The following is a 57,671-nucleotide window of genomic DNA, read 5'->3' as shown; positions in this document are numbered from 1 at the left end:
GCGTGCAGGATCGCATCGGACCGTTCGGCCTTGGCGCGGTCTCGGGCGGTGACCGGGCTTGTCATCTCAGTTAATCCTCGCTAACCTGAAGCAACGGGTTAGTGAACACTAACCGAAAGTGCATGCACCGCGCCAGGGCTGTCGCCTGCGCGGACGTGGGTCGAGGAGGACATCACGATGCCCGCAACTCAGGAGTCACTCGCGCGGGAGCTGCGAGAACGCCTCGCGACGGCCGCGCTCGGGGGACCGGAGGCGTCCCGAGAACGCCATGTCTCCCGGGGGAAGCTCCTCCCGCGCGACCGTGTCGCACGGGTCCTCGACGAAGGCAGCCCGTTCCTGGAGGTGGCCCCGCTCGCGGCCGACGGTCTGTACGGGGGAGAGGCCCCGGGAGCAGGTGTGATCGCCGGCATCGGTCTCGTCCACGGCCGTCACGTGATGGTCGTCTGCAATGACGCGACGGTGAAGGGAGGCACCTACTTCCCCCTCACCGTCAAGAAGCACCTGCGGGCCCAGGAGATCGCGCTCGAGAACCGTCTGCCGTGCCTCTACCTGGTCGACTCGGGAGGGGCATTCCTGCCGAAACAGGACGAGGTGTTCCCGGACCGGGAGCATTTCGGCCGGATCTTCTTCAATCAGGCGCGCATGTCCGCGGAAGGTATCCCGCAGCTCGCCGCCGTGCTCGGCTCCTGCACGGCGGGTGGCGCCTACGTGCCCGCGATGAGTGACGAGACCGTGATCGTCAAAGGGCAGGGCACTATCTTCCTCGGCGGCCCACCGCTCGTGAAGGCCGCGATCGGCGAGGTCGTGACCGCGGAGGAGCTCGGCGGCGGTGAGTTGCACGCACGACGCAGCGGCGTGGTCGACCATCTCGCCGAAGACGATGAGCACGCACTCGAGATCCTTCGTGACATCGTCGCCACGCTTCCCCCGCCCGCAGCACCCGCGTGGGAAGTTGCCACCAGCCGGCCGCCGTCGGATCCGTCCAGTCTCTACGACGCCGTTCCGGTCGACGTCAACGCCGCCTACGACGTGCACGAGGTCATCGCGCGGCTGGTCGACGGCGATACCTTCCTCGAGTTCAAGCCCGAGTACGGCACGACTCTGATCACCGGCTTCGCCCGACTCCACGGGCATCCCGTCGGTGTCGTCGCGAACAACGGGGTGCTGTTCAGCGAGTCCGCGCTCAAGGGAGCGCACTTCATCGAGCTGTGCGATCAGCGCGGCATCCCTCTGCTCTTCCTGCAGAACATCACGGGATTCATGGTCGGCTCCGATGCCGAGGCCGGTGGTATCGCCAAGGACGGCGCGAAGATGGTGACGGCTGTCGCGAGCACGAGGGTGCCGAAGCTCACGGTCATCATCGGCGGATCCTTCGGGGCGGGCAACTACTCGATGTGTGGACGGGCCTACTCACCCCGCTTCCTCTGGACCTGGCCGGCCAGCCGCATCTCCGTGATGGGCGGGACGCAAGCGGCTTCGGTTCTCGCGACCGTCAAGGAAGACCAGCTCTCCGCGCGCGGCGAGAGCTGGAGCAGTGCCGAGCGCGCCGCCTTCGAGTCGCCGATCCGCGAACAGTATGAGCATCAGGGAGAGCCGTACTACGCGACTGCTCGACTGTGGGACGACGGCATCGTCGATCCCGCTCAGACCCGCGACCTCCTGGGCCTCGCCTTCGATGTCGTCGCCCGTAGTCCGCTGCCCGAACCGCGCTTCGGCGTCTTCCGGATGTGAGTGCCATGTCGTCGTCACCCGAGATCTCCTTCCACACGGTCCTCGTCGCCAACCGCGGCGAGATCGCCAGGCGCGTGATCCGCACCCTCCGCGCCCTCGGCGTCCGCAGCGTCGCGGTGTACAGCGACGCCGATGCCTCGGCACCGCACGTGCGCGAGGCGGACGTCGCCGTGCGGATCGGACCTGCACCGGCGGCGGAGTCGTACCTCGACATCGATGCCGTGATCGCCGCCGCCCGCAGCACCGGTGCCCAGGCCATCCATCCCGGTTACGGGTTCCTCTCCGAGAGCGTCGGACTCGCGGAGGCCTGCGCGGAGAGCGGCATCGTCTTCATCGGCCCGTCGGTGAAGGCTCTGCAGATCATGGGGGACAAAGCGCGCGCTCGTGACCATGTCCTGCGCTACGGCGTTCCCGTGGTCCCTGGCTTCGATGCCAAGGGCCTGTCCGATCTCGAGATCGCCGAGGAGGCGGAGCGCGTCGGGTATCCGCTGCTGGTCAAGCCCAGCGCCGGCGGAGGCGGCAAAGGCATGGAGGTCGTCACCGACGCGACGGGGCTTCCCGGCGCCCTCGCCTCGGCACGACGTGTGGCGGCCGCGGCGTTCGGGGACGATGCTCTGATCCTCGAACGCCTGATCAGGCGCCCACGGCACATCGAGGTTCAGGTCTTCGGAGATGCGCACGGGGCGGTCGTCGCGCTCGGCGAACGGGAATGCACGCTGCAGCGACGGCACCAGAAGGTCATCGAGGAGGCACCGTCCGCCGGCATCCCCGCACATACCCGGGAACAGCTACTCGCGGCGGCCGTCCTCGCGGCTGAGAGTGTCGAGTACGTCGGCGCGGGCACCGTCGAGTTCCTCATCGACGCCGATGCTCCCGATGAGGTGTTCTTCATCGAGATGAACACCCGCCTGCAGGTGGAGCACCCGGTGACCGAGGAGGTCACCGGGCTCGATCTCGTCGCTCTCCAACTCCGTGCCGCGGATGGGCTTCCGCTCGCGATCGCGCCCCGTCTGCGTGGTCACGCCGTGGAGGCCCGCGTGTACGCGGAGTCGCCGGAGCGCGGATTCCTCCCCTCGACCGGGACTGTTCTGCTGTTCGAGCCCCCTATCGGTGTCCGCGTCGACGCCGCGATCGAGACCGGAAGCGCGGTGACGGGTTACTACGACCCGATGATCGCGAAGGTGATCGCGTTCGCAGATGACCGTGCCACTGCACTTGCTCGTCTCGACGAGGCGCTCGCACGCACGGTCGTGTTGGGCGTCGAGACGAACATCGCGTTCCTCCGGGCCCTCTGTCAGGACGAGCGCGTCCTCGCCGGCGACCTCGACACGGGTCTCATCGACACCCTGCTTCCGTTCGACGCGGAGAGGCCTTCGTCGGCGCAGCTCGCCGCGGCGCACGAGGCGGTTTCCGGGCACGCCGAGCCGGTGCGGACGAGCCCCCTGTGGCGTGAGCTTCCGGGGTGGCGCTTGGGGGCCGCAGAGGTGGCAGGCGCACCGTTCGTCGCACTCACGGACGCCGACGACGAGATCGCGCTCACGGAGACGTCTCCCACCGGGTCGCGCGAAGCGATCCGTGCCGCCGTGGATGGCGATGGAGCCGTGTGGGTCGCCGAGGGCGGCCGCACCGTGCGCCTCCGGCCCCTCGACCGGAAGCAGCGGATGCTGCGACGACTGTCCGCGCGTGACGCGGGGGTTGCGGCGACGGAACCGGAAGGACGCGCCCCGATGCCGGGCAGCGTCGTCGCGGTGCACGTCGCGGACGGGGATCCGGTGTCCGCCGGTGATGCACTCGTCTCGATCGAGGCGATGAAGATGGAACATCCTGTGCTCGCACCCCACGACGGGGTGGCGCATCTGCTGGTCGCGGTCGGCGACCAGGTACGGCGCGACCAACCGGTCGCCCGTGTGACGACGGAGGAGAGCTGAACATGGAAGATCTGTCCGAGGAGGAGCGCGAGCTCGCCGCCATGGTGCGGGAGTTCGCCGACACCGTCGTCGCACCGCAGGCCTACGAGGCCGACCGCACGCACACGCTGTCGATGGATGTCGTGGCGCAGATGGGCGATCTCGGATTGTTCGGACTGCCGTTCCCGGAGGAGTACGGCGGCCAGGGCGGCGACTACATGGCGCTCGGCATCGCGATCGAGGCCCTTGGTCGCGTGGATCAGTCGATCGCGATCACGCTCGAAGCAGGTGTCAGCCTGGGCGCGATGCCGATCTTCCGCTTCGGCACCGAGCAGCAGCGCCGCGAGCTGCTGCCGGATCTTCTCGCAGGACGAGCGTTGGCGGGTTTCGGTCTCACCGAGCCGGAAGCGGGAAGCGATGCCGGTGCCACCAGGACCACGGCCCGACTCGACGGTGACGAATGGGTCATCGACGGCTCGAAGCAGTTCATCACCAATTCGGGCACGCCCATCACGCGCTTCGTGACCATCACCGCCGTCACGGGGAACGAGAACGGTCGCAAGGAGATCTCCACGATCATCGTCCCCAACGGCACGCCGGGGTTCACGGTCGAGGCACCGTACGACAAGGTGGGCTGGAACGCGTCCGACACGCATCCACTGACCTTCGACGGTGCCCGGGTGCCCGCATCGAACCTGCTGGGTGAGCGGGGAACGGGCTTCCGCAGCTTCCTCAGCATCCTCGACGAAGGGCGCATCGCGATCGCTGCGCTGTCGACCGGTGCAGCCGAGGGGTGTCTGGAGGCCGCTGTCGAGTACGCCAAGAGCCGCACCATCTTCGGCGCCGCGCTGAGTACTCGGCAGAACGCGCAGTTCACACTGGCACGGATGCGTGCGCGGGTGCATACCGCCCGACTCGCCTGGCACCACGCCGCCAGGCTGCGGGATGCGGGCAAGCCCTTCGCCGAGGCGGCGGCGATCGCCAAGCTCGTCGGCGGCGAAGCCGCCATGGACAATGCCAGGGATGCGACCCAGATCTTCGGAGGGAACGGGTTCATGAACGAGTTCCCCGTGGCGCGTCACTACCGCGACTCGAAGATCCTCGAGATCGGTGAGGGCACCACCGAAGTACAGCTCCTCGTGATCGCGCGGGGTCTCGGGCTCGCCGGGTAGCGTGGCCGGTATGACCACGCACGACATCCTCCAGCGGGGGCTGTACTACGAGGAGTTCGAGATCGACGCCCGTTACCTGCACCGTCCGGGGCGTACGGCGACCGAGGCCGACAACGTTCTCTTCACGACACTGACCATGAACACGCAGGCGCTCCATCTCGATGCGGCGTTCGCCGATGCGCAGGATCCGTTCCACGCGCGGCTGATGAACTCGATGTGGACCCTCTCGACGATGGTGGGCTCCTCGGTCGCCCAGTTGACGCAGGGGACCCTCGTGGCACAACTCGGCTTCGGTGACGTGGCATTCCCGCATCCGCTGTTCGCCGGCGACACGCTCTATACCGAGAGCGTCATCGTGGAGAAGCGGCTGTCCTCATCCCGACCGGGGCAGGGCATCGTGAAGATCGCGCACACCGGACGCAACCAGGACGGGACGGTCGTCGCCACCGCCGTGCGCTCTGTGCTCGTGCACTGCCTTCCGGAAGGAGCCACGGCGTGAATTTCGACCTCGGGCCCGCATTGCTGTTCTGCCCCGCCGATCGCCCTGAGCGCTTCCAGAAGGCCTCCGAGCGAGCCGATGCCGTCATCCTCGACCTCGAGGATGCCGTGCTCCCGGATGCGAAAGATGCCGCGCGCCGGAACGTGATCGCCGCCGATATCGATCCTGACCGCGTGATCGTGCGGGTCAACGCCCCGGACACCGATGCCTTCACGGCCGACCTCTCGGCGCTGGCGCAGACCGACTTCCGCACCGTGATGGTCGCGAAGACGGAGAGCGCGGAGAGCCTCGCGGCATTCGATGAGCGCTACTCGCTGATCGCCCTCTGCGAGACCGCCCGTGGCGTCCACGCGGCGGACCGCATCGCCGCGCACCCGACGGTGTCCGCGATGATGTGGGGCGCCGAGGACCTCGTCGCTTCGCTCAGAGGGACCTCGTCACGGAACGCCGACGGAGGCTATCGCGACATCGCCCGCTACGCTCGCGCGCGCGTTCTCCTCGAGGCGGGCGCACACGGCAAGGCGGCCATCGACGCCGTGCACATCGATCTCGACGATTCGGACGGCCTTCAGCGGGAGGCGCGGGATGCCGCCGCCTCCGGTTTCCGCGCGACCGCCTGCATCCACCCGAGTCAGGTCGAGCTCATCCGTGCCGCCTACCGGCCCGATGACACGAGCATCGACTGGGCGCGTGCGGTACTCGCAGCCGCCGCGAGCGGACGCGGTGTGTTCCGATTCGAAGGACGCATGATCGACGAACCCGTGCTTCGCCACGCGCGCTCCGTCGTCTCCCGCGCACGCTGACAGCGCGCGCGGATCAACTCAGAGGACCGGTGACTCCTCCAGCAGGCGCAGGTATCCGGGAGCCGCGACGAAGCGGTGCACGGAGCCGTTGCGCAGGACATCGCCCTCACGGGGGAGCGTGCCGCCGGAGACGTGGTCGATCACCGCGCGGATCACGCCGCCGTGCGCGACGACCAGAACGGACTCCGCCTGCGGAGCTGAACGGCGGCGCGCTTCGCGGTCGATCGCGTGGAGCGCGGCGATGGCGCGCACACCCACCTCGTGCAGCGTCTCCGCACCCGGCACCTCGGCGTGCCAGTCTCCGTAGGTGCGGATGTAGTCCTCGACGAGCAGCCCTTCGCCATCGCCGAATTCACGCTCACGGATGTCCGGGACGACGGCGGCGAGCTCCAGTCCGAGCCTGTCCGCGATGATCTCCGCCGTCTCCCTGGCCCGAAGCAGCGGACTCGAGTACACGGCGTGGTGGGTCGTCCCCGCGAGCTTCTCCGCAGCCCAACGCGCGTCTTCCCGACCGGTCTCGTTCAGCGGGATGTCGGTCGATCCCTGGATGCGCCGTGCGAGGTTCCAGTCGGTCTGGCCATGGCGGACGAGCGTGAGGTAGGTCACGTGAGGAGCTCCTGGAGTGCGGGGAGCACGTCGCTGGTACCTGCGGCGATGGTGAGATCGGCCCAGGTGTCCGCACGCGTCGGCTCCCGGTTGACGATGATGAGGGGGATGCTGCGGCGGCGGGCGCGCTCGACGAGGCGCACCCCTGAGTTGACCACCAGCGACGAGCCGGCGACGATCAGGGCGGAGCTGGAGCGGAGCAGCGACTCGGCGGCGCGGAAGCGGTCCTGCGGCACGTACTCGCCGAAGAAGACCACATCCGGCTTCAGCATCCCGTCGCACACCGTGCACACCGGGACGATGAAGCCGTCCGTGCTCTCGGGGAGGACGTCGCCGTCGGGCGCGAGAGCGATGTTCTCGGGGACGGTGATCCAGGGATTGAGTTCCTCGATCTGCACGGCGATGTCGCGGCGATCGAAGACCTGGCCGCAGTGCAGGCAGAGCACCCGGCGCATCGTGCCGTGCACCTCGATCACGTGGGAGCTTCCGGCACGCAGATGCAGTCCGTCGACGTTCTGGGTGATGATCCCGGACACTTTGCCGGCGGCTTCGAGTCGAGCAAGAGCTGTGTGCCCGGGGTTGGGGGCGGCACTGGCGAAGGCACGCCAGCCCAGATGCCCGCCCACCCAGTAGCGTCGCCGCGCCGCTTCGTCGCCGAGATAGGTCTGGATCGTCATCGGGTCGCTGCGCGTTCGGGCTCCCTCGCCGCGGTAGGCGGGGATGCCCGAGTCGGTGGAGATGCCTGCTCCGGTCAAGAGGGCGATGCGCTTGCCGTGCAGCAGCTCTGCGGCGTAGGCGACGGTGGCCGACAGCTCGGCGGTGTTCGACACGCTCACGGGGACCTCCTCGAGCGAGTCTACGGTGTGGCGTCGACGGGGGATCGCGCGAGACGCCCCGTGCGCGCGTCGAGCGCGGCGGTGGCAGAGTGGGAGTCGTGCAACTGTTCCCGGTGACCGACGTCCACGATCCACGCCTCGACGACTACCGCGGGCTCACGGACACGGCTCTCAGAGCAATGAACGAACCGGCGGGCGGGCTGTACATCGCGGAATCGACGAAGGTCATCGCCCGGGCGATCGCCGCCGGACACCTTCCGCGCTCCGTCCTGGTGCAGGAGCGCCGGGTGGAGGACATCCGTGCGATCGTCGGTGACTTCGACGTGCCGGTGTACGTCGTCCCCGACGAGGTCGCCGAGGCCGTCACCGGCTTCGCCGTGCATCGCGGGACGATCGCGTCGATGCACCGCCCGGAGCTGCCGTCCGTTCGCACCGTGCTGGAAGGGGCGACGCTCGTCCTCATCCTGGAGAACATCGGCGATCACACGAACGTGGGGGCGGCCTTCCGGGCGGCGGCCGGACTGGGCGCCGATGCCGTCCTGGTGTCGCCGGGTGGCGCGGATCCGTTGTACCGGCGGAGCGTCCGAGTCAGCATGGGAACGGTGTTCCAGGTGCCGTGGACACGCATCGTCGACTGGGGCTCCGCGGTCGAGGACCTCCACGCCGCCGGGTTCGACATCGCCGCGCTCGCCTTGCGCGATGATGCCGTGTCGCTCGATGCGTACGCAGCAGCACGGCCGGAGCGCGTCGCACTCGTGATGGGCTCCGAGGGGGACGGTCTCTCCCGGACGGCGCTCGACGCGGCCGATCATATCGTCACGATCCCGATGAGTGGGGGAGTGGACTCGCTGAACGTGGCATCGGCGGCCGCGGTCGCGCTCTGGGCGATGCAGCGCTGAAGCTCAGTCCCTTTCGGGCAGCACGACCGGCGAGGGCTCGGGCCGCTTGGCGGCGATGTTGTCGCCGGATGACTGGTGCCGCAGCCGACGGAGCACCCACGGGACCAGATGCTCCCGCGCCCATCCGAGGTCTTCCGACCGCGCCTCCCGCCAGGTCCGCAGTGGGAAGGGCTCGGGCTGCATGGACTCGAGATCGTTCGGGACGTTGAGGGCGCGCAGCACCATCCGGGCGACTTCGTGGTGGCCGAGTGCGTTGTAGTGGAGGCGGTCGTCGTCGAAGAAGCGCATGTCCTGCACGACCTTGAGCGCCCACTGGTCGGCGACGATGCAGTCGTGGCGCTCGGCGATCGCACGGACGTTCTCGTTGTAGATCGCGACCTTCCCTCGGAAGGCGCGGAACACCGGCGTGAAGCCGGTGTCGATACCGGTGAAGAGCAGCACTGCCGCCCCCGTCGAAGCGAGGCGGGCGACGGCGTCGTCGAGTTGGCTGGCGATCGCGTCCGGATCGGTGCCCGGGCGGATCACGTCGTTGCCGCCGGCGCAGATGGACACGAGGTCCGGGCGCAGCGCCACCGCGGGCTCGATCTGGTCGGCGACGATCTGCGCGATCAGCTTGCCGCGCACCGCGAGGTTCGCATAAGCGAAGTCGTCGACCTGCGCGGCGAGGACTTCGGCGACGCGGTCAGCCCAGCCGCGGTGGCTTCCCGGATGTGCCGGATCGGGGTCGCCGATCCCCTCGGTGAACGAGTCGCCGAGTGCCACGAACCGGCGCCACGGATGCGCCGTCTCGTTGGGTACATAGGGGGTCCGAGTCGAATCCTGGTCGGTCATCCAGCTCTCCTTCGCGAACGTTCCGCGGAGCGGCGGTGGCCGCAGCGCAGTGACAGATCCTACCCCGAGGGACCGACCGATGGGCGGGGCGCGCGCGGGGGAGTGCGGCGGGTGACGCAGTGTCGTCGGCAACGATTATCGTGGAGTCGATGCTCTCTCCGTCCTTTCCTCAGCGTGCCCCATGGGGAACCGCGAGCAAGCTGCGTGCCTGGCAGCAGGAAGCGCTGGACCAGTACTTCCGCGACGACCAACGGGACTTCCTCGTCGCGGCCACACCCGGTGCCGGCAAGACCACCTTCGCCTTGACTCTCGCGGTCGAGCTGATGCGCATGGGCGAGGTCAATCGGATCATCGTCGTCGCGCCGACCGAGCACCTCAAGACGCAGTGGGCGGATGCCGCGTCGCGGGTGCACATCCGCCTCGATCCTCGGTTCCGCAACAGCGACTGGGCACCGGCGCGGCACTATCACGGTGCCGTCGTGACCTACGCACAGGTCGCGGCGAAGTCCTCCGTGCATCGGCATCTGACGGAAGACGCGAAGACCCTCGTGATCCTCGACGAAGTGCATCACGGCGGGGATGCGTTGAGCTGGGGAGACGCCATCCGCGATGCGTACGGCCCCGCGAAGCGGCGTCTGCTGTTGTCGGGGACCCCGTTCCGAAGCGATACGGCACCGATCCCGTTCGTCGAGTACCACCCCGACGAGTCCGGTGCGCGCGTGTCACGCACCGACTACAACTACGGCTACGGGCGGGCGTTGGCGGACGGCGTCGTGCGGCCGGTGCTGTTCCACATGTATGCCGGAAAGATGCGCTGGCGCACGACCACGGGCGACGAGCTCGAGACGCATCTCGGTCAGGACAACACGAAGGATGTGACGTCGCAGGCCTGGCGCACGGCACTCGATCCCGAAGGCGACTGGATGCCCGCGGTGCTGTCCGCGGCGGACCGACGCCTCACCGAGATCCGCCACCACGTTCCCGATGCCGGCGGGCTCGTCCTCGCCACGGATCAGACGGTCGCGCGCGCCTACGCGAAGATCCTCCACAGCATCACACGTCAGCAGCCGACGATCGTGCTCTCCGACGACGCCACGGCCTCCGAACGCATCGAGAAGTTCAGCGCGAGCACGGACCGGTGGATGGTCGCCGTGCGCATGGTCTCGGAAGGCGTCGATGTGCCGCGGCTCGCTGTCGGCGTGTATGCCACCTCCTCCTCGACGCCTCTGTTCTTCGCGCAGGCCATCGGTCGGTTCGTGCGAGCCCGGCGTCGCGGTGAGGCCGCCAGCGTGTTCTTGCCGCAGGTGCCTGTGCTCATGGGCCTGGCGAACGAGATGGACAAACAGCGCGATCACGCGCTCGACCGTCAGTCGAAAGAAGAAGACGGTCTCGATGATTCGTTGCTCGAGAGCGCGAACCGGGAAGAGGAGACCTCTGACGCGCTGACGCAGGAGTTCAGCTATCAGGCGCTCTCCTCGGTCGCCCACTTCGATCGGGTTGTGTTCGAGGGCCAGGAGTTCGGTCAGCTGGCCGAGCCGGGCACGCCGGAGGAAGAGGAGTTCATCGGATTCCCCGGGCTCCTCGAACCCGAGCACGTGCATGAGCTGCTCATGCAGCGACAATCGCGGCAATCCCGGTTGCGGGAGGCTCGGGAGGCCTCCGCGGGCCCTGCCGAGACGACGACGCTGCCCCCGCCGCTTCACCGCACCCTGAAGGAGCAGCGACAGCTGTTGAACAGCCTCGTCGGCCTGTACGCCCGGCAGAAGGGCGAACCGCACGGCGCGGTGCATGCCGAACTCCGGCGGATCTGTGGAGGCCCCGCGGTCGCGCAAGCCACGGTGACGCAGCTGCAGTCGCGCATCGAGGTCCTGCGCAAGCGCGTGCGCTCCTGAGCTGAGCGATCGGTGCGTGTCGGACGCGACCTCGTGCCGGCCGATTCGGATCCCCGAAATGCTGTCAATCCGCGTCTGAGCGAGGTGTCGGCGGGGCGGTCCGGATAGCGTGGAACGGTTGCCCGCGCCCCGGGCACTGCCCGTTCTGGAGGATCCATGACAGCGCCCGCTGCCGACACCCCGACCCCCGCCGACCGTCGGCGCTGGGCCCGCTATCTCGTCGAGGAGCGCGCTGAGGGCTCCGTCTATCAGAAGCTCGCAGCCCGACGCACGGGAGAGGAGCGGGAGATCCTGCTCAGCCTCGCTGACGCGGAACGTCGCCACGAGCAGCACTGGCTCGACCTGCTCGGAGCCGAGCCCGAAAAGCTCCCTCGGGCGGGCGTCAGGTCGAGGATGCTCGGCTGGATGGCCGGTCGGTTCGGATCGATCTTCGTGCTGGCCCTTGCGCAGAACGCCGAAGCGCGTTCGCCGTATGACTCCGAGCAGTATGCGACGCCGGCGATGCGCGCCGACGAGAAGGTCCACTATGAGGTCGTCCGTGGGCTCGCGGCTCGAGGCCGGCGGCGCCTCTCCGGCTCGTTCCGCGCTGCCGTCTTCGGTGCCAACGACGGCCTCGTGAGCAATCTCGCTCTCGTGCTCGGCATCGGTGCGACCGGGGTCAGCTCGGGATTCGTCCTGTTCAGCGGCATCGCCGGCCTCCTCGCCGGCGCCCTGTCGATGGGCGCGGGAGAGTTCGTGTCCGTGCGGTCGCAGCGCGAGTTGCTCGCCGCCACCGCCGCCAACGACGATGCCACGGCGTCCGCGGGAGACCTCGACATCGACGAGAACGAACTGGCGCTCGTCTATCGCGCGCGCGGCATGGAACAGGAGGAGTCGCTGGCTCGCGCTCGGCGTATCGTCACCGCCGCGCAGGCCGGGGTCCGTGGAGCCGCGACCGGTCCGATCAACGCCCAGCGCGCGGACGACCATGAGATCGTCGGCAGCGATTGGACTGCGGCGGTCTCGAGCTTCCTGCTGTTCGCCTCCGGCGCGATCATCCCCGTGCTGCCGTGGATCTTCGGGCTGGAAGGGACCAACGCGATCGTCGTCGCACTGGTGCTGGTCGGCATCGCGCTGCTGAGCACCGGCGCCATGGTCGGGGTGCTCTCGGGCGGACCGCCCTTGCGGCGCGCACTCCGTCAGCTCGCGATCGGCTTCGGAGCGGCAGCGATCACGTATGTGCTCGGCGTGCTCTTCGGCGTCGGGGCAGTCTGACCGATCCGGGCGAGGAGATCGTGATCGTCAGAGCGCCGTCCTCGTCATGGATGATGCCCGGGGTGCGGTCTCCGATGGAGTATCCCGCGATCGGATCGTCGACCAGGTAGCGACCACGATCGAACCGCAACGGGAACGAAGAAGCCCCGGAGCATTACTGGCGAACCAGTCATGCTCCGGGGCTCTCTGTGCGCGGAGGGGGACTTGAACCCCCACGCCCTTACGGGCACTACGACCTCAACGTAGCGCGTCTACCATTCCGCCACCCGCGCAGGTGTTGGATGATCGTTGCCGACCGAAGAATGACATTACCACGTCCTCAGCGGGCACTCGAACCGAACCATACGCCCGGGCGTGGCGCGTGGTTTCGATAGCCTGGAGCCATGACCGATCCGTCTCTTCCGGAGGTCGCGCGCGTCGCGAGCGACCTGATCCGCTTCGACACATCCAACTTCGGCGGAGGGAACGCGAAGGGCGAACGCGAGGCCGCGGAGTACGTCGGGTCCTACCTGGAAGCGTTGGGGCTCGAGGTCGAGTACTACGAACCCGTTGCGCGGCGCACCAACGTGATGGCGCGGGTGCCCGGGCGCGACCGCGACAAGCCTGCACTGGTCGTTCATGGGCACCTCGACGTCGTGCCGGCCATGGCCGAGGACTGGAGTGTCGACCCCTTCGCCGGCATCGTGCAGGACGGCATGCTGTGGGGGCGCGGCGCCGTCGACATGAAGAACATGAACGCGATGATCCTCACCGCAGTCGCCGACATCCTCCGCGCCGGAGAGCGCCCGGAGCGCGATCTGGTGCTGGCCTTCTTCGCTGACGAGGAGAACGGCGGTGTCGAAGGGTCGACGCTCGTCGTGCAGAACCGACCCGAGTGGTTCGCCGGGGCGACGGCGGCGATCAGCGAAGTCGGTGGCTACTCGATCACGGTGGACGACCGTCGGGCGTACCTGCTGCAAGTCGGCGAGAAGGCCCTGATCTGGATCCGTCTGGTCGCGAAGGGGCGCGCGGGACACGGGAGTCGCCTGCACGACGACAACGCGGTCACGAAGCTCGCCGAGGCGGTGGCGGCGATCGGTCGCACCCGGTGGCCGATCCGCCTGACGCCGACCACGACGGCGCTGCTCGAGGGGCTCAGCGCGCTGAGCGGACGCAGCGTGGATGATCCCGATGCGCTCGCGGGGGCCGCCGGGCCTGCCGAGGCGTTCCTGCGTTCCTCGTTCCGGACCACCACGAACCCCACGGTCCTCAGCGCGGGGTACAAGCACAACGTGATTCCCGAGCGCGCGGAGGCGCTCATCGATGTCCGCGTGATCCCCGGGACCGAGGACGACGTGCTCGCCGAGCTTCAGAGCATCGTGGGGGACGACATCGAGATCGAGACGGTCGTGCGAGACATCGGCATGGAGACCCCGTTCGAAGGCGAACTGGTCGAGGCGATGGTCGCGAGCATCGGGCGTCACGACCCGGGCATCCCGGTGATCCCGTACCTCCTCGGTGCGGGCACCGACAACAAGGCGCTGGCCTACCTCGGGATCACGGGGTACGGATTCGCACCGCTGAAGCTCCCCGCCGATCTCGACTTCACAGGGATGTTCCACGGAGTCGATGAACGAGTGCCCGTAGAATCGCTTGTCTTCGGCCAGCGTGTGCTGGCCGATCTGCTGCGCACGTACTGAGCGCCGGCCGCTCCGTGCCGCGATAACACCGAAAGCCCCTCCATGCACCTGTTCGAAGCACTGATCCTGGGCATCGTCCAGGGACTCACCGAGTTCCTCCCGATCTCCTCCAGCGCCCACCTCCGTATCCTCGGAACCTTCCTTCCGTCAGGGGAGGACCCGGGCGCGGCCTTCACCGCCATCACCCAGATCGGCACCGAGGCGGCTGTCGTCGTGTTCTTCTGGCGCGATATCGTCCGCATCATCACGCAGTGGTTCCGATCCCTCGTCGGCAAGGCCCCGCGCAACGATCCGGATGCCCGCATGGGGTGGATGATCATCATCGGCAGCATCCCGATCGTCGTCCTGGGTCTGCTCTTCCAGGACCAGATCGAAACCGTCCTGCGGTCGATGTGGATCGTCGCGATCATGCTCATCGTTTTCGGAATCCTGCTCGGCGTCGCCGACCACGTCGGTGCGAAGCGTCGCAAGCTCAACGATCTGACCTACCCCCACGGCGTCGCCTTCGGATTCGCTCAGGCATTGGCGCTGATCCCCGGGGTCTCCCGCTCGGGTGGCACCATCACCATGGGGCTGTTCCTGGGCTACGAGCGCGCTGCTGCCGCTCGCTATGCGTTCCTCCTGGCGATTCCCGCAGTCTTCGGCAGCGGCTTCTACCAGGTCTTCAAGAGCTGGGACGAGCCGTCGTTCTTCTCGTTCGGGGACACTCTCGCAGCCACCGGCATCGCCTTCGTGGTCGCGCTCGGGGTGATCGCGTTCTTCATGAGCTGGATCTCGAAGCGCAGCTTCCTGCCGTTCGTGATCTACCGGATCCTGCTGGGCACGGTATTGCTCGTGCTGCTCGGGACCGGTGTGATCGCGGCCTGATCCGGCGTCAGCGCTTGCGGTCGCCCGGTCCGTCGTCGCGGCGACGGAGGTAGCGCTCGAAAGCCTGCGCGATCGCGTCACCGGAGGCTTCGGGGGAGTCCCAGGTGTCTCGGGTGCGCTCGAGCTGGCGGATGTACTCGGCCATGTCCTCGTCATCGGCCGCTGCCGCATCGATCGAGGCTTCCCAGGCGGCGGCCTCGGTGCGGAGCGCCTGGCGGTCGACGTCGACGCCCGTGAGCTCCTCCAGCCGATCCAGGAGAGCGAGCGTCACTTTCGGTGAAGGCGTCGCCGAGGCAACGTAGTGGGGAACGCTGGCCCAGAGGCTGGCCGTGGGGATTCCCGCGTTCTCGGCGAAGTGCTCGAACACGGTGAGGATCCCGACCGGTCCCTCATAGAGCGAGCGTTCGAGTCCATGCGCCTCACGGACCTGCTCGTTCTGGCTGGACGCGAAGATCGAGATCGGCCGGGTATGCGGAACATCCGAGAGCATCGCACCGAGGGTGACGAATCCCGTGATGTCGTCGCGCAGAGCGACGTCGATGAACTCCGAGGCGAACGCCTGCCAGGTACGTGCCGGTTCGGCTCCCGTGAGCAGCCAGAATTCCGGGCCGGGCGCGGGGTTCCGTGGGCGCCAGAGCCCGGCTTCCGGCCAGGTGAGCTGGCGGCGGCCCTCGGCATCCATGCGAGTCGACGGTCGCGTGTACTGGTAGTCGAAGTAGAGCTCGGGGTCGACCGAGTGCACGAGGTCGTACTCCGTCGATGTGCGCAGTGCCTCTATCGCAGCGCTGGCGGCTTCACCCGCATCGTTCCAGCCGTCGAAGGCGGCGATGACGATGCGCGGACCGAGAACATCCATCGAGGGCTCCCTTCGAGTTCGCAGATGTGATCCTTCCAGGCTAGTCCGCGACGGCGGGATGCGGGTGGCAGCCCGGCTAGCATGGGTTCGGTGAGCAGAAAGCCCAGCGCAGTCCTGTGGGACATGGACGGAACACTCGTCGACACCGAACCGTATTGGATGGCCGCCGAGACGGCGCTGGTCGAGTCCTTCGGCGGATCATGGAGCCACGAAGACGCATTGCGACTCGTCGGCAGCGGTCTGATCGACAGCGCCGTGATCCTGCAGAACGCGGGTGTGGCGATGCAAGCCGAGGCGATCGTCTCGCACCTGACCGACGTCGTGCAGCAGTCGCTTCGCACCCAGGGTGTCCCGTTCCGGCCTGGCGCGCGCGAGCTGCTCCGTGATCTCCGGGACGCGGGAATCCCCACCGGTCTGGTGACCATGTCACTGCGCCGGATGGCACTGGACGTCGTGGAACTGATCGACTTCGAGGCGTTCGACATCGTCGTCGCCGGTGATGACGTGGAGAACCCGAAACCGCATCCGGAGCCGTATCTGCAGGGGGCGGCACTCCTGGACGTCGACATCGCCGAGGCCATCGTCATCGAAGACTCGCCCACCGGGGTGCGAGCGGGGCTTGCCTCGGGCGCAGTGACGCTGGCGGTGCCGCACATCGTGCCGCTGGACGGACTCGGTGCGCACGATCTGTGGGCGACACTCGCCGGACGTGGCGCCGACGATCTCACCGACCTGTTCGACAGCCACAGCGCCGCGACGGGAGCGATCCGATGACCGATACCGCCGCGCCGCGGCCGAGCGGCCCGTTCCGCGCGGGCGATCGTGTCCAGCTCACGGGACCCAAGGGACGCCTGCACACCGTGACGCTCCGCGAGGACGGAGAGCTCCACACGCATCAGGGTGTTCTGCGCCACCGTGACCTGATCGGGCTTCCGGACGGTTCCGTCGTGGCGAACAGCTCCGGGCACGACTATCTGGCGCTCCGGCCTCTGCTGCGTGACTTCGCGATGTCGATGCCGCGCGGCGCGGCGATCGTGTATCCGAAGGACGCCGCCCAGATCGTCATGCAAGCGGACATCTTCCCTGGGGCGACCGTGGTCGAAGCAGGTGTCGGTTCCGGTGCGCTGTCGCTGTCACTGCTGCGCGCAGTGGGTCCGGCAGGGAAACTGATCTCGTTCGAGCGTCGCGAGGACTTCGCCGATGTCGCGCGCGCGAACGTCGAGACCTTCTTCGGTGAGAACCCGGACGCCTGGCGTGTCGTCGTGGGAGACCTCGTCGAAGCCCTGCCGACCGAGGTGCCGGCGGCATCCGTCGACCGCGTCGTGCTCGACATGCTCGCGCCGTGGGAGTGCATGGACGCCGTCGCCGACGCGCTCACCCCGGGTGGAGTGGTCCTCTGCTACGTGGCGACGGCGACGCAGCTCTCACGAGTCGCGGAGTACATCAGGGGCACCGGGCTCTTCACCGACCCGGACGCGTCGGAGACGATGGTCCGCGGATGGCACGTCGAGGGACTCGCGGTGCGCCCCGACCACCGGATGGTCGCCCACACCGGCTTCCTCCTCACCGCGCGCCGACTCGCCCCGGGAGCGATCGCTCCTTCGGTCAAGCGCCGTGCGTCCAAGAGCAGCTACGGCGACGAGGACGTGGAGGCCTGGACGCCGGGAGCCGTCGGCGACCGCGAGATCAGCGACAAGAATCTGCGCAAGCGCGCGCGGGAGGCGGAGAAGGCGGCAGAGGGGGCACGACTGGCGGCCGCTTCGCGCGATTCCTCGCACCCGACGGAATAGACTGGAACGCGTGCGTAAAACGTCCGCCGTTCTGGCCTCCCTCAGCCTTGCCGTCCTCGCCCTGACCGGCTGCACCGTCGCGTCGCCCGACAGCGGTGCCGCCTGTGATCGTGGCACCGACGACAAGGTCTTGAACATCGCCGACGTGAGCGGCGACCTCGGCTCGGTTCCCGACGTCGACGTCTTCGGCCCGGTCAAGACGGTGGAGACCTCGTTCGCCGACGTCACCGTCGGGGACGGTCTTGCACTCGGATCGGACTTCCAGCCCGTGGTGCTGGATATCGCCTTCTTCGGCGGAGACAGCGGCAAGGCTCTGTACAAGTCCGAGTTCAACGGCGACCCGAGCCGCGTGCACAGCATCGATTACTGGGCTCAGCGTTCCGCGGGTCTTGCAGACGTGCTGGAGTGCGCCACCGGTGGCAGCCGTGTCCTCGCCGTCCTGACTCCGGAGGACTTCGGGGCCCAGAACGTCCAGGCGTTTGGACTCGACGAGGGGGAGAACATCGTCGCGGTCATCGATGTGCTCGATGTCATGCCGTCGAAGGCGTCCGGTGCGTTGCAGTTCAACGACGCGCGCGGCCTTCCCAGCGTCGTGCGGGCTCCCGACGGCACACCCGGCATCATCGTCCCCGACGTTCCGGCGCCGACCGAGATCGTCACGCAGACGCTGATCAAGGGCGATGGTCCGAAGGTCGAGGAGGGCGACATCGTCGTCTCCAATGTCATGGGCGTCGACTGGGATGAGAAGACCGTGACCACGTCCTCGTGGGGCAAGGACGCGAGCGTGAGCGTCGCCGCCGAGCAGATGGTGGGCGCCACCGTCGGTTCGCAGCTCCTCGTCGTGTTCCCCGCAACCGAGAGCGCTCCCGCCACCGCGATCGTCGTCGACATCCTGGGCGCAGTGGCGGCGCCGACGCAGTGATGGCCGCCCGTATCCCCGCGGAGGAGCGCCTGACGAATCTCGTCGTGGCGCTGATGGCCACGGAGATCGGGCTGACGAAGCAGCAGATCCTCGACAACGTCTCCGGCTACCGCCAACGAGCGGAAGCGGGCACGCGTTCCGATGCGCTCGAGAAGATGTTCGAACGCGACAAGGACGAGTTGCGGACGCTCGGCGTACCGATCGAGACGATCGGTGACGCCGCTGATCCGAACGATCTCCGCGAGGCCCGCTACCGTATTCCGCAGGCAGAATACGACCTTCCGAGTGACATCGTGTTCTCTCCGGCGGAACTGGCAGTGCTGCGTCTCGCCGGCAGCGTCTGGAGCGCGGAGTCCGTTTCCGGGGATGCACAGTCCGGCGTGCGCAAGATCCGCGCTCTCGGGATCGACGGTGACGAGCCGATCATCGGCTTCGCCCCACGCATCACGGCGCGTGACGCGGCGTTCGCTCCTCTCCAGGATGCGATCGAGCGCTGTCGTGTCGTCACGTTCGACTACCTGAAGCCCGGCGAGGAGGCGCCGCGGCGACGACGCATTCGTCCGCTCGCCCTCGTCGACTACGAGGCTCGGTGGCATGTGTTCGGGATCGATGTCGATGTCGATGAGGACCGGACGTTCCTGCTGGGGCGGATCGTCGGAGACGTCAAGGTGAGTTCGACGGGCTTCGAGGCGTCTCTGCGGGACGGCGCGGGGGAGAGGGCTCTCGCCGGGCTCGAACGCGTCGCGTCGGGGAACTCGGCATTGCTCGAGGTCACGCCCGGCACCGAAGCCGCGCTCCGCCTCGGACGACGCGCGGTTCCGGCGACGCAGGGGATCCATGTTCCCTTCGTCGATCTGCACATCCTCGCGGATGAGCTGGCGTCCTACGGCCCAGAGGTCCGCGTGGTCGAGCCCGCCCCGCTCCGCGATGCGGTGATCTCCCGGCTCCACGCAGTCGTCGATGCGCATGCTGATGCGGAGGACGCAGGATGAATCCGAAGCCCAAGCCGCTTCTCGCCGCCGAACGGGTCCGGCTCTATCTGACGCTCGTTCCTTATCTCCTCGAACACGGCCAGGTCTCGCTCGCCGAAGCGGCGGAGGAGTTCGGCGTCACGCCGCAGGAGATGCGCGGGATGGTGGAGAAGCTCACCGTCATCGGGCTTCCCGGCGAGTCCGGGTACTGGCAGCAGCCGCAGGAGATGTTCGACATCAACTGGGACCTGCTCGATCTCGAGGACGTCATCGAGATCACGAACGACGTCGCGCTGCGGCGAGTGCCTCGGTTCACCGCTCGTGAAGCCGCGGCCCTGCTCGCAGGCCTCCAGATGGTCGCGGCCGTGCCCGCGGTGTCGGACTCCGGACTCGTCGCGGGGCTCATCTCGAAGTTGTCCCGTGGCGCCGCCGATGCGCCCGCAGATGTCGTCGTCGCGCCGAGCGCGGTCGACGAGGTCCGCGAAGCGGTCGCGCGTGGCCTTCACGACGGTGTCGCGATCTCCTTCACCTACCAGGCCCCTGACGCCGCCCCGACCACACGCACGGTCGACCCGATGCAGATCCTGATCACCAACGGGCAGTGGTACCTGCAGGGGTGGTGCCACCTGCGTCAGGCGATGCGCACGTTCCATCTCGATCGTGTGAGCGCGCCCCAGCTGACGCAGATCCCGATCACCCACGGCGGGGATCACGTACCTGAGGCGTTCGCCGGTCTCGACGACGAGCGCGAGGTCACGGTGCGTGTGCCGGAACGCCTCGCCCCGCTGCTGGCCGGATTCGTCCCCACGGGGGAGCTCGAGGTGGTAGACGGTTTCGTGGCCACGCAACTGCACCTCGCCGACCCGCGCGGGATCAAGCGGCTCGCGGCGCGCTTCGGCGGGGCCATGGAGGTCATCGAACCCGGTGTCGCACGCACGGCCACCAGGGAGTGGGCCGCCTCGGGACTCGCGCTGTATCACCAGCCCGATGCGAAGAATTGATCTGTAGACTGAATCGAACGCTCACCGACGACGGGAATCCTGACATGTTCGCTGGAATGCAAGGCTGGCACCTGCTTATCGTGCTCGCCGTGATCCTCCTTCTGTTCGGTGCCGCCAAGCTGCCGGCGCTCGCGAAGAGCATGGGCCAGTCCGCTCGCGTGTTCAAGGGCGAGATGAAGGCGATGAAGGAAGAAGACGCGACCCGCGCAGATTCGACCGTCGCCGACCCCACCTCGGCCAAGGACTCGGGCGCTGACCCTGAGACTCCGCCTCGCGCCTGACCGGCCGTGGCAGCCATCGAACCGTCCGTGATGCCGAAGGCGGATCGGGATCGACGGATGTCGCTCGGCGCGCATCTCGTCGAACTGCGCAAGCGTCTGATGTACGCGGCGCTGGCACTCGTCGTCGGGATGGTCATCGCGTTCATCGTGGCGGACCCCGTGATCCACTTCATCACGGAACCGATCCGTATCATCACGGAAAAGCGCGGCGATAGCTTCAGCGCCCTGAACTTCGGTACGGTCACGTCCGCGTTCGACATGCGCATGCGTATCGCCTTCTCCATCGGTCTGTTCATCTCGGCGCCTGTGTGGCTCTGGCAGATCTGGGCGTTCATCATGCCCGGGCTGACCCGCAAGGAGATCAAGTACACCGTCGGGTTCGTCGTCGCGGCGGTTCCGCTGTTCTTCGCCGGCTGCTATCTCGGCGTGATGATCATGCCGCACGTGATCGAGCTCATGTGGAGCTTCACCCCGGACGGTGCAACCAACTTCTACTACGCGCAGGAGTACTACGACTTCGTCTTCAAGCTGATGATCGTGATCGGCGTCTCCTTCGTGCTCCCCGTGTTCCTGGTGGCGCTGAATCTGTCCGGCGTCATGTCGGGTCGGGCGATTCTGAAGGGATGGCGTGTGGCCATCCTCATCGCGACCGTGTTCGCGGCCCTGGCGACGCCGGCAGCCGACGTGGTCAGCATGCTGATGCTCGCCGGAATCCTGATCGTCCTGTTCTTCGCCGCCGCCGGACTGTCCCTCATCTTCGATCGGCGCAAGCGGAAGCGTGACGATGCGTCAGGGCTCCTGCCGGACGCGGTATGAGTTCACCTTCCGAGAAGTACGCCCGGGCGCGCCAGGCGGCCGAGCACCCGGAGTCCTCCGCGTTCGCGGCGTTGCAGAAGTTCCAGCTGGATCCCTTCCAGGTGGCGGGGTGCCACGCGCTGGAGAACGGACGCAGCGTGCTCGTCGCCGCACCGACCGGAGCGGGAAAGACGATCGTCGGCGAGTTCGCGATTCACCTCGCGATGCAGACGCCGACCGACAAGGCGTTCTACACGACACCCATGAAGGCCTTGTCGAATCAGAAGTTCCGGGAGCTGGTCGACGTCTACGGTGCCGATCAGGTGGGGCTGCTCACCGGCGACACCAACATCAACGGCAACGCGCGCATCGTGGTGATGACGACCGAAGTCCTGCGCAACATGATCTACGCCGACTCCACGGCGCTCCGGGATCTCCGTTACGTGATCATGGACGAGGTCCACTACCTCGCTGACCGTTTCCGCGGCGCCGTCTGGGAAGAGGTCATCATCCACCTGCCTGCGCAGGTGCGGCTGGTCTCCCTGAGCGCCACGGTCTCGAACGCCGAGGAATTCGGGGACTGGCTCGACACGGTGCGCGGCGACACCGAGGTGATCGTCTCCGAGATCAGGCCGGTGCCGTTGGAGCAGCACGTGCTCGTGCGGGACGACCTGCTTCCCCTGTTCGATGACCGCGCCGGCCTCGCCACGGCCCAGGTCAACCAGGAGTTGATGCGCATCCGCTCATCGACCGCGTCGACGTATGACAACAACCGACAGGCGCAGGCGTATCGGAGCAACCGGCATGCGGGCCGACAGGCGCAGCGCCCTTCCCGAGGAGGTCGCCGTCCCGTCCGTGCCGCGAATGCGCGCCGGATCGAACGGATGGATCGTCCGGACGTCGTGCGCCTTCTGGAGCGCTCGAACCTCCTCCCGGCGATCTTCTTCATCTTCAGTCGCGTGGGGTGCGACGCGGCCGTGCAGCAAGTGCGTCGCTCCGGCGTCCGTCTGACGTCGACGGAGGAGAGAGCCGAGATCCGGGCCATCGTCGAGGACCGCACCCGCACCCTCCAGGACGAAGACCTCGACGTCCTGGGCTACTGGGAGTGGCTGGACAACCTCGAACGCGGTGTCGCCTCTCATCACGCCGGTCTTCTACCCGCCTTCAAGGAGGTCGTGGAAGAGCTGTATCAGCGCAAGCTCGTCAAGGCGGTGTTCGCGACCGAGACCCTGGCTCTCGGCATCAACATGCCGGCTCGTACGGTCGTGCTCGAGAAGATGGAGAAATTCAACGGCGAGGCACGCGTCGCGATCACGTCGGGGGAGTACACACAGCTCACCGGTCGCGCCGGACGCCGTGGCATCGACGTCGAGGGCCACGCCGTCGTGCAGTGGACCGAAGGGATGGATCCCCAGGCCGTCGCTGCCCTCGCGTCCCGACGCACGTACCTCCTGAACTCGAGCTTCCGCCCGACGTACAACATGGCCGTGAATCTGATCGACATGTTCGGCAAACCCCGAGCGCGGCAGATCCTCGAGTCGTCCTTCGCGCAGTTCCAGGCGGATCGTGCGGTCGTCGGCCTCGCTCGGCAGGTGCGCGAAGCCGAGGAGTCGCTCGCCGGTTATCAGAGTGCGATGGCCTGTGAGCACGGGAGCTTCCCGGAGTACGCCGCGATCCGCCGCGAACTGAGCGATCTCGAGAAGAAGAACCGCCAGGACTCCCAGGCGCCGCGAGCGTCACGGGACAAGCGGATGAAGCGCATCCAGACCCTGCGTACGCAGATGCAGCGCCACCCGTGCCACCGTTGTCCCGACCGCGAGGCTCATGCCCGCTGGGCGGAGCGCTATTGGAAGCTCAAGCGCCAGACAGACCGGATCCGACGCCAGATCGAGACTCGCACCGGAACGGTCGCGCGGGTGTTCGACCGCGTCGTCGAGGTCTTGGAGACACTCGACTACGTGACGCATGATGGTGCGGACACGACGCTGACGGATGCCGGACGCACGATGCGCCGCATCTACGGCGAGCGGGATCTGCTGGTGGCCGAGTCCCTGAGACAGGGGCTCTGGGCGGGCTTGGATGCTCCTTCGCTGGCAGCCATGGCCTGCTGCCTCGTGTACGAACCGCGACGCGATGAAGCCAACTCGGGGGAGCGTGGCCTGCCGCGTGGCGCATTCCGCACCGCCTACGAGAAGACCACCACACTCTGGGCTGAGTTGGACGACCTGGAACAGGACCACCATCTTCCCGGCAGTGAGCCTCTCGCCGCCGGTCTGGCGGGCGCCATGCACGCCTGGGCGCGCGGGGGAGCACTGGACCGGGTCCTGATCGACGCCGATATGGCAGCGGGAGACTTCGTGCGCTGGGCCAAGCAGACCATCGATCTGCTGGATCAACTCTCGATCGTCGCGGAGGATGCCGCGCTGGCGCGTACCGCGCGGAGCGCTCTCGACGGAGTCCGCCGCGGCATCGTGGCCTACTCGTCGATGTGAGGGTGGACACGATGCCCGAACGCCCCGCTCCGCAGCGCGCCCTTCTCCCGCTCTGGGCGGCCGTCCTCACCTCGGGCGTCGCCGCCGTCCTCATGGACCTGGCGTATCCGGAGGCAGCCGTCTGGGTTCTCGCTTTCCCCGCTGTGGGGCTTCTGCTCGTCGCGCTGATCGGCCGTCGCTTCGGTGGTGCTCTGCTCGTCGGACTCGTGTACGGAATTCTCTTCTTCGCGCTCATGGTGTCGTGGACGTCGCGCTACCTCGGTCCGATCCCCTGGGGTGCGCTCAGTGTCGTCGAAGGCGGACTCACCTCGTTCGCCCTCATTCCGATCGCTCTGGCCTACCGGTGGCTGCCTCGTGCCTTCCCCGGTACCGCAGGGCGCCTCCTGGGGCTTCCGGCTGTCGTGGCCGCTCTCTGGGTCGGCAGGGAGCTCTTCGTCGGCTCCTGGCCCTACGGCGGCTTCCCATGGGCCCGGCTCGGCATGAGCCAGGCCGAGAGCCCGCTCGCCCCCGTGTCCTCCTGGCTCGGGGTCAGCGGACTCAGCTTCCTGATGGTGCTGCTGGTCACGATGCTGGTGGAGGTGGTGCGGCTGCGCCTGTGGCGGTGGCCGCTCCGACTGTCGGCGCCGGCCGTCGTCATCCTCGTGCTGCTGTTCACCCCGTTCTTCCCGACCTCGCCCTCGGGCTCGATGCGGATCGCGGCAGTGCAGGGGAACGGCCCGACGGGATACTTCGATGAGCGCGAAGCGTTCGCCGTGATCCAGGCGCAGACGGACGCCACCGCACCTCTGTACGGAGACGACGTCGACCTGCTCGTGTGGCCGGAAGGGTCCTTGGACGCCGATCCGTTCCAGAACGACGCGATCGCCCGGCGGATGACGCTCGTCTCGAACCGCATCGATGCGCCTCTGCTCGCCAACGCGGCGACGGGGCGTGACGACGTCTACTTCAACACGTCGATGCTCTGGACGGCCGAGGGCACGGCTACGCAGCTGCACGACAAGAGACATCCGGTCCCGTTCGGCGAGTACGTTCCGGATCGTCCCTTCTTCAACGCGCTGGCGCCCGATCTGATCGGTCTGATCCAACGGGAGTACACGCCCGGATCCAACCCACCGGTCGTCGACGTGGACGGCGTCACGATCGGCCTGGCCATCTGCTTCGACGTCATCTATGACGACGTCATCTGGGAAGGCCTGAACGACGGCGCAGAGGTCCTGGTGTTCCAGACCAACAACGCGGACTTCCGCGGCACCGACGAGAACCTCCAGCAGCTCGCGTTCGCACGGATGCGCGCGATCGAGACCGGTCGCAGTGTCGTGAACGTGTCGACGGTCGGCACCAGCCAGGTCATCCGCGCGGACGGCTCGACCGTCACGAGCCTCGACGCAGGAGAGGCCGGTGCGATGCTCGACGATGTCGAACTTCGCACCGGCCTCACAGCGGGTGTGGTCCTGGGCCCCGTGATCCAGCAGCTGCTGCTCTGGGGCGGTGTCGGCGCGCTCCTCTTCGGGTGGTGGCGCGCCAGGGGGCGTTAAGCCCCGATCTTCTCCCGCGTCGGGTCTTCTCCTGCACCGCGACGGGCGCGGATGAAGGCGAGGCGCTCTTCCAGGAGCTCCTCGAGCTCCGCACGCGTGCGGCGCTCCATCAGCATGTCCCAGTGGGTGCGTGCGGCCTTCTCATCGCTTGCTTCGAGCGTCACGGCCTCGCCGTCGACGTTCAGACGGGCTTCCGCGCCGCACGCACGGCACTCCCACGTCTGGGGCGGCTCGGCGTCCGCTGCGAACATCAGGTTCGTGACGTGTCCGCACGTGTCACAGGTATAGGTCGTTTCGCGGCGCTCCATGAAAACGACGCCCTCTTCGCTCTGTAGGCTCTGGGCGCCGAGCCGGATGCCGCGCAGGCTGCGATCTGCCATTTTGTGGTCCTCTCGTCGCTGTCAGGTATAACGCTCCAGCCTGTGCGCTTCATCCACGCGGGCGACTTCGCGGCGGAATTCACAGCCGAATCCCAGCGCCGGAGGTTATGGGGCGCGTCGGCGACTAATCCGCAGAGAGCGTGGCCAGTGCGACGTCGGCACGGTCGGACACGATGCCGTCCACTCCGGCCGCAACGAGTCGGAGCATGTCGATGGGGTCGTTCACGGTCCAGACGTGGATCTCGACGCCGCGGCGGCGGGCGGCGCGGAGCAGGGCCGGGGTGAGTACGGTCAGCTTCCCGTGGCGCTCCGGGATCTGAAGCGCATCGATGTCTTCGAGCACACGACCGGGGGAGAGGTGCAGTGCGGAGAGTGCTCGGAGAGCGGCGATGGTGCGGCTCCCCCCGGAGGTGGCCGGTCGGAGCGCGGCGCCCGCCTTCAGCACGGACGCGACCGTTCCACGGCGATTGGAGTCAGAGAAGCTCGTCACCAGCACGCGGTGAGTGTGGTCGGCGAGGATCGGCCCGAGTGGCTCGACAGCGGCGGACGTCTTCACGTCGACATTGAAACGGACCTCGGGAAACGAATCGAGTGCCTCCGAGACGGTGAGCAACCCGCCATGGTCGGCGAACATCTCGCGCAGTTCGCGCGTGCGCACGTCGCGGACGGCTCGCTTGTCGCCCAGGAGGCGATCGAGTGTCGAATCGTGGAACAGCACGACGTCACCGTCAGCGGTCACCTGGCAGTCGGTCTCGACGTACTCGGCGCCGGCGGCGTGGGCGGCGGCGATGGCTGCGGCCGAGTTCTCCCAGACACCCGAGTCCTCGCCGGCCGCGGTGATCAGACCGCGGTGGGCGAGGACTCGGGGATGCCGTGCCTTCGAGAAGTACGGGTGCGTCACGCGCCCGGCAGTGTGTTGGTCGGGCCCTGGCCCGGCTTCGGCGTGAATGCGCTGCCGATGCCCTTGAGCGCCTCGGTGAGTTCGCTCGGGATGATCCACAGCTTGTTGGACTGGCCTTCGCTGATCTTCGGCAGCATCTGCAGGTACTGGTAGGCGAGCAGCTTGTCGTCCGGCGCACCCTGATGAATGGCGCTGAAGACGTTCTGGATCGCTTCGGCTTCACCCTGGGCACGGAGCACCGCAGCCTGCTTGTCGCCCTCTGCCCGGAGGATCTCGGCTTGACGGGAGCCCTCCGCTTCGAGGATCGCCGACTGCTTGGTGCCCTCGGCGGTGAGGATCGCCGCGCGACGGTCACGCTCGGCGCGCATCTGCTTCTCCATGGAGTCCTGGATCGAGATGGGCGGGTCGATCGCTTTCAGCTCGACGCGTCCGACACGGATGCCCCACTTGCCCGTCGCCTCGTCCAGCACGACGCGCAGCTGGCCGTTGATGTTGTCGCGACTGGTGAGTGCCTCTTCGAGGTTGAGCCCACCCACGACGTTACGCAGGGTGGTGGTGGTCAGCTGCTCGACGGCACCGAGGTAGTTCGCGATCTCGTAGGTGGCGGCGCGGGCATCGGTGACCTGGAAGTACACGACGGTGTCGATCGAGACGACGAGGTTGTCCTCGGTGATCACCGGTTGCGGCGGGAACGAGACGACCTGCTCGCGCATGTCGATGAGCGGACGAAGACGGTCGATGAAGGGGACCAGGATGTTCAGACCTGGCGTGAGGGTCTTGTGGTAGCGCCCGAGGCGCTCGACCACGCCGGCAGTCGCCTGCGGAATGATGCGGATGGCCCGTGCGACGGTGACCACCACGAAGATGATCACGGCGATGGCGAGGATCCATCCGATCGCTGCGGGGATGAACGATGCGTCGTCCACGGGAACTCCTAGTCGTTGACGGGTCGGACGATGGCGGTGGCGCCGTTGATCACGCTCACGGCGATCGGCGCCCCCGAGGGAATCGGAACGGGGGTCGAAGTCCGCGCGGTCCAGGTGTCGCCGTTCGCGAGCTTCACTTGCCCGGAGATCTGGGTGATCTCACTCAGGGCCACACCGCGCAGGTCGAGAAGGGCATCGACGTTCGATTTCGTCGGATCCTCCCCGCGGTGCAGACGTTTGAGCAACGGGGGCCGGAGGAACAGGATGAAGACCGCCGCAGCGGCCGCTGCGATGATCACCTGCACCCACACGGGCACACCCAGCAGATCGGTCACGAGACCGACGACGCTGCCGAAGGCGAGCATGAGGAACGTGAAGTCCAGCGAGAGCATCTCGATGACGAGGAAGACGGCGATCAGGACCAGCCAGCCGATCCACGCCCATTGGTCGATGAACGTGACGAATGTCGTGAAGTTGTCCATGCGGCCTCCTTTCTGGTCAACGTACCACGCGGAGGCCCGCCCATCCGGGTGCCCCGGCGCGCGCTTGATAGTGTGAGAGGGCCGTGCGATCACGGCATTTTCACGCATCATGAGGAGTCACCGTGACCGACGTTCTTCCCGCAGGATCCCTCGAAGGCAAGGTCGCGCTTGTCACCGGTTCATCACGCGGGATCGGCGCCGACACCGTGCGCTACCTCGCGGAGGCCGGCGCCGATGTGGTCATCAACTACCGCAACAAGGCGCCGCGAGCAGAGAAGCTCGCCACGCAGCTGCGCGAGCTCGGTCGCCGCGCGCTCGTCGTCGGCGCGGATCTCACCGATCCGGCCTCGGTCGCCGAGATGTTCGAGGCGGTCCGCGCTGAGTACGGACGCCTCGACGTGCTGGTGCTCAACGCGTCCGGTGGCATGGAGTCGGGGATGGCGGAGGACTACGCGCTCACGTTGAACCGTGACGCGCAGCTGAACGTGCTCGAGGCTGCGACGCCGCTGCTCGGAGACGGTGCACGGGTGGTCTTCGTCACCAGCCACCAGGCCCACTTCATCCGCACCACGCCCACGATGCCGGAGTACGAGCCGGTCGCGCTGTCGAAGCGCGCCGGGGAAGACGCGCTTCGTGAGCTCATCCCGAGCCTTGCCGAGAAGGGGATCGGCTTCACGGTCGTCTCCGGAGACATGATCGAGGGAACGATCACTGCGACCCTGTTGGAGCGGGCGAACCCCGGCGCGATCGCCGAGCGGCGGGAGTCGGCAGGCAAGCTCTACAACGTCTCCGAGTTCGCTGCCGAGGTGGCCAAGGCCACGGTCGATCCTGTGCCGGCTGACAACACACGCCTGGTCGGCGATGTGAGCGCGTTCGCCGCGGAGTGACCTCCGACCTACGGAACGGCCCCGTCCTGCTGGATGCAGGACGGGGCCGTTCTGTTCGAGGGGGAGATCAGCTGGCCGTGTCTCCCTGAACGGCGGCCACATACTCCTTCTCGTCCTTGCCGAGCGTGAAAGCACGCACGATCTGGATGATGCCGAGAACGATCAGCGAGATGCCGAGCAGCAGCCAGAATGCGAAGCCGGCGATCAGCGGCGAGAACAGGACGATGATTCCGGCGACGATGCTCAGGAGTGCGTAGAGAACGGTCCAGACGCGCGAGCCATCGCTGCCCAGAAGCGTCAGGGCCACGACGCCATCGACGATCCAGCTGATGCCGATGAAGATCACGACCACGAACGCGAGCGTGGCCGCAGCTGCATTCAAGTTGAAGAACGCGATGATGCCCGCCGCGACGTAGAGCAGTCCGAGGACGATGTGCCCCACGCGGGCCCATCCGCCCTTGGCGCTCGAGAAGATGCCCAGCCCGATGTAGACGAGTCCGGCGACGACCAGGTAGGAGGCGAAGATCGCCGTCACGATGACCGCGGACTTCACCGGCCAGACGAGGAGGACGATTCCGGCGACGAGCGCGAGAACACCGGCGACGGCGAGCGAGATGCGAATCGATTTGAACAGTGACTTCGCCTCGGTGAGTGGTTCAGACATGGTGGGGGACCCCTTTCTGAGAAGATCCTGTGAGGATGCTTCCTCAGGGTAGCGCCCTCACCGCCCCGAATGGGGAGGGGCCGCCGTTCGCGTTTCATTCCGTCACACCAGGACACCCGGCGTCATGGCACTATCGACTTCGTGACGGGTCCGGATGATGCGCGCTTGCGCGAGCTCACAGTGATGCGAAGAGTGCGGGATCGCATCGATCGCGAGTATGCCCGGCCGCTCGATGTCGAGGCGCTGGCCCGGGGTGTGCACATGTCGGCGGGGCACCTGAGTCGGTGCTTCCGGGACGCATACGGCGAATCGCCGTACTCGTACCTGATGACGAGACGGATCGAGCGGGCCATGGCGCTTCTGCGCCGTGGCGACCTCAAGGTCACCGAGGTCTGCTTCGAAGTCGGCTGCTCATCGCTCGGCACGTTCAGCACCCGGTTCACCGAGCTGGTCGGTGTATCACCCCGCGTGTACCGTGAACGAGCAGCGCACGTCGAAGGGATTCCCTCGTTCCAGGCCAAGCAGGTCACACGACCGATCAGGAATCAAGAAGCACCCCGCATCGATGCCCATCTAACGTGAACACCATGAACATCAGCATCCACTACGCCTTCCTGCCTCACACCGACGCCGAAGCTGCGCTCGGGTTCTACCGCGATGCGCTCGGCTTCGAGGTGCGCAATGACGTCGGGTACGACGGACTCCGCTGGCTCACGGTCGGACCGGAGGGACAGCCCGAGACATCGATCGTGCTTCACCCACCGGCAACCGACCCCGGCATCACCGACGCCGAGCGGCAGACGATCCTCGAGTTGATCGCCAAGGGCAGCTATGCCGCGCTCACCCTCGCGAGCGACGACCTCGACGGGCTCTTCGAACGGCTCGCCGAACGAGGGGCAGACGTCGTGCAGGAACCCATGGACCAGCCGTACGGCGTCCGCGACTGTGCTTTCCGGGATCCGGCAGGAAACCTGCTCCGTATCAACCAGGCCGCCTGAACCCTCCACCGAATCGACGAAGGACGCTGATGACCACCGAGCACCCCGCCGACACCCACGACCTGATCCGCGTTCAGGGCGCGCGCGAGAACAATCTGAAGGATGTCAGCGTAGAGATCCCGAAGCGACGTCTCACCGTGTTCACCGGAGTCTCGGGGTCAGGCAAGAGCTCGCTCGTCTTCGACACGATCGCCGCGGAATCCCGCCGGATGATCGATGAGACGTACAGCGCTTTCGTGCAGGGGTTCATGCCGTCGGTGCCGCGTCCCGACGTCGACGTCCTGGAGGGGCTGACCACAGCGATCATCGTCGATCAGGAGCGACTCGGCGCGAATCCGCGCTCGACCGTCGGCACGGTCACCGATGCCAACGCGATGCTGCGCATCCTGTTCAGCAAGCTCGGGCAGCCCTACATCGGCGGACCGACCGCGTTCTCGTTCAACATCCCGACGCAGAAGGCCAGCGGCGTCATGACCGGTCCCGGCGGCGAGAAGAAGATCGTGAAGGATGCGATCTATCTGGGCGGTATGTGTCCGCGTTGCGAGGGGAGGGGCGCGGTGTCGGACCTCGATCTCACGCAGATCGTCGACGAGTCCAAGTCGCTCGATGAGGGCGCCATCATGGTCCCCGGCTACACCGCCGACGGGTGGATGGTGAAGGGCTTCTCCCAGTCGGGGTTCTATCCGTCCGACAAACCGATCGCGGAGTTCACGGACAAGCAGCGGCATCTGTTCCTCTACGGCGAGGTCACGAAGGTGAAGATCTCGGGGATCAACATGACCTACGAAGGTCTGATCCCCAAGATCACGAAGGCGATGCTCTCGAAGGATCTCGACGCACTCCAGCCGCATATCCGAGCCTTCGTCGAACGCGTCGCCACCTTCGCGGTCTGCCCGGAGTGTGACGGCACGCGGCTCACTGAAGGTGCGCGCTCTTCGAAGATCGAGGGCATCAGCATCGCGGATGCGTGCCGAATGCAGGTGACCGACCTGGCTGAGTGGGTGCGCGGCCTGGATCTTCCCGGCGCCGGACCGCTGTTGCAGGCGCTCAGCGCCAACCTGGACGCATTCGTCACGCTGGGACTGGGATATCTCAGCCTCGAGCGGCCGTCGGGCACGCTGTCCGGGGGAGAGGCGCAACGCATCAAGATGCTGCGGCACCTCGGCTCCTCGCTCACGGACATCACCTACGTGTTCGACGAGCCGACGATCGGCCTGCACCCGCACGACATCCAGCGGATGAACGGCCTGCTGCTGCAACTGCGCGACAAGGGGAACACCGTCCTCGTCGTCGAGCACAAGCCTGAGACCATCGCGATCGGCGATCACGTCGTGGATCTGGGGCCGGGAGCCGGCAGCGCGGGCGGAGAGATCTGCTACGAGGGATCGGTCGAGGGGCTGAAAGCGAGCGGAACGAAGACCGGAGATCATCTCGAAGACCGCGCGACGTTGAAGGACGAGGTGCGAACGGGGTCGGGAACGATCGACGTGCGCGGCGCATCGGCGAACAATCTGCAGGACGTCGATGTCGATATCCCCACCGGAGTCCTCACCGTCGTGACCGGCGTCGCCGGGTCGGGCAAGAGCTCACTCATCCATGGATCGGTGTCCAATCAGGATGGCGTCGTCGCGATCGACCAGGCCGCCATCAAGGGGTCCCGCCGCAGCAACCCTGCCACCTACACAGGACTCCTCGAACCGATCCGGAAGGCGTTCGCGAAGGCGAACGGCGTGAAGCCGGCGCTGTTCAGCGCGAACTCGGAAGGCGCCTGTCCGTCATGCAAGGGGGCGGGCGTCATCATCACCGAACTCGGTTTCATGGACACGATCGAGACGCCGTGCGAGGACTGCGGAGGTAAGCGCTTCCAGGCAGGCGTGCTGGAGTACAAGCTCGCGGGCAAGGACATCACCGAGGTCCTCGATCTGCCGGTCGCCGAGGCCCGGCTCTTCTTCGGTGACGGCGAGGCGAAGCTGCCCGCCGCAGCGGCGATCCTCGGTCGCATGGAAGACGTGGGACTCGGATATCTGTCGCTCGGGCAACCGCTGTCGACGCTGTCGGGCGGCGAACGCCAGCGCCTCAAGCTCGCGATCCAGATGGGGGAGAAGGGCGACGTCTACGTGCTCGATGAGCCCACGACAGGATTGCACCTCGCGGATGTCGACAAGATCCTGGGCCTGCTGGATCGACTCGTCGACGCGGGGAAGACCGTGATCGTCATCGAACACCATCAAGCAGTCATGGCGCACGCGGACTGGATCATCGACATCGGCCCGGGCGCCGGTCACGACGGCGGGAAGATCGTCTTCGAGGGAACTCCGAGAGATTTGGTATCCCAAAAGGCGACGCTCACGGGGGAGCACCTCGCGGAGTACGTCGGAGCATGAGTCGAGCAGGGGGATAGTCCGCCCGGCGTTGCGCCCCGCTTCGTCGCGGTCTCAGTCCCGGCGGGCGATGATCGTGTACGTGCACGGCAGCTTGTCGCGCTCTGCATCGGGCCAGGCATAGCCGCCGGGAACCTCCACCATGCGGTCGCTGAAGCGCCACGGCAGGGTTCGGCCTTCGTCGAAGTGGATGAGTCGGAGACCAGCGCGCAACAGAGCGCCGAGGATCTCGGACAGGGGGTGCGGCCACTCGTACGTGCGCGTGTGAGCGAGGCGTCCGTCACCGACGTAGGTGCTGTCGTCATCCCACTGCTGCGCATGCCCGGTCGCGAAGTAGGAATAGCGTGTGGTGAGCTCAGCAGCGTTCTCATCGAGTGCGTAGAGCGCGGGATGGCCGTCTCGGATGAAGAACATGCCGCCTGGGCGCAGCAGGGCCACGATCTGAGCGGCCCACCGCTCCAGGTCGCTGAGCCAGGTGATTGTCCCGATGCTCGTGTAGACGACATCGAAGTCGCCGTCGACTGCGGCACGCGCATCGAGAACGTCGGTTTCCACCCAGGTGGCGTCGATACCCAGGCGCGCAGCAAGCTGGGCGGCAGCACGGAGCGCGGACGGCGAGAAGTCGACGCCGGTGACTGTGGCGCCCGCGCGAGCCAGCGAGACCGTGTCGGTGCCGATGTGGCACTGCAGGTGGCACAGGTCGAGCCCGGAGAGCGAACCGGACGGAAGGAACGACTTCATCGCGACCAGATCGTCGCGCACGACGTCGCTGAGATGAGCCGGGTCGTCGAACGCGTCGAGTCCGTACGCTTCTTCGTGCACAGGCACGCGATCTTCCCAGTTCTCCTGGTTCGCCAGCCGCGCAGATTCCCAGTCGATGTCGACGTTGTTCCCGTTCACGCAGTGAGCCTATCGAGGACCCCGCTCCAGTTCGAGTGATATCCGATAATGCACATTATGTCAGCTTGTCTCGATCAGGTCTCTCCTCCTCTCGCTGCTGCAGGAGCTGCGAGGATAGGTTCGATGACTCCCACCGGCAGTGACTCCACGTGTCTCGTCATCCTGCGCGGCGACGCCATTGAAAAGGGGAGACACACGACAGCCAGCGGAAGCCGCTCGGCGTGAACCGCCTCTATGTCTCGTAGGGGCTGTCCTTCACCCTGCCTCGTAACCATTGGACCGGCCACACGAAATGCGCAACGGAGAGGGCAAACACGCCCCAAGCAATGGCCAAAAGTCCCCAAAGTACCGCTGCTGCGGACGCGCCGCCCTCCCCCGCGCTCACGGCCAGCGCCGCGGTGATTCCAATTAGAGCGATGAATCCAACGACCGCACCGGCCACCGTGATCGCGCCGTTCGCGAGCCACCGAGACCGAAGCGCCGGAACGAGTCGAATCGGCAGTCCGATGACCATTGCGAGGACCATCGATGGTACGGCGACCAACACGCCACTGAAGACGATTCCGATGAGCGACATGGCTCCGTCATACTCGTTGCCGCCGGCCCCTGAGGCGATCATTCCGGTCCCCACGATCACCGCCGCTACGAACAAGACGAACCCACCCACAAAGAACTGAGCGATCGTCAATGTCCGAAGGTCGCTCTCTGGCCGTGAAGTGCCCTCATCGCCAGCGGTTGACACGTTCGCGGCCCCGTTTGTGTTCACGTCTCGATCTTACGAGTTCGCCCCGCGGAGGCGGAGAAGCCGCCGATCACCTTCGCGCTCCCCATCGCACCGCGTTGCTACTGGGGGCTGCGGACGCTCCCGATCCTCCCGAACCGGGGCGCTCACTGAGCCGCCTCCGCGTTGCACGACGTCATAGAAACGCCACCAAGTGACTACGAGCTGTGGGAAAGCGGCGACACAGGATCGCCAGCAGTCTCGATCAGGTCTCTCCTCCTCTCGCTGCGGCAGGAACTGCGAGGATAGGTTCGATGACTCCCACCGGCCGTGATTCCACGTGTCTCGTCATCCTGCGCGGCGACGCCGCGTCAGGCAAGACGACGACGGCGACGGCGTTGCGGCAGAATCTCCTCGGGCTGCGGGTGGCTCTCATCTGTCAGGATCACTTTCGCCGCGAGGTGCTGCACGACCCGATCGGCGCCGGCAATCCCGGGACGCGAGCACGCTGATCATCGGTGCAGCCAGACAGGCGTTGGACCTCGGATATGACGTCATCCTTGACGGGATCTTCAATCTCCGCGACTATTCCGACATCTTCGAACGCTTGCATCTCGATCACCTCGGAACCACGCTCATCTACCAATTTGACGTCGGGCTCGACGAGACGATTCGGCGTCATGCGGGAAGACCGCTCGCGGCCGCCTTCGGAGAGGACGAGCTCCGCGAATGGTACGACGGATGGTAGCCCCTCCCCTGGTTCGAAGAGACGCGAGTGGGCCGCGAGGTGTCGACCGACGAGCTGGTGTCATCGATCCTGCAGAACCTCAGGCTTAGGGGTCCGCACCGCCCGACAAGCGAGAGCGCGTAGTCCGAAGTCGGCACCGACGAATGAACTTCGGCGATAGGCGCCGATCGTGGACAGAGTGAAAGATGACGTGGATGGGTTCCTGATGGCGGCGTCACGCGCCGATGAACTCGTGCGCTTGGACGAGATCATCCGTGAAGCGCTGCCTGGTGTGGAGCGTGTGCTGTGGCGAGGCAAGATGTGGGGCGGCACGGATCAGGCGATCGTGGGCTACGGCACGATCACTCAGCCCCGCCCTCGTGGCGGAAGCGTCGATTGGTTCCTCGTGGGACTCGCAGAGCAGAAGGGCCACCTGTCGGTCTACGTGAACGCGGCCGAGAACGGTGAGTACCTCGTGCGTGCGCGCGCTCATCAGCTCGGGAAGGTCAAGGTCGGCGCTGCGGCGATCACCTTCCGGTCAGTCGCTGATCTCGACGTCGCGGAGTTCGGCTCGTTGCTCGAAAAGGCGCGGGAGCTCGAACTTCCCCGATAGCACTCCCCCGTGGTGCTTCGTACGGAGTGGGCCGCAGCGGGCTGAGAACCTCCCTGCGATACCCCTACTGTGTGGACCAGACGCCGAGCTCGTTGCCCGTCGGGTCTGCGAAGTGGAGGCGTCGTCCACCGGGGAACTCATACGGCGCCTGGAGGATCGTGCCGCCGGCCTTCTCGATCGCAGCCTGCGTGGCGTCGAGGTCTTCGGAGTAGAGAAGCACGAGAGGACCGCCGACCGGCCGCGGCTCATCCGCGAGCATCAGCCCACCGGATTCATTGCCGTCGTCGCGCGGTGAAACGATCCCTGCGTATCCGGGGCCGTAGTCGTGGAAGCCCCAACCGAACGCCTCACGGAAGAAATCCTTCGACTTCTCCAGATCGGTGACGACGAGCTCGATGTAGTCGAGTGAGTGGTGCAGAGGTGAACCTGTCATGACGCCACCGTAACCACCGTCACCGACAACGCTCCGGGGGCACTGAAGCCCGGTGGCAGAGGAGTAGCGTTGAGGCGTGCCGCCGGTCTCCCCCTACCCCGTGTCGACCCCGGGGTTGCGCGCATGGATCATCTGGTCGGTCGGTGTCGCGGCCTACGTCCTCGCCATCACGAATCGCACGTCCCTCGGCGCGGTCGGCGTCGAAGCGGCGGATCGGTTCCAGGCGGATGCGTCGACGCTCGCCCTGTTCGCCGTGGTCCAGCTCGCCGTCTACGGCGGAATGCAGATTCCTGTCGGAGTGCTCCTCGATCGCTTCGGATCACGACCGATCATGACGGTCGGCATGCTGCTCATGGCGGCTGGTCAGCTGACGATGGCGCTATCTCCGAACATCGGGATCGCGATCTTCGCGCGTGTGCTGCTCGGCGCCGGTGATGCCGCGATCTTCCCCGCCGTGTTGCGACTCGTCGCGACCTGGTTCCCCGCGCAGCGCGGACCGCTGATGGTCCAGTTCACCGGAATCATCGGCCAGGCCGGCCAGCTGATCGCGCTGGTCCCGCTTGCGGCGCTGCTCCACGCGACGACCTGGAGCATCACGTTCGGAAGCATCGCGGGGCTCGGCCTCCTGTTCGCGATCCTCGTGGCGCTGGTCATCCGCAACCATCCCCCTGAGCAGGGCGCGGACGTCACCGTCAACACGGATACGGGCGTGGTCCGCGTCGTCACATCCGCGATAGATACCGGTGTCGGCATACGTGCCGCGTGGGCTCACCCCGGCACCAGGCTCGCGTTCTGGTCACACTTCACGACGCCGTTCGCGGGAACGGCATTCGTGCTGCTGTGGGGAATGCCGTTCCTCACGGCGGCAGAGGGTCTCGACACCGCCCACGCGGCCGGCATCATCTCCGTATATGTCATTGCCGGTATGTTTCTGGGACCGATCATCGGAGACCTCTCCCGCCGACACCCGAATCACCGCTCGCTCGCGCTCGTGCTCCCCGCCGTCGGCGTGCAGATGGCAGCGTGGATCGCTGTCATCGCTCTCCCCGGAGCGGCGCCGATCTGGCTCCTCTACGTGCTGGCGATCGCTCTCGCCACCGGTGGCCCCGCTTCGATGATCGCCTTCGACCACGCTCGGACGCACAACCCGAGTCATCGTCTGAGCACCGCGACCGGTGTCACGAACGCGGGTGGCTTCATCGCCGCATTGATCGCGATCTTCCTCATCGGACTCGCGCTCGACCTGCAGGGCGCGGGGACCCCCGAGACCTATTCGCTGGAGGCCTTCAGGATCGCCTTCCTCATGCCCATCCCGCTGTGGATCCTCGGGGTGACCTTCATCCTGATCGAACGCAAACGCACTCGGATCCGCATCGGCCTCGATCCGGAACGTCGGCGCTGAGGGACGCTCAGCGGAGCAGGTGCTGGAGTGTCTCCACGATCAACTCGACGCTGACGCGCTCCGGCACCTCCGCATCGCCTGCTTCGAACTCCGCGAGTTCGATCCCCCGCACGGAGTCCGGCGGTAGCGCAGCGAAGATCGCGGCGATCTGGTGAGGCAGCAGTCCTCCCCCGACGCGGTACGCGGCAGGGATGTAGCCAGGCTCGAGGACGTCCCAATCGACGTGGATCCACACCGGGCGACCCGCGACCGACTCGAGGACGCGCTCGGGCGTGCTCTCCGACGGGGGGATGACGGTGACGCCGGCATCGGCGAGCATCTGCTGCTCAGCGGTGTCGATGTCCCGGCCACCGACCACCGCCACCTGTCTCGGATCGAGGCCCGCCCCGTGTCCGCTGTCCCAGAGCCCACACGCAGCGGCCAGGACCATACCTCCCAGATACCCGGAATCGGTCGTATCCGGTGTGTTGAAGTCGCCGTGCGCGTCGATCCAGAGCACGACGGCCTCGGGGTGATGCGCTGCCGCCGTGGGCAAGGTGCCGAGGCTCGCCGCGCAGGTGTTGGTGATCAGGAGAGGGGTCGTGCCGTCCGCGATGGCGTCGCTCACCGCGGTGCGCAGCCCTCTCAGCGTCGTCTCCGCTTCAGGAAGTGCCACGGACCAATCATCGATCTCGCTCGGCGTCGGCGTGCCGATGATCAGCGGGTCGACGGCGAGAAGTGAAGAGACCGCCTCGCCGACGCGTCGTGCACCCGCGAGCGCCCCATCGGTGCGGTCGGCGACGCGGCCCTGGGAGACGATGAGCGAGTATTCCGATGCCATGGAACCAGCTTTCCACCCGTGCTGCTCCCCGCCAAAACCGTCGGACAGCGAGCCTTCCCTCTGCGGACTTCGGAGACTGCGAGAGAGACGTCACCGTCGACGCGGCGTCCAACCCGACGGAAGCGGCCCGTCCTGCACAGCACGCTCGCGGTCCGCACGGCCCGACCACCCCTGTGCCTGTTCGAGCGTGTCGAACGCCCCTCGAGCGAGCCGGAGGCCGACGTCTTCGTGATGCATCCGCGGCGCTCCCCCTCGGCGGACGGAGGCGCGGACACTCCACGCATCGTCAGCGAATCCGCCCCCACGGAACACCCGGTAGTCGTCGTAGCGGGCAGGATCCAGGAGGTCCCAGCACCACTCCCATACGTTGCCGAGGGTGTCGAAGAGACCGTGGAGGTTCGGGAGCTTCCCCCCGACATCTTGCGGAGACGAGACGCCGTCCGCGCTCGTCCACGCCGCATCGGCCAGAGGCGCATAGTGCGGCCCGGTCGACCCCGCCCGACACGCGAACTCCCATTCCGCCTCGGTGGGCAGTCGGTAGCCGTCGGCCGTCGTGTCCCAGGCGACCTCCTCGCCGTCGAACAGATAGACCTGGTCCAACCCTTCCCACTCGGAGGCGGCGTTGCAGAAGTGGATGGCGCGCAACCAGCTCAGGTCGGCTGCGGGGCGTCGCGGGTGGCGCATCGGAATGCCCAGTACCTCGGTGAGCTGCGCCTCGGTCACGGGGTACACGCCGATCTCGTACGGCTCGAGCGTCACCTCACGCTGCTCGCCGCGTCGCGCATCGCGGAGGGTCACGACCCCGGCGGGGATTCGCGCGAGCTCGATGTCGGTCACTCCGCGTCACTCCGTGGCATCACGACGGGACCCGTTCGACCCAGGCCGGGTATTTCGCCGCACGACCGTCGCCCGACGAGGTACGCGTCACTCGTCGGCGCACCCAGGGCCCGACGAACTCGCGGTAGTACGCGAGGCCCGATGGTCCTCCGCCCATGCGATCGCTCGGCGCCCACCAGGTCTCCGGAGGCTCGAACCCGAGCGCGTGGAGCACCCTGGCAGCGACACGGTGATGGCCGGCCGCGTTCATGTGCAGACGATCGTCGGCCCAGTACGCGCCGCGAGAGAGTTCGCGATCGGGCCAGTTGAGCGCCCGGATGACGTCGGGGCGTCCTTCGATGCGTCGGAGCACCGCCTCGGAGAGCAGGTCTCCCCTGCGCTGGACGAGGGAACCCATCGGCAGCTGCCCGCTCGGGTTCGCACCGGAGAGCAGGATCATGGTCACGCCCTCCTCGTCGCAGCGACGCAGCACGCGGCTGAAGGCGTCGGCGATGTGCTCGACGTCGGTACGCGGTCGCAGCATGTCGTTGCCACCGCCGTTGAACGAGAGGTGGGTCGGGCGCAGCGCGAGCGCCGGTTCCAACTGCTGCTCGACGATCGGCCAGGCCAGCTTGCCCCGGATCGCGAGGTTCGCATACTGGATCGGGTGACCGGCTGCATCGGCCCATCCTTGAGCTGCGAGGTCCGCCCAACCGCGCTCCCGCCCATCCGGAAGGACGTCACCGACCCCCTCCGTGAAGGAATCGCCGATCGCCACGAACCGCACATCTGCCATCGTCCCAGCCTATTGCGGGTCGACGACACCTGGGATCAGCGATCATCGAGCGCTCGGCCGCGTCGATCGACGAGCCCCCAGGCGGCGGCGGCAGCTCCGAGGAAGCATGCCCCGAAGACCGCGAACAGCAGCGGCGCTCCCCCGGCGACCAGTAGCACGGGAACGGACAGCGGAGCCACGATCGACGCGATACGGCCCACTCCGGCAGCCCAGCCCGCTCCTGTCCCCCGCAGCGACGTCGGATAGATCTCCGGCGTCACGGCGTAGAGCGCACCCCACGCACCGAGGTTGAAGAACGACAGCGCCATGCCCGCCGCGATGATCGCACCCTCTGTCGTCGCGGTGCCGAAGACCACGGCGGAGACCGCCGAGCCGAGAAGGAACACCGACAGCGTCACACGGCGCCCCCACACCTCGATCAGCCACGCGGCGACCGCATAGCCCGGAAGCTGCGCCAACGTGATGATCAACGTGAAACCGAATGAACGCACCAGATCGAACCCGGCGTCGACGAGGATGCTCGGGATCCAGATGAACGCTCCGTAGTAGGCGAAGTTCACCCCCAGCCACACCACCCACAGGCACAGAGTGCGCAGCCGGAACTCCGGGTTCCAGAGTGTCGCCAGCCGCGCCCTCGCCGTGACCGCGATCGCACGGGAGGCGGGTTCCTTCCGGATCGCGGGTGCGACTTCCACACCGGCATCGGTCTCGAACGCCGACACGATGCGGTCTGCCTCCGCGATGCGTCCTCGTGAGGCGAGCCAGCGAGGTGACTCCGGCATGCGCCAACGTACGAAGAGTGCGTACGCCGCGGGGATCGCGCCGAGCGCGAACGCCCAGCGCCAGCCGTCGTCCGAAGCCGGGATGACCAGGAAGCCGATCACCGCGGCGGCGGTCCATCCGAGCGCCCAGAAAGCCTCCAGCACCACGATCAGGCGGCCACGGATCCGCGCGGGTGCGAACTCGCTCACATAGGTCGACGCCACCGGGAGCTCTGCGCCGAGGCCGAGTCCCACCAGGAACCGCAGGACCAGGAGCGCCACCAGTCCTCCCACCAGGGCGCTGGCACCGGTCGCGATGCCGTACACGAGCAGCGTGAGGGCGAAGACCTGCCGCCGGCCGAAACGATCGGCGAGGAGCCCGCCGAGTGTGGCCCCGACTGCCATGCCGATGAATCCGACCGAGGCGATCCACCCGGCCTCGCCTTTCGTCAGCCCCCACTGCTGCGTGAGCGCGGCGAGGATGAACGAGATGAGGCCGACATCCATCGCGTCCAGCGCCCAACCGACCCCGGACCCTGTCAGCAGGCGGAGGTGTCGACGTGTGAACGGCAGGACGTCCAGGCGCTTAGCCAGCGATGAGCGGCCCGGCAGGGCGGAGTTGGCCATGTTCTTCATCGTAGAGCCGAGCGCCCGACGTCCTGCGCGTGATGTCGTCAGTCCAGCGCGTCGAGGATCCGCTTCACGCGCGGGATCACTTCGGTCCCGTACAGCTCGATGCTGCGCATCATCGACTCATGCGACAGGGTGCCGGTCGCGTACTTCAGGTCGAACCGCCCGAGACCGAGCATCGTGATCGTGTCTGCGATCTTCGCGGCGACACGGTCCGGTGAACCCGCGTAGATCGCGCCTTCCGGCCCGACGTCGTTCTGGAAGCGCGCGCGACTGTACGCCGGCCATCCGCGCTCCCGGCCGATGGTGTTGTTCATCGCTTCGAACCCGGAGTAGGCCGCGTCCCAGGCTTCCGCATCCGTCTCGGCGATGTGGCCGGGCGAATGCACCGAGACAGGGTGCGAGGTGGTTCCGAAAGACGCGACAGAGCGGTGGTACAGATCGACGAAGGGCTTGAACCGCGCCGCCGGCCCGCCGATGATCGCGAGCATCAGCCCCAGGCCATGGCGCGCGACCCGTACGACGGACTCCGGGCTGCCACCCACCCCCACCCAGGTACGAAGACCCTTCTCGGTCTTGGGGAACACGTTCGCATTCTCCAGCGAGGCGCGCATGGTGCCGGACCATGTCACGGGCTCCTCCTTGAGGAGTTCGACGAACAGCTCGAGCTTCTGCTCGAACAGGGCGTCGTAGTCCCGCAGGTCGTAGCCGAAGAGCGGAAAGGACTCGATGAAGGAGCCGCGGCCGAGGACGACCTCGGCTCGGCCGTTCGAGAGGGCGTCCAACGTCGAGAAGCGCTCGAACACGCGGACCGGATCATCCGACGACAGCACGGTCACCGCCGTGCCGACACGGATGTGTTCGGTGCGCGCAGCGATCGCGGCGAGCACCATCTCCGGCGCGGACACCGCGAACTCTTCGCGGTGGTGCTCCCCCACCCCGAAGAAGTCCACTCCGACCGTGTCTGCGAGCTCAGCCTGCTCCACGACGTTGCGGATCGTCTGCGCTCCGGTGAGGAGCTTCCCGCCCGCGTCCCTTGTGATGTCGCCGAAGGTGTCCAGTCCGAATTCGATGCCCATGTCATCCCTCTCTATTCAGGTGAATGAACACTCGTGGACCGGATCCCATTCCCGTCAGCGTGGGAGCAGAGCGCTGCGCAGCGTGTCGAGGCCGACGCCGCCCAGATCGAGGGCCTTCTTGTGGAAGTCCTTGAACGAGAAGGCATCTCCCTCGGCGGCGCGGACTCCGTCGCGCACCTGCTCCCAGATGCGCTGACCGACCTTGTACGACGGCGCCTGGCCCGGCCAGCCGAGGTAGCGGTTCACCTCGAACTGCACGAACTGATCCGACATGTTCACGTTCTGGCGCATGAAGTCGAGTGCGTACTCCGCGTCCCACACTCCGGTGCCGTCGAGACGCGGCTTGCCCAGGTGCACACCGATGTCGAGGACGACGCGGGCGGCCCGCATCCGCTGCCCGTCGAGCATGCCGAGCCGGTCGGCGGGGTCGTCCAGGTAGCCGAGCTGCTCCATCAGACGCTCCGCGTACAGAGCCCAGCCCTCAGCATGACCCGAGGTTCCCGCGAGCAGCCGACGCCAGGAGTTGAGCTCGGCCCGGTTGTACACCGCCTGAGCGATCTGCAGATGGTGACCCGGGACGCCCTCATGGAAGACCGTGGTGAGCTCCCGCCACGTGTCGAACTCCGTGACGCCCTCGGGGACGGACCACCACATGCGACCGGGGCGTGAGAAGTCGTCGGTCGGGCCGGTGTAGTAGATCCCGCCCTCCTGCGTGGGGGCGATCATGCACTCGAGCGTGCGAATGGCTTCGGGGATGTCGAAATGCGAGACGCCGAGTTCAGCGACCGCGCGGTCGCTCGTCTCCTGCATCCACTTCTGGAGAGCGTCGGTGCCGACGAGCTTGCGCGCGGGGTCGGCTTCCAGGTGGGCGACCGCTTCCTCGACGGACGCACCGGGGAGGATCTCGTTCGCGATCGCGGTCTGCTCCTCGACCATGCGCGCGAGCTCCTCGCGCCCCCACTCGTAGGTCTCGTCGAGATCGATGGTCGCCCCGAGGAAGCGACGCGAGTTGAGCGCATAGAGGTCACGACCCACTGCGTCGTCGTCGCCTGCGGCAGGAGCGAGCTCCTCCGCGAGGAAACGGCGCAGCTCGTCGTAGGCGACACGGGCCGAGGCCGAATTGTCGGCGAGAGTGCGGGCGAGAGACGCGGGCAGCTGCCCCTCCTCGGGGTCCGCGTTCGCGACGAATGCGGCGAAGAAGCCGTCATCGGCGGTGTAGCGATCGATCTGCGTCGCCACCTCGGTCACCTGCCTGCGAGCCGGCACGATGCCCTCCGCGATACCCGTCCTGAGGGTCTCGACGTAGCCGCGAAGGGCATCGGGCACCGCTGCGAGGCGGGTCGCGATCACGTCCCAGTCCTGCACCGTCGCCGTGGGCATCAGGTCGAATGCCGCGCGCACATCCTGTGCGGCAGAAGCGATCACGTTGAGGTCGCGCAGGTGCCACTTCGCGTCGTGCAGCTCGAGGTCGAGCCGGAGCTCGGCACCGAGGTCGGTCTTCGTCACCTCGTCGATCGCGTCCACGGGCTCGAGCGCGGAGAGCTTGTCCAACGTCGCGCGCGTCGCCGCAGCGATCTCCTCATGCCCGGCGGGGCTCAGGTCGCCGAAGCGGTCGTTCACCTCGTCGCGCCCGATGTAGGTGCCGAGAGTGGGTGCCAGAACCGCGATCGTGTCGACCCATTCATCGGCGACGGCGTCGATGGCGGAAGGGGTGCGGGGAGCTGAAGTCATAGCTGCCAGCCTAGCCCCGGCCCCTCCCGTGGCGGAGGTCAGTGCGCGGCTTCGTTCCAGTCACGGCCGCGCCCGACCTGAACATCGAGCGGCACCGACAACTGTGCGGCATCGCCCATTCGAGCGCGAACGATCTGCTCCGTGGCATCCCACTCCCCCGGGGCGACCTCGACGACGAGTTCGTCATGGATCTGGAGCAGCACGCGCGAGGACAGCTGCTGGGAGCGAAGGTCGTCGTGGATGTGAAGCAGCGCGATCTTCATGATGTCGGCGGCGCTCCCCTGGATCGGCGCGTTGAGGGCAGCGCGCTCGGCGTTCTCACGCAGTACCCGGTTCGGGCTCGCGAGGTCGGGGAACGGCCGACGGCGCCCGAAGATCGTCTCGGTGTAGCCGACCTCTTTCGCCTTCATGACTGAGGCGCGCAGATAGTCGCGCACCGCGCCGAATCGTGCGAAGTACTCCACCATCAGCTGCTTGGCCTCGGACTGCTCGATGCGCAGCTGCTTCGAGAGCCCGAACGCCGAGAGTCCGTAGACGAGGCCGTAGGACATCGCCTTCACCTTCGTGCGCATCGCCGGAGACACCTCGCTGGGCTCGACCCCGAACACGCGGGCGCCGACGAACCGGTGCAGGTCCTCGCCACTGTTGAAGGCCTCGATCAGCCCCTCGTCGCCGGACAGATGGGCCATGATGCGCATCTCGATCTGCGAATAGTCGGCCGTCAAGAGAGCGTCGTACCCCTCGCCGACCTCGAATGCGCTCCGGATACGGCGCGACTCCTCCGTACGCACCGGGATGTTCTGCAGATTGGGATCGGTACTGGACAGTCGCCCGGTCTGGCTCCCCGTCTGCACATACGTCGTGTGCACGCGGTGGTCGTCGCCGATCGCCGTGTCGAGGGACTCGATGATCTGCCGGAGCTTGGTGGCCTCACGGTGCTGCAGCAACAGGCTGAGGAACGGGTGCGGGTTGCTCTCCTGCAGGTCTGCGAGTACCGCGGCGTCGGTGGAGTAGCCGGTCTTGGTCTTGCGGGTCTTCGGCAACTGCAGGTCTTCGAACAAGACCTCCTGCAGCTGCTTGGGCGAGCCGAGGTTGAACTCGCGTCCGACCACGGAGAAGGCCTCCTGCGCGAGTGTCTCGGCGCGAGCGGCGAGCTCTCCGGAGAACGTGGACAGCACGTCGTGCGAGACCGCCACGCCCGCGACCTCCATGTCGGCGAGTGTGAGCAGGGTCGGCAGTTCGATGTCCACCAGGACAGCGGCGACCGACTCGGGGATGTCTTCACGCAGCGCATCGGCGACGCGCAACGCGAACCATGCCTCCTGCGACGGTGTGGCTCCCTCGGTCTCGGGCACCAGCTGGGACGGGTCGGCCTCGGGCAGCTTCTCGCCGAGGTAGCGCTCGACAAGGTCGGACAGGGTCTTGTCGGGGAAGCTCGGCCGCAGGAGCCAGCCGGCCAGGCTCGTGTCGTAGGCGAGACCGCGGAGGCGGATTCCCTGACGGATCAGGGCCTTCACCTGCGGCTTCGCATCGTGCAGCACCTTCGGCGCGTCGGACTCGATCCATTCGCGCAGAGCCTCTGCGGCGCTCTCCGTCCAATCCGACTCGCGGAGGTCGGTGAGAGTCGCGGCGCCGATCCGTGTGGGGGAACCTCCCTGCGTCATGATCCGCAGGGAGACATCGCCGTCCTGCGCGACAGCCCAGGCCGCCAGCTCCGCGGGTGATGTCTCGACCGGTACGGGCACCACGACGACCGACGCCGGGTCATCGGCGACCTCACCGGCTCCGACGGCCTCGAACACCCGCGGCAGCAGGGTGCGGAACTCGAGCCGGGCGAAGATGTCGCGCACGGCCTGCGCATCGATTGGTGCCACGGCCAGGTCGGAGGGCCCGACCGGGAGGTCGACATCGGTGAGGAGACGGTTGAGCTTGCGGTTGCGTCGGACATCGTCGATGTGGTCGCGGAGGTTGCCCCCGACCACGCCCTTGATCTCGTCGGCACGGGCGATCAGCTCATCGAGCGATCCGAACTGCGTGAGCCACTTGACCGCCGTCTTCTCCCCGACCTTCGGAACACCGGGCAGGTTGTCGCTGGTCTCGCCGACCAGGGCCGCGATGTCGGGGTACTGCTCGGGACGCACACCGTAGCGCTCCTGCACCGTCGTCGGGTCATAGCGCTTCAGCTGCGAGACGCCCTGCACCGACGGGTAGAGCAGCGTGACGTCGTCGTTCACGAGCTGGATGGTGTCACGGTCTCCGGAGACGACGAGCACGTCGAAGCCCTGCTCGGCGCCCTGTGAAGCGAGCGTCGCGAGGATGTCGTCGGCCTCGATCCCCTCCTTCGTCAGGACAGGGATCGACATGGCGGCGAGGCAGTCCTGCAGAAGCGGGATCTGACCCTTGAACTCCTGCGGCGACTCGGAACGCGTGGCCTTGTACTCCGAGTACTCCTCAGTGCGGAAGGAGTGACGCGAGGTGTCGAAGGCGATCGCCAAGTGCGTCGGCTGCTCGGCTTTGATGAGGTTCACCAGCATCGAGAGGAAGCCGTAGATGCCGTTGGTGTGCTGATTGTCCTTGGTCGTGAAACTGTCGACCGGGAGCGCGAAGAAAGCGCGGTAGGCGAGCGAGTGGCCGTCGACGACCATGAGGGTAGGCTTTGCGGAGTCCGTCACCCTGTCAGCCTAACGAGGACGACAGACACCCGCTGAGGAGGATGCATGAGCGACGTCGCGACGAGCGAGGGACTCGACTGGGCCACGGCCCGCGGAATGGGTGCCCTGGCCGAGAAGATGGGCATGGAGTTCGTCGAGTTCGGCATCGACCGTTGTGTCGCGACGATGCCTGTCGACGGCAACACCCAGCCGGTCGGCCTCATGCACGGTGGCGCGTACGTGGTGCTCGGCGAATCGCTCGGTTCGATGGCGGCGAACCTGCACGCCGGTGCCGGCCGTCTCGCCGTCGGCGTCGACATCAACGCGACGCACACCCGATCGGCCACGTCGGGCGTGGTCACCGGCGTATGCACACCGGTGCACCTGGGACGGAGCATCACCGTGCACGAGATCGTGGTGACCGACGATCAGGGACGCCGCTGCTCCACGATCCGCATCACCAACATGATCAAGGACCTTCCCGCCGCGAGCTGAGCGGTTCCTCGAGCAGTCGCTGGAACAGCAGGTGGTCCTGCCACTCCCCCGCGATGCGGAGGTACTTCGGCGCCACGCCGATGCGCTCGAAGCCGTTGCCGACCAGCACGCGTTGGGAACCGAGGTTGTGCAGCAGGGTGGCGGCCTGGAGCCGGTGCAGGCGGAGCTGCGTTCGTGAATACTCGATGAGCTGAGCGACGGCGCGACTCGCGATGCCGCGACGCAGCTGCGTGGCATCGACCCAATAGCCGAGGTCAGCGCTCCAGAACGCCCCCCGGACGATGTTGTTGATGTTCATCCGACCGCGGATCTCCCCGTCATCGGATTCGATGACGAAGCGGAGACTCCGCCCGGCGTCCGCGTCTTCCACGCAGAGCTGGGCGTGCTGCTCCTGCGCGGCGACGGTGAAGAACGCCTCCGTGCGCGTCGGCTCCCACGGCGCGAGATGTTCGCGATTCGCGACATACGCGCGGGCGAGCGCAACCCCATCCCCCCGCCTCACCGGCCGCAGGATGTGCTCGGTATCGAGCCGGATCGTGCCGGCGCTCACCGTTACTTCTTGGGGGCGAGCTGCTCGATGATCGCCTTGGCGACGTCCTGCATCGTCAGACGGCGGTCCATCGACGCCTTCTGGATCCAGCGGAACGCCTCAGGTTCGCTCAGGCCCATCTTCTCGTTGAGCAGACCCTTGGCCCGGTCGACGAGCTTGCGGGTCTCGAAGCGCTCGACCATGTCGGCGACCTCGGCCTCGAGCGTGATGATCTGCTCGTGGCGAGCCAGCGCGATCTCGATCGCGGGCAGAAGGTCGTTCGGAGTGAACGGCTTCACGACGTACGCGAGCGCACCGGCCTCGCTCGCGCGCTCGACGAGCTCCTTCTGGCTGAACGCCGTGAGCAGGACGACCGGCGCGATGTTGCCCTTGTGCAGCTTCTCCGCAGCGCTGATGCCGTCGAGCTGCGGCATCTTGACGTCCATGATGACGAGGTCCGGTCGGAGCTCGGTCGCCAGAGCGACCGCGGTCTCTCCATCCCCCGCCTCGCCCACGACATCGAAGCCGTTGTCGCGAAGGATCTCGACGATGTCGAGACGGATCAGCGACTCGTCTTCAGCGACGACGACGCGTCGGGGTGCGGATGACGTGGGCTGCTCAGCCTGCTCTTCTTGCTCTGTCACACAACCATCCTAGTGGAGAGCCCCTGTTCGCAGGCCCCAGGCGGTCGGCGCGGAGAATCCGGCTCTCATGCTGCGCTAAAGTCGTAGACGCGACACACGAGCCGGCGTGGCGGAATGGCAGACGCGGAGCACTCAAAATGCTTTGTCCGAAAGGGCGTGTGGGTTCGAGTCCCACCGCCGGCACCGTTTGATGAAGAGAGCCCTCAGTGCTCCTCCGCGAGGACAGCCAGCTCGGCGAGCACCCGGGGATGCGCGAGGATCCGGAAATGCCCTCCGGTGTCGAGGCGGACGTTCTTGGCACCGACGAGTTCGCTGCCCTCCGGGATGTGCGGGTCGAATCCCGCGTAGATCGAGACGATCCGATCGTTCACCGACCGCCTCTGGGTGAGGCTGACGATTCCCGGGTCGTCGGGGGCGAACTCCCGCAGCGTCCGCGAGAGCATCAAACGGGCATAGCTCGAACCGCCGAACGGTGTCGCGATCGCGAGCATCGAGCGCACACGGCCGGCCGCCGGTCCCGTCATGACCAGCTTGCCCGCGAGCCCGCCCTTGCTGTGGGCGACCAGGATCACATCCGTGAGGTCATGGCGCTCCAGGAAGTCGCCGACGCTCTGCGCCATCTCCACCACCGGACGTCGATTGCGATGGAGGGTGTCGACGACCTGGACCGGATGGCCTCGCTCATGCATCGCCGCGACGAGCGGCTGCATAAACCTCCAGGTCTCGTAGACGCCGGGAAGGACGACGATTCGCGCGCCGCTCCCCGAGGCGAAGGACGCCGGGGCGGTGCGGTCGAACATCGCGCGCAACTGCCAGAACCCCGCGTATGCGTAGTCGGCGCACCACCACCCCGCCTTCCTCAGCGCGCCGATGACGTGCTCCTCGGATGACGATGCGGACCCATGAGGGAAAACTACCGGATCGCACGACAGAGGGGGCGAAGCCGAAGCTCCGCCCCCTCTGTGCGCTGTGTCAGACGCCGGCCTTGTAGATCGGTGCCGCGCCGCGAATCGCATCGCCCACCTTGTGCACGCGCAGGTCGTTGGTCGATCCGACGATTCCGGGAGGGGAACCGGAGATCACGACGACCTTGTCCCCTTCCTGTGCGAGTCCGTTGCCGAGCAGATACTCGTCCACCTGGTGATACATCAGGTCGGTGTGCTGGACCATGTCGACCAGGGTGGAGCGGATGCCCCAGGTCAAAGCCATGCGGCGACGGATTCCCGGCTCCGGGGTGAAGGCGATCATCGGGATGCGCGAACGCAGACGCGACAGACGACGCGCGGAATCGCCCGACTGCGTGAACACGCAGAGGAACTTCGCCTCGACGAACTCGGCCACCTCGAGAGCGGCGAGAGTGATCGCACCGCCCTGCGTGCGGGGCTTGGTCGTCAACGGCAGGATGCGCTCCAAGCCGTGCTCTTCCGTGGAGGCGATGATCCGTGCCATGGTCTCGACGACCACGACCGGGTAGTCGCCGACACTGGTCTCACCGGAGAGCATGACGGCATCCGCACCGTCGAGGACGGCGTTCGCGACGTCCGAGGTCTCGGCACGCGTGGGAACCGGGCTGCTGATCATCGACTCGAGCATCTGCGTCGCGACGATCACCGGCTTGGCCATCCGGCGAGCGATCTCGACGGCGCGCTTCTGCACGATCGGCACGGCCTCGAGCGGAAGCTCGACGCCCAGGTCACCGCGGGCGACCATGATCGCATCGAACGCGTCGACGATCTCTTCCAGCGCATCGACGGCCTGCGGCTTCTCGACCTTGGCGATGACGGGAACCTTGACGCCCTCTTCCGCCATGATCTCGTGAACGCGGGTCACATCGGCGGCGTTGCGCACGAACGACAGCGCGATCAGATCGGCGCCGATGCGCAGTCCCCAACGCAGGTCGTCTTCGTCCTTCTCGCTGAGAGCGGGGACGTTGACGGCGACGCCGGGAAGGTTGATGCCCTTGTTGTTGGAGACGGCACCGGCGACGATGACCTTGGTGGTCACCGTGACGCCGTCGGTCTCGACGACCTCGACGCGGACCTTGCCGTCGTCGATCAGGAGGAAGTCGCCCGGCTTGACGTCCTGCGGGAGGCCCTTGAAGGTCGTTCCGCAGATCTCCTTATTGCCGATGATGTCTTCGGTCGTGATCTTGAAGATGTCACCCTTGGCGAGCTCGTACGGCCCGTCCTCGAACTTGCCGAGGCGGATCTTCGGCCCCTGCAGGTCGACGAGGATCGCGACGGGACGACCGGCATCCTCTGCGGCACGACGCACGTTCGCGTAGTTGTTCTCGTGAACCGAGTAGTCGCCGTGGCTGAGGTTCAGTCGCGCGACGTCCACCCCCGCATCGATCAGTGCGCGCACCGTCTCATACGTGGAAGTTGCGGGGCCCAAGGTGGCGACGATTTTCGCGCGTCTCAACAGATACTCCAGGGTAGAAATGGGGGATGTAAATCAGGCGACGGTGCCGGCCTCAGCCTACGCGGGCTGGAGACCGATCGCGACATCACTCGGTCGCACCGGCTCGGGAAGCACGGTGGTGCCCATGAGGAAGCGATCGACGTTCGCGGCAGCGGCGCGGCCCTCGGCGATGGCCCATACGATGAGCGACTGACCGCGACCGGCGTCGCCGGCGACGAACACTCCGGGAACCGTCGACTCGTACGACGAGTCGCGGCGGAAGGCGCCACGGTCTGTGACCTGCGGAAGCGTGTCTTCGGTGTACCCCTCCTGCTCGGGTCCGGTGAAGCCCATCGCGATCAGGACGAGGTCCGCGGGGATCTCTCGCTCGGTGCCGCTCTTGGGGACGCGGCGGCCGTCGACGTACTCGGTCTCGGCCACGCGCAGCGCGCGCACCTCACCGACGTCGTTGCGGAGGAACTCGACGGTGGACGCGAGGTACACCCGCTCTCCACCCTCCTCGTGAGCAGACGACACCTCGAAGATCGTCGGCATCATCGGCCACGGCTGGTGGTCCGGACGGACGTCGCCCGGCTGCATGCCGATCGCCAGGTTGGTGACGCTGAGCGCGCCCTGACGGTGTGCGGTGCCGATGCAGTCCGCGCCGGTGTCTCCACCGCCGATGACGATGACGTGCTTGCCCGCCGCGCTGATCTGGTCGGTGACCTTGTCGCCCGCGACCGCGTGGTTCGACTCGACGAGGTACTCCATGGCGAAGTGCACGCCGTCGAGGTCACGGCCGGGGATGGCGAGGTCACGCGGAACCGTGGACCCCGTCGCGATGACGACGGCGTCGTAGCGGGCACGCAGGTCGGGCCAGGAGATGTCCTTGCCGATCTCCACGCCGGCGCGGAAACGCGTGCCTTCCTCCTGCATCTGGCGAAGGCGCGATTCGAGCTGCGTCTTCTCCATCTTGAAGTCCGGGATGCCGTAGCGCAGCAGACCGCCGATGCGGTCGTCCCGCTCGAAGACCGCGACCGTGTGCCCGGCTCGGGTGAGCTGCTGGGCGGCAGCGAGACCCGCAGGGCCCGATCCGACGACGGCGACCGTCTTTCCCGTGAGGCGCTCGGGCGGCTCCGGCTCGACCCACCCCTTCGCGAAGGCCTCATCGATGATCGAGACCTCGATCTGCTTGATCGTGACCGCCGGCTGGTTGATGCCGAGCACGCACGAGCTCTCGCAGGGCGCGGGGCACAGCCGCCCCGTGAACTCCGGGAAGTTGTTCGTGGCGTGCAGGCGCTCGATCGCCGCGCGGCCCTCACCGCGCCAGGTGAGGTCGTTCCACTCGGGGATCAGGTTGCCGAGCGGGCATCCCTGATGACAGAACGGCACGCCGCAGTCCATGCAGCGTCCGGCTTGACGACGCAGGACCTGCTTGTCGCCCGGCTCATAGACCTCTTTCCAGTCCATGATGCGCACAGGCACCGGACGACGTGCGGGAAGTTCCCGCTCGGTCACCTTCAGAAAGCCTTTGGGGTCAGCCACCGGTCACCTCCAGGATGCGGTTCCAAACGATGTCGCCGTCGGGGTCGATCCCCTCGGCCAATGCTTCTTCGCGCATGCTCCGCACCGCGGCGAAGTCGCGAGGAAGTACCTTCACGAACTCCGCGGCGACATCATCGAAGTTCTCGAGGAGCGCGGAGGCCCGCGGTGAGGCCGTGCGCTCGGCGTGCGCGACCAACAGGCTTCGCAGCACCTCGAGATCTGCGCGATCGAGTGGTTCGAGCCGCAGCTCTCCACTCCCGAGCGACTGCGCGTTCACCTTGCTGGTGTCGAGGGCGTGCACGTAGGCCACGCCCCCGGACATACCGGCGCCGAAGTTGCGGCCGGTCGAGCCGAGGATCACAGCCAGGCCACCCGTCATGTACTCGAGCGCGTGGTCGCCCACCCCCTCGACGACGGCGGTCGCGCCAGAGTTGCGGACGAGGAAGCGTTCGCCGACGACACCGGAGATGAACATCGTCCCCGACGTCGCGCCATAACCGATCACGTTTCCGGCGATCACGTTGTCCTCCGGAGCGATGGCGGACCCCCGCGGCGGGCGGATGGTGATGTCCCCACCGGACAGCCCCTTGCCGACGTAGTCGTTCGCGTCGCCCTCGAGTCGGAGCACGATGCCCGGCGGCAGGAACGCGCCGAGCGACTGCCCCGCGGTGCCGTGCAGTGTGACGTCGATGGTTCCCTCGGGGAGGCCGGCGGCGCCGTGGCGCGAAGTGACCTGATGTCCCAGCATCGTCCCGACGGCACGCTCGGTGTTCGCGATGGGCAGCTCCGCCACGACGGGTTCGCCGTTGAGCAGCGTCCCCTTCGCGATGTCGATGAGCTGCACGTCGAAGTGCTTCTCGAGTTCGTGATCCTGCGCGCGGCCGCTGCGACGCGGCTCGCCCGCCGGGAAGGCCGGGCCTTCGAGCACGGGTGTCAGGTCGAGACCCTCTGCCTTCCAGTGCTCCACGGCGGCGTTCACCTCGATGAGATCGGCGCGCCCGATCACCTCGTCGAGAGAGCGGTATCCCAGCTCGGCGAGGAGTTCGCGCACCTCTTCGGCGATGAACTCCATGAAGTTCACGACGAACTCCGGCTTTCCTGTGAAGCGCTCGCGCAGCACCGGGTTCTGGGTCGCGACGCCGACCGGGCAGGTGTCGAGGTGGCAGACCCGCATCATGATGCAGCCGCTGACCACGAGGGGCGCCGTCGCGAAGCCGAACTCCTCCGCTCCCAGCAGCGCACCGATGATCACGTCACGACCGGTCTTGAGCTGACCGTCGACCTGCACGACGACACGGTCCCGCATGCCGTTGAGCATGAGCGTCTGCTGGGTCTCGGCGAGACCGAGCTCCCACGGCGTGCCGGCGTGCTTGAGCGAGTTCAACGGGCTCGCTCCAGTTCCACCATCGTGGCCGGAGACGAGGATCACGTCGCTCAAAGCCTTGGCGACACCCGCAGACACCGCACCGATGCCCGACTGGCTCACCAGCTTGGTGTGGATACGCGCCTCGGGGTTCGCCCGCTTCAGGTCGAAGATGAGCTGCTTGAGGTCTTCGATCGAGTAGATGTCGTGGTGTGGCGGCGGCGAGATGAGACCGACGCCGGCCGTTGCGTGACGGGTGCGGGCGACCCAGGGGTAGACCTTGGTCGGCGGCAGCTGTCCTCCCTCGCCGGGCTTAGCCCCCTGAGCGAGCTTGATCTGGATGTCGTCCGCCTCGGTGAGGTAGAGGCTGGTCACACCGAAACGTCCGGAGGCGACCTGCTTGATCGCGCTGCGGCGTTCCGGGTCGACCAGGCGATCCGGATCCTCGCCGCCTTCACCGGTGTTCGACTTCCCGCCGATCCTGTTCATGGCGATCGCGAGCGTCTCGTGCGCCTCCCGGGAGATCGAGCCATAGCTCATCGCCCCCGTCGAGAACCTCTTGACGATCGCGGACACGGGCTCGACCTCGTCCAGCGGGACGGGCTTGCGGGTGCCGGTGCGCAGCGTGAACAGCCCGCGCAGCGTCTTCAGCTCCGCCGCCTGCTCGTCGACGAGCTTCGTGTATTCCCGGAAGATGTCGTAGCGACGCGTACGGGTCGAGTGCTGAAGCTTGAACACCGTCTCCGGGTTGAACAGGTGCGGAGAGCCGTCACGGCGCCACTGGTACTCGCCACCGGTCCACAGACGCTCGTGCGCACGCGCCGCCGCATCCTCCGGGTAGGCGTAGTCGTGACGCGCCTGGTTCTCGGCGAAGATCTCCTCGATGCCGACGCCGCCGAGCTTGGACTCGGTGCGCGTGAAGTAGGCGTCGATGAACTCCTGGCTGAGGCCGACGGCCTCGAACACCTGAGCGCCCGCGTAGGACGACACGGTGGAGATGCCCATCTTCGACATGATCTTGAGCACGCCCTTGCCGAGGGCGTAGATCAGGTTCTTGACCGCCTTCTCGGGCGTGATGCCGTTGATGTAGCCGGTGCGTACGAGGTGCTCGACCGTCTCCATCGCGAGATACGGGTTCACCGCGGACGCGCCGTAACCGATCAGCGTCGCGACGTGGTGCACTTCACGCACGTCACCGGCCTCGACGATGAGCCCGACCTTCATGCGGTTCTCACGCCGGATGAGGTGGTGGTGGATCGCCGACACCATCAGCAGGGACGGGATCGGGGTGAGGTCCTTGTTCGAGTCGCGGTCCGACAGGATGATGAACTCGGCGCCGTTCTCGATCGCCTCGTCGACCTCCGCGCACATCTCGGTGAGACGGTCCTGCAGGGTCTGGGGGCCCGCGTCGAAATGGTAGAGGCCGCGGATGGTCACACTCGACCGGCCGGGCATCGCCTTGTCGATGTGACGGATCTTCGCGAGCTCGTCGTTGTCGATCACGGGGAAGTCGAGCGACACGGTGCGGGTGTGCTCCGGCCCCCAGGAGAGCAGATTGCTCTCGGGCCCGAGACCCAGCTTGAGACTCGTGACGACCTCTTCACGGATCGAGTCGAGCGGCGGGTTCGTCACCTGTGCGAACTGCTGCGTGAAGTAGTCGAAGAGCAGTCGCGGACGCTTGCTGAGCACCGCGATCGGCGTGTCGGAGCCCATGGCACCGAGGGGCTCGACGCCGGTCTGACCCATCGGGGTGAGCAGGATGCGGACTTCTTCCTCGGTGTATCCGAAGGTCCGCTGACGGCGGGTGATCGAGGCCGGAGGGTGCACGATGTGCTCGCGCTCCGGCAACTCGGCGAGACGCACGGCGCCGGCATCCAGCCACTCCTGCCACGGGTGCATGGTGGCGAGGTCGCGCTTGATCTCGCTGTCCTCGACGATGCGACGCTGTGCCGTGTCGACGAGGAACATCTTTCCGGGCTGCAGTCGGCCGCGACGCTTGATGCGCTCCGGCTCGAACTGCAGCACACCGGTCTCGGAGCCGATCACGACCAGACCGTCGGTCGTCTCCGTCCACCGTCCCGGGCGGAGACCGTTGCGGTCGAGTGTGGCACCGACGAGCGTGCCGTCGGTGAAGATGAGCGCGGCGGGACCGTCCCACGGCTCCATCTGGTTCGAGTGGTACTCGTAGAACGAACGCAGCTCCGGCGAGATGTCGGTCTGCTTCTCGTAAGCCTCCGGAACCATCATCATGATGGCGTGCGGCAGGCTCCGTCCGGTGAGTGTGAGCAGCTCGAGCACCTCGTCGAAAGAGGCGGAGTCGCTCGCGCCATCGGTGCAGATCGGCAGCAGCGGATCGATGTCGCCGAGCAACTCCGATTCCAACTGCGACTGGCGTGCACGCATCCAGTTGCGGTTCCCGCCGACGGTGTTGATCTCACCGTTGTGCGCGAGCATCCGCAGCGGCTGCGCGAGCGGCCACGACGGGAAGGTGTTCGTGGAGTACCGGGAGTGCACCACTGCGAGCTCGGAGGCGAAACGCTCGTCCTGCAGGTCGGGGTAGAACGGCTCGAGCTGCAGCGTCGTGACCATGCCCTTGTAGCCGAGCGTGCGGGCCGAGAGCGAGACGAAGTACGCGCCGAGTTCGTGTCCTGCACGCTTGCGCAGGCGGTAGGCGACACGGTCGAGGGCGATGCCCGTGAGCGGCGCATCGGCGTGGGTCGCTCCCCCGGCGCTCACGAAGAGCTGCTCGAAGGCGGGACGCGCCTCATCGGCGAGCTTGCCGAGGTTCTCGTTGGCGGTGGGGACATCGCGCCATCCGAGGACACGGAGTCCTTCCGAGCGGGCGATCTTCTCGATCCCGGCCTTCTGCTGACGGCGCTCGCTCGAATCGCGAGGCAGGAACGCCAGCCCCGCGGCATACTCGCCCACCGGCGGCAGCTCGAAGCCGACCACAGCGCGGAGGAACGCATCGGGCATCTGTGTCAGGATGCCCGCACCGTCTCCGGTTCCGGCGTCGGAACCGATGGCACCACGGTGCTCCAGATTGCGAAGAGCCTGAAGGGCCAACGCGATGATGTCGTGCCCGGCTTCGCCGCGCAGCGTGGCGACCATGGCCAGGCCGCAGGCGTCCTTCTCGAACGCCGGGTTGTACATGCCCTGCTTCGGGGGGTATGCGCCGGAGGCGCCGTAAGGGGGCTGGAAGTACACCAGTTACCGTCCTCAGATCGTCGAGTGAAACCCGGGGACGACGTCGGCCCGCTCGTTCAGTGCAATGGTTCTCCCGCCACGAGGCGGCGTTATCGAGAGCCGTCCTCGCTCGTGGGAGCAGTGCTTGTGGCGGTGGCTCCTGCGGTGACTTCTTCGGTCGGAGGCTCGCT

At 67.1% G+C, this 57,671-nt stretch carries 54 protein-coding genes and 2 tRNA genes (2 of these 56 cut by a window edge); 28 read left to right on the top strand and 28 right to left on the bottom strand.

The window, feature by feature from the left end:
* Positions 1-65, bottom strand: the 5' end (the start) of a protein-coding gene (locus tag L978_RS01750; RefSeq protein WP_047519637.1) for a TetR/AcrR family transcriptional regulator. It extends 544 nt beyond the left edge of the window; 65 of the gene's 609 nt are visible here — the first part of the coding sequence; the start codon lies at positions 63-65; the stop codon falls past the left edge of the window.
* Positions 66-177: 112 nt separating this feature from the next.
* On the opposite strand from L978_RS01750, the gene L978_RS01745 reads away from it, so the two are divergent.
* From L978_RS01745 to L978_RS01725, 5 genes are read left to right on the top strand one after another with little or no spacing between them, the layout of a single operon-like run.
* Positions 178-1,731 (top strand): carboxyl transferase domain-containing protein, encoded by a 1,554-nt coding sequence (locus L978_RS01745; RefSeq protein ID WP_052193255.1) that lies wholly within the window; start codon positions 178-180, stop codon positions 1,729-1,731.
* Between the two features lie 5 nt (positions 1,732-1,736).
* Positions 1,737-3,659 (top strand): ATP-binding protein, encoded by a 1,923-nt coding sequence (locus L978_RS01740; RefSeq protein ID WP_047519633.1) that lies wholly within the window; start codon positions 1,737-1,739, stop codon positions 3,657-3,659.
* 2 nt (positions 3,660-3,661) lie between these two features.
* Positions 3,662-4,810 carry an acyl-CoA dehydrogenase family protein gene (locus L978_RS01735; protein ID WP_047519632.1) on the top strand — a complete coding sequence of 383 codons (1,149 nt, stop codon included), beginning with the start codon at positions 3,662-3,664 and terminating at the stop codon, positions 4,808-4,810.
* A gap of 10 nt (positions 4,811-4,820) precedes the next feature.
* Positions 4,821-5,309 (top strand): MaoC family dehydratase, encoded by a 489-nt coding sequence (locus tag L978_RS01730; protein ID WP_047519727.1) that lies wholly within the window; start codon positions 4,821-4,823, stop codon positions 5,307-5,309.
* Positions 5,306-6,112 carry an HpcH/HpaI aldolase/citrate lyase family protein gene (locus tag L978_RS01725; protein WP_047519630.1) on the top strand — a complete coding sequence of 269 codons (807 nt, stop codon included), beginning with the start codon at positions 5,306-5,308 and terminating at the stop codon, positions 6,110-6,112. The genes L978_RS01730 and L978_RS01725 overlap by 4 nt, the downstream gene beginning before the upstream one ends.
* An 18-nt stretch (positions 6,113-6,130) precedes the next feature.
* On the opposite strand, the gene L978_RS01720 is transcribed toward L978_RS01725, so the two are convergent.
* On the bottom strand, positions 6,131-6,718 hold the full coding sequence (locus L978_RS01720) for a histidine phosphatase family protein (protein ID WP_047519628.1): 588 nt from the start codon (positions 6,716-6,718) through the stop codon (positions 6,131-6,133).
* Complete coding sequence (locus L978_RS01715) at positions 6,715-7,554, bottom strand: Sir2 family NAD-dependent protein deacetylase (protein WP_047519626.1); 840 nt, start codon at positions 7,552-7,554, stop codon at positions 6,715-6,717. Before L978_RS01715 ends, L978_RS01720 begins: the two co-directional genes overlap by 4 nt.
* Before the next feature lie 98 nt (positions 7,555-7,652).
* Between L978_RS01715 and L978_RS01710 the strand changes: the two genes are divergently transcribed.
* A complete protein-coding gene (locus L978_RS01710; protein ID WP_047519725.1) occupies positions 7,653-8,453 on the top strand; it encodes a TrmH family RNA methyltransferase in 801 nt (266 codons plus the stop codon).
* 3 nt (positions 8,454-8,456) lie between these two features.
* On the opposite strand, the gene L978_RS01705 is transcribed toward L978_RS01710, so the two are convergent.
* On the bottom strand, positions 8,457-9,284 hold the full coding sequence (locus L978_RS01705) for an SGNH/GDSL hydrolase family protein (protein ID WP_047519624.1): 828 nt from the start codon (positions 9,282-9,284) through the stop codon (positions 8,457-8,459).
* Between the two features lie 149 nt (positions 9,285-9,433).
* On the opposite strand from L978_RS01705, the gene L978_RS01700 reads away from it, so the two are divergent.
* A complete protein-coding gene (locus L978_RS01700) occupies positions 9,434-11,176 on the top strand; it encodes a DEAD/DEAH box helicase (RefSeq protein ID WP_052193259.1) in 1,743 nt (580 codons plus the stop codon).
* 156 nt (positions 11,177-11,332) lie between these two features.
* Positions 11,333-12,430: a VIT1/CCC1 transporter family protein gene (locus L978_RS01695; RefSeq protein ID WP_047519620.1), complete on the top strand. Its 1,098-nt coding sequence runs from the start codon at positions 11,333-11,335 to the stop codon at positions 12,428-12,430.
* A gap of 189 nt (positions 12,431-12,619) precedes the next feature.
* Here L978_RS01695 and L978_RS01690 read toward each other — a convergent pair.
* Positions 12,620-12,702, bottom strand: a tRNA-Leu gene (locus L978_RS01690).
* A 111-nt stretch (positions 12,703-12,813) separates the two neighbouring features.
* Here L978_RS01690 and L978_RS01685 point away from each other — a divergent pair.
* Both L978_RS01685 and L978_RS01680 read left to right on the top strand, forming a co-directional pair.
* A complete protein-coding gene (locus L978_RS01685; protein ID WP_047519618.1) occupies positions 12,814-14,109 on the top strand; it encodes a M20/M25/M40 family metallo-hydrolase in 1,296 nt (431 codons plus the stop codon).
* 42 nt (positions 14,110-14,151) lie between these two features.
* On the top strand, positions 14,152-14,976 hold the full coding sequence (locus L978_RS01680) for an undecaprenyl-diphosphate phosphatase (RefSeq protein ID WP_047519616.1): 825 nt from the start codon (positions 14,152-14,154) through the stop codon (positions 14,974-14,976).
* Between the two features lie 7 nt (positions 14,977-14,983).
* On the opposite strand, the gene L978_RS01675 is transcribed toward L978_RS01680, so the two are convergent.
* Positions 14,984-15,832: a PAC2 family protein gene (locus tag L978_RS01675; RefSeq protein WP_047519614.1), complete on the bottom strand. Its 849-nt coding sequence runs from the start codon at positions 15,830-15,832 to the stop codon at positions 14,984-14,986.
* A 90-nt stretch (positions 15,833-15,922) separates the two neighbouring features.
* Between L978_RS01675 and L978_RS01670 the strand changes: the two genes are divergently transcribed.
* The 9 genes from L978_RS01670 to lnt are packed head-to-tail and all read left to right on the top strand — an operon-like array spanning position 15,923 to position 25,619.
* Complete coding sequence (locus L978_RS01670; RefSeq protein WP_269429709.1) at positions 15,923-16,606, top strand: HAD family hydrolase; 684 nt, start codon at positions 15,923-15,925, stop codon at positions 16,604-16,606.
* Complete coding sequence (locus L978_RS01665) at positions 16,603-17,622, top strand: tRNA (adenine-N1)-methyltransferase (protein ID WP_047519611.1); 1,020 nt, start codon at positions 16,603-16,605, stop codon at positions 17,620-17,622. The genes L978_RS01670 and L978_RS01665 overlap by 4 nt, the downstream gene beginning before the upstream one ends.
* A gap of 10 nt (positions 17,623-17,632) precedes the next feature.
* The gene (locus L978_RS01660) at positions 17,633-18,544 is read left to right on the top strand and encodes a hypothetical protein (RefSeq protein WP_047519609.1); all 912 of its coding nucleotides are present in this window, start codon (positions 17,633-17,635) and stop codon (positions 18,542-18,544) included.
* On the top strand, positions 18,544-19,536 hold the full coding sequence (locus L978_RS01655; protein WP_047519608.1) for a helix-turn-helix transcriptional regulator: 993 nt from the start codon (positions 18,544-18,546) through the stop codon (positions 19,534-19,536). The genes L978_RS01660 and L978_RS01655 overlap by 1 nt, the downstream gene beginning before the upstream one ends.
* Complete coding sequence (locus L978_RS01650; protein WP_047519606.1) at positions 19,533-20,516, top strand: helix-turn-helix transcriptional regulator; 984 nt, start codon at positions 19,533-19,535, stop codon at positions 20,514-20,516. The genes L978_RS01655 and L978_RS01650 overlap by 4 nt, the downstream gene beginning before the upstream one ends.
* Before the next feature lie 44 nt (positions 20,517-20,560).
* Positions 20,561-20,797, top strand: coding sequence for a twin-arginine translocase TatA/TatE family subunit (gene tatA, locus L978_RS01645; RefSeq protein WP_047519604.1), 237 nt, complete (start codon positions 20,561-20,563; stop codon positions 20,795-20,797).
* A gap of 57 nt (positions 20,798-20,854) precedes the next feature.
* Positions 20,855-21,613, top strand: coding sequence for a twin-arginine translocase subunit TatC (tatC, locus tag L978_RS01640; protein WP_047519723.1), 759 nt, complete (start codon positions 20,855-20,857; stop codon positions 21,611-21,613).
* Positions 21,610-24,084: a DEAD/DEAH box helicase gene (locus L978_RS01635; protein ID WP_047519602.1), complete on the top strand. Its 2,475-nt coding sequence runs from the start codon at positions 21,610-21,612 to the stop codon at positions 24,082-24,084. Before tatC ends, L978_RS01635 begins: the two co-directional genes overlap by 4 nt.
* Before the next feature lie 11 nt (positions 24,085-24,095).
* On the top strand, positions 24,096-25,619 hold the full coding sequence (gene lnt, locus L978_RS01630) for an apolipoprotein N-acyltransferase (RefSeq protein WP_047519721.1): 1,524 nt from the start codon (positions 24,096-24,098) through the stop codon (positions 25,617-25,619).
* On the opposite strand, the gene L978_RS01625 is transcribed toward lnt, so the two are convergent.
* The 4 genes from L978_RS01625 to L978_RS01610 all read right to left on the bottom strand — a co-directional run bounded on the left by L978_RS01625 (position 25,616) and on the right by L978_RS01610 (position 28,308).
* Positions 25,616-25,999, bottom strand: a complete 384-nt coding sequence (locus L978_RS01625) for an RNA polymerase-binding protein RbpA (protein WP_047519600.1) — start codon at positions 25,997-25,999, stop codon at positions 25,616-25,618. The two genes, lnt and L978_RS01625, sit on opposite strands and share 4 nt — an antisense overlap.
* A 124-nt stretch (positions 26,000-26,123) precedes the next feature.
* On the bottom strand, positions 26,124-26,900 hold the full coding sequence (locus tag L978_RS01620) for a glycerophosphodiester phosphodiesterase family protein (RefSeq protein ID WP_047519598.1): 777 nt from the start codon (positions 26,898-26,900) through the stop codon (positions 26,124-26,126).
* Positions 26,897-27,826 carry an SPFH domain-containing protein gene (locus L978_RS01615; RefSeq protein WP_052193254.1) on the bottom strand — a complete coding sequence of 310 codons (930 nt, stop codon included), beginning with the start codon at positions 27,824-27,826 and terminating at the stop codon, positions 26,897-26,899. Before L978_RS01615 ends, L978_RS01620 begins: the two co-directional genes overlap by 4 nt.
* 8 nt (positions 27,827-27,834) lie before the next feature.
* The gene (locus L978_RS01610; RefSeq protein WP_047519596.1) at positions 27,835-28,308 is read right to left on the bottom strand and encodes an NfeD family protein; all 474 of its coding nucleotides are present in this window, start codon (positions 28,306-28,308) and stop codon (positions 27,835-27,837) included.
* 122 nt (positions 28,309-28,430) lie between these two features.
* Between L978_RS01610 and L978_RS01605 the strand changes: the two genes are divergently transcribed.
* Complete coding sequence (locus L978_RS01605) at positions 28,431-29,195, top strand: SDR family oxidoreductase (RefSeq protein ID WP_047519594.1); 765 nt, start codon at positions 28,431-28,433, stop codon at positions 29,193-29,195.
* A gap of 67 nt (positions 29,196-29,262) precedes the next feature.
* On the opposite strand, the gene L978_RS01600 is transcribed toward L978_RS01605, so the two are convergent.
* On the bottom strand, positions 29,263-29,859 hold the full coding sequence (locus tag L978_RS01600; RefSeq protein WP_047519592.1) for an HdeD family acid-resistance protein: 597 nt from the start codon (positions 29,857-29,859) through the stop codon (positions 29,263-29,265).
* Positions 29,860-30,042: 183 nt separating this feature from the next.
* Here L978_RS01600 and L978_RS01595 point away from each other — a divergent pair, with 183 nt between their 5' ends.
* The 3 genes from L978_RS01595 to L978_RS01585 are packed head-to-tail and all read left to right on the top strand — an operon-like array spanning position 30,043 to position 33,241.
* Positions 30,043-30,441: a helix-turn-helix transcriptional regulator gene (locus L978_RS01595; protein ID WP_052193258.1), complete on the top strand. Its 399-nt coding sequence runs from the start codon at positions 30,043-30,045 to the stop codon at positions 30,439-30,441.
* Positions 30,442-30,446: 5 nt separating this feature from the next.
* A complete protein-coding gene (locus L978_RS01590; protein ID WP_047519717.1) occupies positions 30,447-30,857 on the top strand; it encodes a VOC family protein in 411 nt (136 codons plus the stop codon).
* Positions 30,858-30,886: 29 nt separating this feature from the next.
* On the top strand, positions 30,887-33,241 hold the full coding sequence (locus L978_RS01585) for an ATP-binding cassette domain-containing protein (protein WP_047519587.1): 2,355 nt from the start codon (positions 30,887-30,889) through the stop codon (positions 33,239-33,241).
* A 51-nt stretch (positions 33,242-33,292) separates the two neighbouring features.
* Here the strand turns inward: L978_RS01585 and L978_RS01580 are convergent, their stop codons facing one another.
* Complete coding sequence (locus L978_RS01580; RefSeq protein ID WP_052193253.1) at positions 33,293-34,138, bottom strand: class I SAM-dependent methyltransferase; 846 nt, start codon at positions 34,136-34,138, stop codon at positions 33,293-33,295.
* 232 nt (positions 34,139-34,370) lie between these two features.
* A complete protein-coding gene (locus L978_RS01575; protein WP_047519585.1) occupies positions 34,371-34,904 on the bottom strand; it encodes a hypothetical protein in 534 nt (177 codons plus the stop codon).
* Between the two features lie 269 nt (positions 34,905-35,173).
* On the opposite strand from L978_RS01575, the gene L978_RS19085 reads away from it, so the two are divergent.
* Both L978_RS19085 and L978_RS01565 read left to right on the top strand, forming a co-directional pair.
* Positions 35,174-35,371 (top strand): hypothetical protein, encoded by a 198-nt coding sequence (locus tag L978_RS19085; RefSeq protein ID WP_052193252.1) that lies wholly within the window; start codon positions 35,174-35,176, stop codon positions 35,369-35,371.
* 405 nt (positions 35,372-35,776) lie between these two features.
* Positions 35,777-36,199, top strand: coding sequence for a DUF1801 domain-containing protein (locus tag L978_RS01565; RefSeq protein ID WP_156118200.1), 423 nt, complete (start codon positions 35,777-35,779; stop codon positions 36,197-36,199).
* Positions 36,200-36,263: 64 nt separating this feature from the next.
* Here L978_RS01565 and L978_RS01560 read toward each other — a convergent pair whose 3' ends face one another.
* The gene (locus L978_RS01560; protein ID WP_047519583.1) at positions 36,264-36,632 is read right to left on the bottom strand and encodes a VOC family protein; all 369 of its coding nucleotides are present in this window, start codon (positions 36,630-36,632) and stop codon (positions 36,264-36,266) included.
* A gap of 76 nt (positions 36,633-36,708) precedes the next feature.
* Between L978_RS01560 and L978_RS01555 the strand changes: the two genes are divergently transcribed.
* Positions 36,709-38,034 (top strand): MFS transporter, encoded by a 1,326-nt coding sequence (locus tag L978_RS01555; protein ID WP_047519581.1) that lies wholly within the window; start codon positions 36,709-36,711, stop codon positions 38,032-38,034.
* A gap of 7 nt (positions 38,035-38,041) precedes the next feature.
* On the opposite strand, the gene L978_RS01550 is transcribed toward L978_RS01555, so the two are convergent.
* The 7 genes from L978_RS01550 to polA form a co-directional block, all read right to left on the bottom strand.
* Positions 38,042-38,854: an arginase family protein gene (locus L978_RS01550; RefSeq protein ID WP_047519579.1), complete on the bottom strand. Its 813-nt coding sequence runs from the start codon at positions 38,852-38,854 to the stop codon at positions 38,042-38,044.
* A 90-nt stretch (positions 38,855-38,944) separates the two neighbouring features.
* Positions 38,945-39,691 (bottom strand): formylglycine-generating enzyme family protein, encoded by a 747-nt coding sequence (locus tag L978_RS01545; RefSeq protein WP_047519577.1) that lies wholly within the window; start codon positions 39,689-39,691, stop codon positions 38,945-38,947.
* Positions 39,692-39,710: 19 nt separating this feature from the next.
* Positions 39,711-40,466 (bottom strand): SGNH/GDSL hydrolase family protein, encoded by a 756-nt coding sequence (locus L978_RS01540; RefSeq protein ID WP_197055604.1) that lies wholly within the window; start codon positions 40,464-40,466, stop codon positions 39,711-39,713.
* Positions 40,467-40,501: 35 nt separating this feature from the next.
* Positions 40,502-41,854, bottom strand: a complete 1,353-nt coding sequence (locus L978_RS01535; RefSeq protein WP_047519710.1) for an MFS transporter — start codon at positions 41,852-41,854, stop codon at positions 40,502-40,504.
* Positions 41,855-41,901: 47 nt separating this feature from the next.
* Positions 41,902-42,936, bottom strand: coding sequence for an LLM class flavin-dependent oxidoreductase (locus L978_RS01530; RefSeq protein WP_047519573.1), 1,035 nt, complete (start codon positions 42,934-42,936; stop codon positions 41,902-41,904).
* 54 nt (positions 42,937-42,990) lie between these two features.
* Positions 42,991-44,667, bottom strand: coding sequence for a DUF885 domain-containing protein (locus L978_RS01525; RefSeq protein WP_047519571.1), 1,677 nt, complete (start codon positions 44,665-44,667; stop codon positions 42,991-42,993).
* 38 nt (positions 44,668-44,705) lie between these two features.
* The gene (gene polA / locus L978_RS01520; protein ID WP_047519569.1) at positions 44,706-47,339 is read right to left on the bottom strand and encodes a DNA polymerase I; all 2,634 of its coding nucleotides are present in this window, start codon (positions 47,337-47,339) and stop codon (positions 44,706-44,708) included.
* 45 nt (positions 47,340-47,384) lie between these two features.
* Between polA and L978_RS01515 the strand changes: the two genes are divergently transcribed.
* Positions 47,385-47,813, top strand: coding sequence for a hotdog fold thioesterase (locus L978_RS01515; protein ID WP_047519567.1), 429 nt, complete (start codon positions 47,385-47,387; stop codon positions 47,811-47,813).
* Here the strand turns inward: L978_RS01515 and L978_RS01510 are convergent.
* Complete coding sequence (locus L978_RS01510) at positions 47,788-48,363, bottom strand: GNAT family N-acetyltransferase (RefSeq protein WP_081996887.1); 576 nt, start codon at positions 48,361-48,363, stop codon at positions 47,788-47,790. The two genes, L978_RS01515 and L978_RS01510, sit on opposite strands and share 26 nt — an antisense overlap.
* A gap of 2 nt (positions 48,364-48,365) precedes the next feature.
* On the bottom strand, positions 48,366-48,986 hold the full coding sequence (locus L978_RS01505; protein ID WP_017830602.1) for an ANTAR domain-containing response regulator: 621 nt from the start codon (positions 48,984-48,986) through the stop codon (positions 48,366-48,368).
* A 100-nt stretch (positions 48,987-49,086) separates the two neighbouring features.
* Here L978_RS01505 and L978_RS01500 point away from each other — a divergent pair.
* Positions 49,087-49,169, top strand: a tRNA-Leu gene (locus L978_RS01500).
* A gap of 20 nt (positions 49,170-49,189) precedes the next feature.
* Here the strand turns inward: L978_RS01500 and L978_RS01495 are convergent.
* From L978_RS01495 to lgt, 5 genes are all read right to left on the bottom strand, one after another.
* Entirely contained in the window at positions 49,190-49,786 is a 597-nt protein-coding gene (locus L978_RS01495; protein ID WP_231554948.1) for an esterase/lipase family protein, read from the bottom strand.
* Between the two features lie 172 nt (positions 49,787-49,958).
* On the bottom strand, positions 49,959-51,407 hold the full coding sequence (pyk, locus tag L978_RS01490; RefSeq protein WP_047519565.1) for a pyruvate kinase: 1,449 nt from the start codon (positions 51,405-51,407) through the stop codon (positions 49,959-49,961).
* Positions 51,408-51,464: 57 nt separating this feature from the next.
* Positions 51,465-52,931 (bottom strand): glutamate synthase subunit beta, encoded by a 1,467-nt coding sequence (locus L978_RS01485; protein WP_047519563.1) that lies wholly within the window; start codon positions 52,929-52,931, stop codon positions 51,465-51,467.
* Positions 52,924-57,447, bottom strand: a complete 4,524-nt coding sequence (gene gltB / locus L978_RS01480) for a glutamate synthase large subunit (protein ID WP_156118205.1) — start codon at positions 57,445-57,447, stop codon at positions 52,924-52,926. Before gltB ends, L978_RS01485 begins: the two co-directional genes overlap by 8 nt.
* A 143-nt stretch (positions 57,448-57,590) precedes the next feature.
* Positions 57,591-57,671 carry the end of a prolipoprotein diacylglyceryl transferase gene (gene lgt / locus L978_RS01475; RefSeq protein WP_047519559.1) on the bottom strand. The gene runs 945 nt beyond the window's last position, so 81 of the gene's 1,026 nt are visible here — the last part of the coding sequence; its start codon lies off the right edge, out of view; its stop codon occupies positions 57,591-57,593.

The sequence above is a fragment of the Microbacterium sp. ZOR0019 genome, from assembly GCF_000800925.1.
GTDB classification, from domain to species: Bacteria; Actinomycetota; Actinomycetes; order Actinomycetales; family Microbacteriaceae; genus Microbacterium; species Microbacterium aurugineum.
The sequence above is the reverse complement of the archived record's forward strand: the minus strand, read 5'-3'. Positions and strand labels throughout refer to the sequence as shown.

Bases quoted from the DNA above. Each gene is read 5' to 3' on its own strand.
- L978_RS01530 (WP_047519573.1), bottom strand. From the start codon at position 42,936: ATGGGCATCGAATTCGGACTGGACACCTTCGGCGACATCACAAGGGAC.
- L978_RS01635 (WP_047519602.1), top strand. From the start codon at position 21,610: ATGAGTTCACCTTCCGAGAAGTACGCCCGGGCGCGCCAGGCGGCCGAG.
- L978_RS01680 (WP_047519616.1), top strand. From the start codon at position 14,152: ATGCACCTGTTCGAAGCACTGATCCTGGGCATCGTCCAGGGACTCACC.
- L978_RS01685 (WP_047519618.1), top strand. From the start codon at position 12,814: ATGACCGATCCGTCTCTTCCGGAGGTCGCGCGCGTCGCGAGCGACCTG.
- L978_RS01610 (WP_047519596.1), bottom strand. From the start codon at position 28,308: ATGGACAACTTCACGACATTCGTCACGTTCATCGACCAATGGGCGTGG.
- L978_RS01695 (WP_047519620.1), top strand. From the start codon at position 11,333: ATGACAGCGCCCGCTGCCGACACCCCGACCCCCGCCGACCGTCGGCGC.
- L978_RS01585 (WP_047519587.1), top strand. From the start codon at position 30,887: ATGACCACCGAGCACCCCGCCGACACCCACGACCTGATCCGCGTTCAG.
- L978_RS01590 (WP_047519717.1), top strand. From the start codon at position 30,447: ATGAACATCAGCATCCACTACGCCTTCCTGCCTCACACCGACGCCGAA.
- L978_RS01625 (WP_047519600.1), bottom strand. From the start codon at position 25,999: ATGGCAGATCGCAGCCTGCGCGGCATCCGGCTCGGCGCCCAGAGCCTA.
- L978_RS01515 (WP_047519567.1), top strand. From the start codon at position 47,385: ATGAGCGACGTCGCGACGAGCGAGGGACTCGACTGGGCCACGGCCCGC.
- tatC (WP_047519723.1), top strand. From the start codon at position 20,855: ATGTCGCTCGGCGCGCATCTCGTCGAACTGCGCAAGCGTCTGATGTAC.
- L978_RS01700 (WP_052193259.1), top strand. From the start codon at position 9,434: ATGCTCTCTCCGTCCTTTCCTCAGCGTGCCCCATGGGGAACCGCGAGC.
- L978_RS01650 (WP_047519606.1), top strand. From the start codon at position 19,533: ATGAATCCGAAGCCCAAGCCGCTTCTCGCCGCCGAACGGGTCCGGCTC.
- gltB (WP_156118205.1), bottom strand. From the start codon at position 57,447: ATGTACAACCCGGCGTTCGAGAAGGACGCCTGCGGCCTGGCCATGGTC.
- L978_RS01705 (WP_047519624.1), bottom strand. From the start codon at position 9,284: ATGACCGACCAGGATTCGACTCGGACCCCCTATGTACCCAACGAGACG.
- L978_RS01735 (WP_047519632.1), top strand. From the start codon at position 3,662: ATGGAAGATCTGTCCGAGGAGGAGCGCGAGCTCGCCGCCATGGTGCGG.
- L978_RS01675 (WP_047519614.1), bottom strand. From the start codon at position 15,832: ATGGATGTTCTCGGTCCGCGCATCGTCATCGCCGCCTTCGACGGCTGG.
- L978_RS01600 (WP_047519592.1), bottom strand. From the start codon at position 29,859: ATGTCTGAACCACTCACCGAGGCGAAGTCACTGTTCAAATCGATTCGC.
- tatA (WP_047519604.1), top strand. From the start codon at position 20,561: ATGTTCGCTGGAATGCAAGGCTGGCACCTGCTTATCGTGCTCGCCGTG.
- L978_RS01540 (WP_197055604.1), bottom strand. From the start codon at position 40,466: ATGGCAGATGTGCGGTTCGTGGCGATCGGCGATTCCTTCACGGAGGGG.
- L978_RS01655 (WP_047519608.1), top strand. From the start codon at position 18,544: ATGGCCGCCCGTATCCCCGCGGAGGAGCGCCTGACGAATCTCGTCGTG.
- L978_RS01740 (WP_047519633.1), top strand. From the start codon at position 1,737: ATGTCGTCGTCACCCGAGATCTCCTTCCACACGGTCCTCGTCGCCAAC.
- L978_RS19085 (WP_052193252.1), top strand. From the start codon at position 35,174: ATGACTCCCACCGGCCGTGATTCCACGTGTCTCGTCATCCTGCGCGGC.
- L978_RS01665 (WP_047519611.1), top strand. From the start codon at position 16,603: ATGACCGATACCGCCGCGCCGCGGCCGAGCGGCCCGTTCCGCGCGGGC.
- lnt (WP_047519721.1), top strand. From the start codon at position 24,096: ATGCCCGAACGCCCCGCTCCGCAGCGCGCCCTTCTCCCGCTCTGGGCG.
- L978_RS01730 (WP_047519727.1), top strand. From the start codon at position 4,821: ATGACCACGCACGACATCCTCCAGCGGGGGCTGTACTACGAGGAGTTC.
- L978_RS01535 (WP_047519710.1), bottom strand. From the start codon at position 41,854: ATGGCCAACTCCGCCCTGCCGGGCCGCTCATCGCTGGCTAAGCGCCTG.
- L978_RS01525 (WP_047519571.1), bottom strand. From the start codon at position 44,667: ATGACTTCAGCTCCCCGCACCCCTTCCGCCATCGACGCCGTCGCCGAT.
- L978_RS01745 (WP_052193255.1), top strand. From the start codon at position 178: ATGCCCGCAACTCAGGAGTCACTCGCGCGGGAGCTGCGAGAACGCCTC.
- L978_RS01495 (WP_231554948.1), bottom strand. From the start codon at position 49,786: ATGTTCGACCGCACCGCCCCGGCGTCCTTCGCCTCGGGGAGCGGCGCG.
- L978_RS01595 (WP_052193258.1), top strand. From the start codon at position 30,043: ATGCGAAGAGTGCGGGATCGCATCGATCGCGAGTATGCCCGGCCGCTC.
- L978_RS01550 (WP_047519579.1), bottom strand. From the start codon at position 38,854: ATGGCATCGGAATACTCGCTCATCGTCTCCCAGGGCCGCGTCGCCGAC.
- L978_RS01560 (WP_047519583.1), bottom strand. From the start codon at position 36,632: ATGACAGGTTCACCTCTGCACCACTCACTCGACTACATCGAGCTCGTC.